Genomic DNA, 57,671 nt, shown 5'->3' with positions numbered 1-57,671 from the left:
GCAGGATCTGCTCGATCGCTGCCGCGCCGAACTCGCCGGCTACAAGCGGCCCAAGGAAATCGTCTTCGTGGAACTCGAGCAGTTGCCGCGCAGCACCACCGGCAAGATCCAGCGCCACGAGGTCGAGGCCTGGCTGAAGAAGCAGGCTTCGTAGAAACCCCGACCGACCGGAGCGCCGGACCGGTCCGGCGCTGTGCAGAATGTCGGCTCGACAGGTCCCCGTGAGGGACGAGGAGACACAGCCGATGAACGCCACCACCGCCGCCGGCCGCCCGCGCGGCCTCGCGCCCGTCGACGGGCTTTCGCACGTCGCGGGCAGCACCGACACACCCCTGTCCGAGGACACGATCCCCGCCTGGATCGACCGCACCGTCGCTGCCCACGGCGGCCGGGAGGCCTGCGTGTTCCGCGAGCAGGGCATCCGCTGGACCTGGGCGCAGCTGCGCGACGAGTCCGACCGCTTCGCGGCGGGGCTGGCCAGGCTCGGCTTCGGCAAGGGCGACCGCCTGGGCATCTGGTCGCCCAACCGCAGCGAATGGATCCTCGCGCAGTACGGCACTGCCAGGCTCGGCGTCATCCTCGTCAACATCAACCCCGCCTACCGCGTCTCCGAGCTGGAGTACGCGCTGAACAAGGTGCAGTGCCGCGGCATCGTGGCTGCGCCGGCCTTCAAGTCCAGCGACTACCTGGGCATGCTCTGCCAGCTGGCGCCCGAGATGGCGCGCAGCGAACCCGGCGCGCTGCGCGCCGACGCCCTGCCCCACCTGCGCCACGTGATCCGCATGGGCGAGGAGCGCAGCCCCGGCATGCTCAACTTCGCCGACGTGCTCGCGCTCGCCGACGAAGCGGGCGTGGCCGCCGCGCGTGCGGCCAGCGCAGCGCTCGACCGCAACGACCCGATCAACATCCAGTTCACCAGCGGCACCACCGGCAGCCCGAAGGGCGCCACGCTCACCCACCGCAACATCGTCAACAACGCGATCAGCGTCGCCGCGGCGATGCGCTTCGGCGCCGGCGACCGGCTCTGCGTCCCGGTGCCGCTTTACCACTGCTTCGGCATGGTGATGAGCTCGCTCGCCTGCGCGGTGACCGGCGGCACGATGGTGTTCCCCGGCGAGGGCTTCGACGCCGCCGCCACGCTTGCTGCAGTCGAGAAGGAACGCTGCACCCACCTGCACGGCGTGCCGACGATGTTCATCGCGGAGCTGGACGCGCCGCAGTTCGCCGCCACGGAGCTCGGCTCGCTGCGCGGCGGGATCATGGCCGGCTCGCCCTGCCCCATCGAGGTGATGAAGCGCGTCAACGCCGAGATGCACATGACCGAGGTCACCATCGCCTATGGCATGACCGAGACCTCGCCGGTTTCCTTCCAGTCGTCGGTGGACGACCCGGTGGAACGCCGCGTCTCCACCGTCGGCCGCATCCAGCCTCACCTGGAAGTGAAGATCGTCGACGGCGGCGGCAACACGGTCGAGGTCGGCGAGAAGGGGGAACTGCTCACCCGCGGCTACTCGGTGATGCTCGGCTACTGGGGCGACGAGGACCGCACCCGCGAGACGGTGCGCGGCGGCTGGATGCACACCGGCGACCTGGCCACCATCGACGCGCAGGGCTACTGCAACATCGTCGGCCGCGTGAAGGACATGCTGATCCGCGGCGGCGAGAACGTCTACCCGCGCGAGATCGAGGAGTTCCTGTTCGGCCACCCGAAAGTCTCGCAGGTGCAGGTCTTCGGTGTGCCGGATGCGCGCTTCGGCGAGGAGGTCTGCGCCTGGGTCGTGCTCAAGCCCGGCGAGCAGGCCACCGAGGACGAGATCCGCGGCTGGTGCCGCGACCGCATCGCGCACTACAAGGTGCCGCGCTACGTTCGCTTCGTGCAGGAGCTGCCGATGACCGTCACCGGCAAGGCCCAGAAGTTCGTGATGCGCGAGAAGATGATGAGCGAGCTGGGGCTCGCCGAGCAGAAGAACGCATGAAGTTGTTTCATCCGGTCCGCGCCCGGCCGCCCGGCCTCCGATCACATCCAGAAGGAAACCTGAACATGCCCCTCCCCCGACGACGCCTCCTCGCAGCAGGTGCAGCCCTCGCCGCCGTTTCCCTGGCGACGGGCTGCGCCGGTTTCGGCTTCGGCGAACCCGTCAGCGTGGTGGTCGTGGGCCTCGATCCGATTCCCGGCGAGAGCATGGAAGCGCGCTTCGCGCTGAGACTGCGCGTTCAGAACCCGAACGAGCAGGCGCTCGAGTTCGACGGCATCCACGTGGAGCTCGACGTGCGCGGCTCCCGCCTTGCCAGCGGCGTCAGCGCGCAGCGCGGCACGGTCGCCCGCTTCGGCGAAACCGTCGTCACGGTGCCGATGAGCGTGTCCGTGATCGGCATCATCCGGCAGGCGGTGGACTTCGCCACCGGTCCGCGCGTCCGGGCCGACTATGCGATGCGCGGCCGGCTCGCCGGCCCCGGACTGGGCTTCGGCGGCGCGCGCTTCGAGTCGAAGGGGGAACTGAGGATCCCCGAGGGCCTGCTCGAGCCCGCGAAGTGATTCGCGGTTCGATGAAACCGCGGTAACGGCTTCATCGAACCGGGCCGGCAGCCCGCCCCGGGGGCGGACCGCCTGCCGACGTCAGCGGGTGTAGTCGGTGACGTTCGCCCAGCGGCCGTTGCGGATCTGGGCGATGCGCGCCTGGTCCTGCCCCATGCGCTTGGTGGGAGTCCACGCGATCTCCGGATTGCCGAAGAAGGTGCGCGGATAGCCGTGATCCTCGAGCGCCTTGACCAGCGCGTCCGGGCTCAGGTTGGGACCAGCCTTCTCGGCCGCCCGCGCGAAGATGTCGACCAGCATCGAGCCGTAGACCGAGTACAGGTCGGGATCCTCGTTGAAGCGCGCCTTGTAGGCATCCATCCACTCGTTGAGCGACTTCGAGTTGCCCGGATCGTCGCGATAGGGAGTGGCAACGGTGCTCACCGCGTACAGGCCTTCGACGGCCTTGCCGCCGGCCTTGGCCACCATCGGCTGGTAGGCCGCCTCGCTGCCGAGGAAGTCACCGGCGTAGCCGAGCTGGCGGGCCGCGGCCATCGCGCCGATCGTCTCGCGCACCACGGTGCCAAGGATGATCAGGTCGGGGTTGGCAGCCTTGAGCTTCTGCATCTGCGAGGAGAAGTCGGTGGCGCCGCGCTTGTACGAGGTCCGCTCCACCAGCGCCAGCCCGGCCGACTTGAGCGCCGCCTCGGCGCCGCGCACCACGTCCATCCCGTACTCGTCGTCCTGGTAGAGGATGGCCACGCGCTTGTACGGCTTCATCTTCAGCATCTCCTGGATGCCGATGCGCGTGGTGTTCGGGTAGGGGTTGGACAGCGAGAACTTCAGCTTGTGCAGCGGCTCGAAGTTGCCGGTGTGGGCGGTGATCGGGAACAGGTGCGGCACGCCCTTCTCGATGACCAGCGGCAGGGTGGCCAGCGACACGGGCGTGCCCAGCGAGCCCACCATCGCGAAGATCCTGTCCTGGTTGAGCAGCTTCTGCGCGGCCAGCACCGCCTTCTTGGGGTCGTAGCCGGAATCCTCGATGACGACCTTCAGCTTGCGGCCGTGGATGCCGCCGGCGGCGTTGAGCTGCTCCGCGCGCAGGAGCATCCCGTTGTTGATCGGCTTGCCCAGCGCGACCACCGGACCGGAAAGGTCCTGGATCGAGCCGATGACGATCTGGTCCTTGCTGACCCCCTGCGCGGCCAGCGCGCTGCCGGTGCCGGCCAGCAGCAGCGCGGAGGCCGTTGCGACGGTGGAAATGAACGAACGACGTGATTGCATATGATGGACTCCTGTCCTGGTGTCGTGAAACTGTAGTTCTGGTCAGGCATCGGCAATGAAGGATGCCTCGCGGCGCGCGCGCTTCGTCGGCACGCGCACCGTCCGCATCACAAGCCGATGAAGTCGGTGACGCCCAGCCACTTCCCGTCCTGGATCTGTGCGATGCGCACCTTGTCCGGGCCCACGCGCTTGGTCGGGCTCCAGGCGATCTCCTGGTTGCCGAGGAAGCCGCGCGGATAGGGATGGGTCTCCAGGGCCTGCACGAGCGTGTCGTTGTTCAGGTTCGGGCCCGCCTTCTCCGCCGCCTTCGCGAAGATGTCCACGCCCATCCAGCCGCCCACCGCGTAGACGTCCGGGTCCTCCCCGAAGCGCGACTTGTACGACTCGATCCAGTCCTCCAGCGCCTTCGGATTGCCCGGCAGGCCCCGGTAGGGCGCGGGGGTCCCGTTCAGCGCATAGAGCCCCTCGACGAGCTTGCCGCCGACCTTCGCCACGGTGGGCTGGTGCACCGCCTCGCTGCCGAGGAAATCGCCCTTGTAACCGAGCTGCCTGGCGGCGCCGATCGCCCCGAGCGTCTCCCGCACGATGGTGGCCAGAACGATGAGGTCCGGGTTGGCGGCGTTGATCTTCTGCATCTGCGTGGAGAACTCGGTGGCGCCGCGCTTGTAGGAGGTCTTCTCCACCAGCGACAGGCCGGCGGCCTTGAGCGCTTCCTCCGCGCCCTTGAGCACGTCCACTCCGTACTCGTCGTCCTGGTACAGGATGGCGACGCGCTTGTACCCCTTCATCTTGAGCATCTGCTGGACGCCGATCCGGGTGCTCAGCGGGTAGGGAATCGCAGTGGAGAATTTCAGCTTGTTGAAGGGTTCGTAGGTGGCGCTGTGCGCGGACACCGGGAACAGGTGCAGCACGTTCTTCTCGAGCACCACCGGCATCGACGCGAGCGTGGTCGGGGATCCGAGCGTGCCGATCATCGCGAAGATCCTGTTCTGCGTGACCAGCTTCTGCGCCGCCAGCACGGACTTCTTCGGGTCGTAGCTGGAGTCCTCGACGATCAGCTTGAGCTTGCGACCGTGGATTCCCCCGGCAGCGTTGATCGACTCGACGCGCAGGATCATCCCGTTCTGCACGTACCTCCCCAGGACGGCGATGGGACCGGAAAGGTCCTGGATCGATCCGATGACGATCTCGTCCTTGCTCACGCCCTGAGTGGCGTGGGCCAGCCTGATGCCGGCCATCGCAGCGGCAGAACCTGCTGCGGTCTGGAGGATGAATGTGCGGCGTGAGGGCATGGTCTTGTCTCCTTGGTAACGGTCAATGTCCTGATGCTGCGGCCCCCGGATGCGGCTGGCGCGCGTGCCGGGAACCCCCGCGATCCGGGAGGCCGAGCGCAGATCGCGCGTCCTCTGGCTGGTATCGACAATCGCAGACATTCGCACCCCGGGGCAGTTCCATCCATCGAGGGTTTCCCGGAGCCTGGCGCCCCCGGCAACCGAAAGCGACACGGGCGGCGAGCAGGCCCGGCAAACGTCCGCGGCAGGGAGCGCGCGCGCCATGCCCTGCCTGCCTATACTTGCCGTCACGTCCGCAGGGAGCGAAGGCCCCCGGCGGGAACGTCCGGGACGGCCATTGCCCCGGGCGAATCCAACGCATGGAGACCTTCAGATGGAACTCAGCAAGACCCGCCGCGCCCTTCTCGGCGCAGTGGCCGCAGCGACGGTGCTGTCCGGCACCGCCGCCGCCCCGGCGCTCGCCGAGACCTTCCCGTCCCGGCCGATCACGCTCGTGATCCCCTTCCCGCCCGGCGGCGCCACCGACACGCAGTTCCGTGCCCTCGCCAGCGCGGCGTCCAAGGAGCTCGGCCAGCCCATCGTGGTCTCGAACCGTGCCGGCGTGGGCGGCACGCTGGGTCCGGTGACGATGGCCCGGACCGCTGCGCCCGACGGCTACACGGTCGCGGTGCTCCCCGGCACGCTGTACCGCCTTCCGCACCTGCTGAAGTCGGCCGACTGGGACCCCACCAGGGACTTCACCTACATCGTCGGCCTGACCGCCTACTCGTTCGCGATCACGGTCGCCGCCGATTCGCCCTGGAAGACGGTGCCCGACATGCTCGCCGCAGCGAAGGCAAAGCCCGACCAGTACTCCTACGGCACCGTGGGCACCGGCAGCACCGGCCACATCGCATCGTCGCGCCTGCTCAAGGCCGCCGGCGTCAAGATGAACTTCGTCCCGTTCAAGGGCGCGGCCGAGCAGCAGCTGGCGCTGATCGGCGGCCACATCGACATGGTGGGCGACGCCGGCTGGGGCGTCCAGGCCAAGGCCGGCAAGATCCGGCCGCTGGCGCTGATGGCCGAGAAGCGCGCGAAGAACTGGCCGGACGTGCCCACGCTGAAGGAGCTGGGCTACGACATCGTCGCACTCTCCACGCTCGGCATCGGCGGACCGAAGGGAATGGACCCTGCCGTGGTGAAGGTGCTCCACGATGCGTTCCGCAAGGCATCGAAGGATCCGGCCTTCCTGGAGATCCTCGACATGGAGAACCAGCCCGAGCTCTACATGGACAGCGCGGCCTACGCCCGCGCCGCCGCCGAGCAGTTCGAGAGCGACCGCAGGTTCGTCGCCGAGCTCGGACTGACCAGGCAGTAGCCGGGCCACCGCCCCGCCGCCGCCGCCCCCGATCGACCACAAGGAAGACGACCCCTCCATGCCCTCGAATGCACGCGCGAGGCTGCGCGCCCCGGCCGCCGGCCGCCGCAATCTCCTCCGGGGGCTCGCGGCCTCCCCCCTCCTCGCCGCGCCGATGGGGCGCCAGGCGCTCGCCCAGCCCTTCCCGTCCCGGCCGGTCACACTGATCGTTCCCTTCCCGCCGGGGGGCGCCACCGACAGCCTGTTCCGCGCGCTCGCGCAGGTCGCATCGAAGGATCTCGGCCAGCCGATCCAGGTCGTCAACCGCCCGGGCGCGAGCGGCACCATGTCCCCGGCGATGATGGCGAAGACCGACAAGGCGGACGGCTACACGCTCGCCGTGCTGCCCGCGTCGCTCTACCGCCTGCCGCACCTGCAGGCCTCGAACTGGGATCCCACCCGCGACTTCAGCTACGTGATCGGTCTCACCGCCTACACCTACGGCGTGAGCGTTCGAGCAGACGCGCGATGGAAGACGCTCGCCGAGGTGTTCAGCGAGGCCCGCGCCAAACCCGGGCAGATCAGCTACGGCACCACGGGCACCGGCACCAGCGGCCACATCGCAGCCGAGCGGATGGCGAAGGCCGCGAACGTGAAGCTGAACTTCGTCCCCTTCAAGGGCGCCGCCGAGTGGTCGGCTGCTTTGCTGGGCGGGCACATCGACCTCGCGGTCGACCCGGGCTGGGGCGCGCTCGCGCAGGCCGGCAGGATCCGGGTCCTCGCAACCGCCACGCCGGAGCGCGTGCTGCCCTCGGTGCCCACGCTGCGCGAGCTCGGCCACGACGTGGTCACCGTCTCGATGCTGGGCATCGGCGGCCCGGCCGGCATGGACCCGGCCGTCGTGAAGACGCTGCACGACGCCTTCCTGAAGGCCGCGAAGGACGACGCGTTCCAGCGGATCCTCAGGAGCGAGAACATGGTCACCATCCACCTGAATCCGGCAGCCTTCACCCGCTACGCGATCGACAAGTACGAGAGCGACCGGCTGGCGGTGAAGGAGCTCGGGCTGCTGCTGAAGTGAAGACCCGCGCCCTCGTCCTGTTCTCCGGCGGCCAGGACTCCGCCACCTGCCTCGCCTGGGCGCTCGAGCGCTACGAGCGCGTCGAGACCGTCGGTTTCCGTTACGGGCAGCGGCACGCGGTGGAGCTCGATTGCCGCCCGCGCATCCTCGAGAAGCTTCGCTCGGGCTTCCCCGCCTGGGGAGGCCGGCTCGGCGACGACCACCTGCTGAACCTGGACGTGCTCGGCGAGGTCAGCGACACCGCACTGACCCAGGACCGCGCCATCGAGATGGACCGCAGCGGCCTGCCCAACACCTTCGTTCCCGGGCGCAACCTGCTGTTCTTCACGCTGGCGGCGGCGCTGGCCTACCGGCGCGGCCTGCAGGTGCTGGTCGGCGGCATGTGCGAGACCGACTACTCCGGCTACCCGGACTGCCGCGACGACACCCTGAAATCCCTGCAGGTGACGCTGAACCTCGGCATGGACACCCGGATGCTGGTCGAGACCCCGCTGATGTGGATCGACAAGGCCGGCACCTGGGAGATGGCGCAGCGGCTGGGCGGCGACGCGCTGGTGGAGCTGTTCGCCGAGGAGACCCACTCCTGCTACCTGGGCGACCGCAGCGTCCGCCACCCCTGGGGCTACGGCTGCGGCGCCTGCCCGGCCTGCGAGCTGCGGCGCAGGGGATGGGAAGCCTGGAGCGCCGGCAGCTGAGCCCGGGCCGGGCCACTGCGCCCGGTCAGCGAATCGCGACGTCCGGCGCCTGTCCGCCGCCGGACCGCGCAAAGCTCAGGCGGCTGTGCAAGCCCGCGCGACGAGCCAACCGCGGGCGAGCACGTAGGCCGCCAGATAGGCAGCCGCGCAGCTCAGCGCGAACAGCGCAGGGCTCTGGGATGTCGCCACGCAGGCCAGGGGATCGGCCGCGGCGGGCTGGACAGCGCCCCAGATCAGCGCCGCGCAGGTGCCCGCGAGGTGCGAGCGGATACGCCCGCGCGTGCCCGCATTCGAGAAATTCACGCCGTTCCCTCCTGTTCTTCCTTGTCTGGCGCGGCTCCGGCTCCCGAAGCGCGCGCCCCGCAGCCGTCGGCGGGATTCTCGGTCACCCCCTCCATGCGAACCCCCTGCCGTGCACCGTGAGTAGCGGCAGCACGTGCCCGGTCGCCGCTCGCACCCTGGCGCGCAGCCGCGCGACCAGGGCGTCCAACCTCGCGCGGGTGACCGTGCTCTCGTCGTGGCCGAGCGCGCGCAGCACGTCGCCGCGGTCGACCACCACGGGCCGGTTCTCGTGCAGCACGAACACCAGCGCCCATTCCAGTTCGGTAAGCCGCAGGCTGCCCCCGGTGCGATGCTGGACACGGCGCTCCGCCTCGACCAGGTTCCAGTCCACGGGCTCTTCGGCCACCGCGCGCACGGCCGGACCCGATTCCGTGCGTCTCAGGGACGCCTCGATCAGCGCCTCGATCTCCAGCGGATCGACGGGTTTCACGAAGTACGCATCGGCCCCGTGGCGCAGCGCCGCGAGTCGGTCGCTGAGCTGCCCGAGGGCGCTGAGACAGATCAGCCTGGCCTGTGGCGCAAGCGTGCGGGCACGCTCGATCACGTCGAAACCGCTGCCGTCGGGAAGCATCATGTCCACCAGGACCACGTCGACCTGTCCCTGCTGAAGGATGGCGGTGGCCTGGGCCACGGTGGCGCAATGGGCGCAGGCGGCGCCCGCCGCGGAAAGAAAGCGGGCGAGCTGCTGGCCGAGCAGGGTCTCGTCCTCGACGATGCAGATGCGCGCTCCCGACAGCCGGCTCATTGCGTGGCCTCCCGCAGGCCCTGAGCGCCTGCGACCGGCAGGACCACCGTGAACACGCTGCCGCCGGTCGGGCTCGCGTGGAATCTCACCCGCCCGCCCACGCCCTCGACCACGCGCCACACCAGCCACAACCCCAGGCCGACGCCCGGGTTGCGCATCGCGCTGCGGCCACGCCAGTAGCGCTTGAAGATCAGCTCACGATCCTCCGCCGCGATGCCCAACCCGTCGTCGGAAACGACGAACTCCACGTGATCGGCGCCACCCCGGACATGCACGTCGACGCGGGCCTCGGGCCCGCCGTGACGGAGCGCATTCTCGACCAGATTCGCCAGGATCAGCCTCACCGCCTCGGGGCTCGCCCCCACCGTCGTATCGTCCGACACCGCGGTGCGCAGCAGCACACAGCGATCCGGCCAGTTCAGCCGCAAGTCCCCGACCACCTCGCGGCTGGCTCGCGCCACGGCGGTCGGCTCCCGCGTCCCCGACCGCGCCATGTCCGCGAGCGACTCGCCGGTGGCCACCCGCTCCAGCAGGTTCGCGACGCGCTTGGCCTGGACGATCATCGCCTGCGAGAACGGCGACACCGCGGGGTGCTCGCGCTCGGCGTTGCGCGCCAGCACGCAGAGGGTGGCCAGCGGCGTGCGCAGCTCGTGAGAGAGCATCCGGAACATGTCGCGGCTTTCGGCGATCGAGCGCTCCTCCGCCGAAAGCCTCGCCTGGAGGACCTCCGCGCGAACGCGCAGGCGCCGACTGCGTTCGGCCTCGCGCATGAGGCCGACGAGGCTGTTGAAGACGACGATCGCGGCGCATATCGTTCCCAGCTGCCAACCGTGGAAGGCCAGCGGACCAGGTGCCGCAAGGCCAGCGAACGCCATCTTGACCGGCAGCTGGAAGCCGACCTGCGCGGCGAGCATCGCAAGGTTCAAGCGCTCCAGCGAGGTCCGGTTGCGCAGTCCGATGATGCCGGAGCCGACGATGACCAGGATGGATCCGGTGTGCAGCGCGAGCACCGCGGGCTGCAGCGCGGAGAATGCGCCGGCCGCGGAGCCCGCTGCGGCGGCGAACTGCGCGCCCGCCGACCACCCCGCGTACCCGGCCACCCGCGGCGAGGCGCGCGGCGCGCCGCTCCAGCGAGCGGCCACGAGCGTTCCGGCGCCGCAGCCGACGCACAGGGCCAGCTCGAGGGCGCGCCTCGAGCCACCCGCCGATCCCGCGCCGAACAGGAGCGGCACGAGCCCGTTCGCCGAACCGAGCAGAACAGTCGCGCTCGCAAGCATCAGAGCGAACGCTCCGAAGCTCGCGTAGTCCCGCCCGCCGCTCGTCAGCATCAGGCCCAGCGCGCAGCCGAGCAGGATCACGAGCGCGCCGCAGAGCAGGCCGGCGAGCAGGGTACGGGCCTGCGCGCGCAGGATCGCCTGCTCCCGCGTCAAGAGGCGCACCGAGACCATCAGCGGGCCGTAGCTGCGCGCCTGCAGGAGCAGGACCGCGGCATCCGCGCCCTGCCAGGGAGGATCCGGCACATCCAGCACCGGCCAGGGGTCGATCCGACCATGAACGGAGCCCGGCTCGCCGTACAGCCAGCTCGTCCCTCCGAGGACCCTGCGGCTCCCGGGCTCGATGGCCGCGAGCGACACCCGCTCGAGCCAGGGGGGCGACACCTCCAGCACCGCGTCCGCCGCTTCGCCCATGGCGCGCAGGGCCGGCTCGGGCAGGCGCACCTCGAACCAGGCCTCGTTCGCCGCCCCTCGCAGCGCGACCGCCGGCCCGTGCGGGGCTCGATCCGAGGGGTCGAGGGCCTGCAGCGCCTCCAGCGCGTCGGCCGCGGTGACCGGTTGCCCCGGGACCGTGACGAGCCCGATGACCTCCGACCGATGATCCTCAGGGAGATGAAGCTCGTCCACGACCGTGCTCAACCAGACGCCGATCCCCAGCAAGGCCATCAGGAGCAGGGTGAACGCTGGATAGAGTCCGCCAGACGTCCGCGCGGAGCCCCGCCTCTGTTCGCGAGGTCGTTCCGGGGTGTTCATGGGCCAGGAGGGGTTGGTTCGAGGGCGCGGACGGCGGAGGCCGGAGCCCGCGGCGCTGGCACGCGCGCCGCGAGCGGCGCCGGATCTCGGGAGACGCCGCGGGCGTCGGCCGCGTCAGCGGGCGAGCCCATCAGCTCCGGCCGGGCCGAGACCGGGGCTGGCGGCGCCCGGGAGCGGCGCCGCCCTCAGGGCCTGGCGTCAGCCGCCGCTGGCGACGTTGTCCGGAACGTTCCGGAAGAAATAGATCAGGTTGACCACGGTGTCGTTGTCAGCCGGCCACGTGCCGGAGAACGCGACTGCGGCGGTGGCGCCGATCGCGTCGGCCTGTGCCAGCCGGCGAAGCTGGCCGCGGCTCGAAAGCGACTCGCTGCCGTTCAGGTTGACCGCGGCCTTCTTCGCCATCCACGTCGGCACGTTGGCGATGGTGATGGCGTTGTAGATTTCGCCGTCGATCGTCAGGTTTCCGACGAAGATGAAGTCCTCGGCGACGTGCTTGGCGAACAGCCGGTTGGTCGTGGCCCGCGAGGTCACGCCGGCAGCCCGCAGGTCATTGATCCACTTGTTGCCGTTCGTGGACACCGCGGTCCCCGCCGTCTCGGCGCAGTAGCCGAGCGGATCGGACGCGGTGGCGCTCAGGTCCGCGCCCGAGTAGTCGTAGACCGCGGCGCGCGTGGGGTTCGCGTTCAACGCGTAGGTGGCAGCCGCCCCGAGGTCGTGCACCTGGAAGTCGATCACGCCATCCCGGTCGCAGTCGCCCGGCAGGCGCCCTTTGAGGTTTTCGTACTGGCCGATCAGCGCCTCGACGTTCTTGACGTCGTTGACCAGCTTCTGGGCGCGGGCGTTCTCCAGCATCGTTTGGCCCTTCATCACCGCCATCAGCAGCAGGCCGGCGATCAGCACGACCACCGACAGCTCGACGAGGGTGAAGCCCGTCTGCTTCTTCGTCATGGGTTTCTTCATCATCGTTCTCCGATCAGGGTTTCAGGGGGTTCAGGTGGTGGAGTCGGCCGCGTTCGGCACGTTCCGGAAGAAATAGACGAGGTTCACGACGGTGTCGTTGTTGGCGGGCCAGCTCACGAGGAAGGCCGCGCCCGGGGTGAAGGCCGTGCCGGCGACCGCGCGCAGCTGCCCCCGGCTCGACAGCGATTCGCTGCCGTTGATGTTCACCGCGACCTTCTTGGCCATCCAGGTCGGCACGTTGGCGATGACGATCACGTTGTAGACCTCGGTGCTCGCGACAGCCAGGCTGCCGACGAACAGGAAGTCCTCGGCCACGTGCTTGGTGAAGAGACGGTTGGTGGTGGCCCGCGACACCACGCCTTCGGCGCGCATGTCGTTGAGCCAGCGGTTCGCGTTGCTCTCGGCAGTGGCCGTGTTTCCGGTCTCGGCGCAGAAGGCGAGGCCATCGACAGCCACCGCCGGCTCCCCGGCGGTGGCGCCGATGTCGCTGCCTGAATAGTCGTACAGGTCGGAGCGTGCGGCATTGCCGGTCAGCGAGAAGAATCCGGCTGTGGCGAACGGCGCGAAGCCGATGACGCCGTCGCGGTTGCAGTCGCCGGGCAGCCGCCCCTTGACGTTCTCGTACTGCCCGATCAGCGCTTCGACGTTCTTGATGTCGTTGACCAGCTTCTGGGCGCGGGCGTTCTCCAGCATGGTCTGGCCCTTCATCACCGCCATCAGCAGGAGGCCTGCGATGAGCACGACGACGGAGAGTTCGACGAGCGTGAAGCCCGATTGCTTGCTGCGCTTGAATTTCATGATGAGTGGTTCCTCGGGTCAGTCGTCGACGCTCAGGCGTCGGTGTCCGGCACGTTGCGGAAGAAGTAGATGAGGTTCACGACGGTGTCGTTGTTCGCAGGCCAGGCCGGGTCGAACGCATCGGTGCTGCTGATGTCGGCCGCGCCGGCCTTGAGCAGGCGCAGCTGGCCGCGGCTGGACAGCGACTCGCTGCCGTTCAGGTTCACCGCGACTTTCTTGGCCATCCAGGTCGGCACGTTGGCGACCGTGATCGCGTTGAAGATCTCGCCGTTGACGGTGGCCGAGCCGACGAAGACGAAGTCCTCGGCGACGTGCTTGGCGAAGAGGCGGTTGGTCGTGGCCCGCGAGATCGTGCCCGCGGCGCGCAGGTCGTTGATCCAGAGGTTCGCGTTGGTGGTCTTGGTGTCCGCAGACGCGACGCCGGTGTCCGGGCAGAAGCGCAGCGCGCCGTCGAGGGCGCCGGACGCGGACAGGTCGTTGCCGGTGTAGTCGTACTGCGCAGCGCGATCCGCGTTGTCCGTCAGCCCATAGTCGGCCCCGGCGGTGCCGCCGAGATCGGCCAGCGAGTAGTCGATCACCCCGTTGCGGTCGCAGTCGCCGGGCAGCCGGCCCTTGGCGTTCTCGAACTGGCCCAGCAGCATCTCGACCTGCTTGACGTCGTTCAGCAGCTTCTGGGCGCGGGCATTCTCGAGCATGGTCTGCCCCTTCATGACGGCCATCAGCAGCAGGCCGGCGATCAGCACTACGACGGAGAGCTCCACCAGGGTGAAGCCACTCTGGCCGGAGCGCGCCCGGCCGGCGCGGGCGAGCCCTGCAGCTGGGAGAGCGAACTTGGAAACGGACATGACCTTCCTTTCAATGAGTACATGAGGCATGTTCATGGGACAGCGCCTTAGTGTAATTCATGTTTTTCGGTGCCGCTTTGTGTTTTCGCAATACTTTCTAACGACTCATGACATCACGGACAGGGGCGCCGCACGGACACGGGCCTCGCTCGACGAAGGCCGGCGAACCTTAAGTCGCCTCTCAGACGCCTCTCAGACGCCTCTCAGACGCCGCCAGGCGCCGTCTGCGCGCCGTCGGAACCCGAGTCGCCCCCGGTCAGCCGCGCGCTCCCGCCAGGCGCCGGCCCTTGCGCCGCGGCGCGCCGCATCGCCGGTCCCGGATCGAAGTGCCAGCGGCGCCATGCACGCAGGACGGCCTCTGGGTAGGTGGCGCGCCCGAGGCTGCCGTTGTATCGGCCGAGCGCCCGGAACAGGTCGCCGCGTTCCATGTCCAGGTAGTGCCGCAGGATCGTGCAGCCGTAGCGGAGATTGACCCGAGGGTCGAGCAGTGCGCCTGCGTCGCCGTTGCCGAGAACGCGCGTCCAGAAGGGCATCACCTGCATCAGGCCCCGGGCCCCGGCGCTGGAGAGCGCATCCCTTCGGAAGCGGCTCTCCACGTCGATCACGGCCAGCACCAGCTGAGGGTCGAGGCCCGCGCGCATCGCCTCGTAGCGCAGCGCTAGCAGGAACTCGAGGCGATCCTCCAGCCGCGGCAATGCGCCCCGAGGCAGGCGCGCCGACATCGCATCCAGCCAGTCGATCTTCTCCTCCACCGAGGGGAACACCGGAAGGCGGCCGGCCGTAGCGTCGGACACGCGCTGCGACAAGGCGTTGCGCACGGCAGCCGACATCGGCTCGTAAAGCTGGGGGCCGGCATGCGACCCGGCGGCGGCGAGCGCGACGGCGAGCGCCACCAGCCTTGCGCGCAGACCGGCCATCGCCTTCCTAGCTGCCGTTTCCGTCGACGCCGAGATCCCTGAGCCGGCGCGCCACCCACTGCCGCGACTCGTGGAAATGGGCCCGCGACGCCGAGAGGTCGAGGAAGCGCACGTAGGCATCGCGCGCTTCCTTGGTCCGGCCGAGCGCATCCGCGGAATAGCCAGCATTCAGGTGGATCTCCGGAAGGCGGGGAGAGATCTCCGCCGCCCGGCGGAGGTCCGCCAGCGCCGCGTTGTGGTCCTTTCGCTCCTGCTGGAGCACGGCGCGCTGCACCCACGGCTGGGGCTGGTGCGGAGCGATCCGGATGGCTTCGCCGAGCGCTGCCATCGCCTGCTCGCGCCGCCCGAGCCCCATCTCGGCCACGCCGACGAGGTAGTGGAACGTCCAGCGCTCGCGCGCATCCGCCGGCGCGCTGCGCAGCATGAACAGCGCCTCCACGTGCTGCCTGCCGTCGATGAGGGCCTGGGCCTGGCGCAACGCATCGCCGGCGCGCTCATCGCCCGCCTGCTCCTGCGCCGGCCCCGCTCGACCGGCGGCCGGATCCGCCGCTCGCTCACTCGCCTGCCCACGCTGGCCAGCCGCAGCCGCAGCCGCGAGGGTCCGGGTACTGCTCCCGGCGGCCTGGGCGACAGGACGGCCCTGCGGGCGCGCCGCCGGGGCCTCATCCGCGTCCGGCCGGAACCTGGGACTCGGCTGCAGAATACCGGCCCTGAATCCCGCAGCGCTCACCCAGCCGGGCGCGTCGTTGCCGAGCTGATGGGCAATGCCGTCACGCATGCGGTCATTGCGCTCGCCGTTCAGGTAGGCCAGCAGATGGAGACGGGCGCCTCGCCCCTTGACCAGGAAGACAGGGAACTGCCCGGCCATTTCCTCGAAGGTCCGCCGCGCCAGGCTTGCGTCCGAGTACTGCGCCACGTTCAACAGCAGATGGTGAGCCGGGATCCCGGCCAGCGATTCGCGCCAGATCGCGAAGGCGTCGTCCCTCTGGCCGGCGATGTACTGCTCGGCGCCTCGGCGCACCCAGGGCGCCGCCTCGTCAATCCAGCCCGCCGCCGCCCGCTCCGCGCGCGCGGGTCCGGCGTGCGGCGCCGGAAGGGCCCCCTCGAAACCCGTCGGGCCGACACCGGGCGCCCGTGCCGCCGGTGCGGGATCCGGGCGAACCTGCTCGACCGCCGCCGCCGGCGAAGGCGCCGGAATGGGGCTCGAGGGCATCGACGAAACCGGCGGCACGGGCGGCTTGCTCACGGTCGCCACGGCCCCCGGCGAGACCATCCCGGTCCATGCAAACCACGCCCCGGCGCCGGCGAGTCCCAGCGCGGCCAGCACGGCGAGCACGATCGGTGTGCGCCGCGGCCGGCGTTCAAACACCGCGGACGCGTGGATGGCCTCGGACTGGAGCGGCCCCGGCGGCGCGTCTCCGTCGAGCCTGCGCAAGGTCTGTTCGATGATGCTCATAGCCAGCTTCCTTTGACTTCGCGCGCAGCGCGAAGCGCCATCCATGTGTTGACGTACAGCCTCGACTCGGCGAATGCCAGCAGCACCGCCCGGTCGCAGATCTGGTTGATGCGGCGGGGGGCCCCCCTGCTCGCGTGGTGCACCGCGCGCAAGGCCAGTCCGGTGAATTCCAGGGCATTGCTCGAGTTCGCCAGGCGGAGACGGTGGCGCACGTAGTGGGCCGTCTGCGAGGCGCTGAAGGGCGTCAGCCGGCACCGGACCGATACCCGCTGGGCCAGCGGACGCATCGAGCGCAATGCCAGCGTGCGCTCGAGCTCGGGCTGCCCGACGAGCACCAGCGAGACGAGCCGCGACTTCTCGGTCTCGAGGTTCGTCAGCATTCGCAGGCCCTCCAGGAGTTCCGGCGTGAGGCGGTGCGCTTCGTCGACCAGGATCACGGCGCGCACTCCGTCGCGGGCAAGCTCGAGCACCACGCCCTGCAATTCCCGCAACAGGCCTCCGGGCTCGTCCTCATGCGGATCCTCGCCGGTGAACTCCCGGATCAGGGACACGAGCATGCCCTGGTAGGACTGGAGCGGATCGAGCACGTAGGCGATGCGCGTGTCCTCGGGGGCCTCGCGCAGAACCTGCCGGCACAGCAGGGTCTTGCCGAGCCCGACCTCGCCGGTCAGCACGGTGATCCCCCCCGAAGTGACGCCGAAGCTCAGGTGGCGCAGCGCGGCAACGTGCTGCGCTCCCGGGAAGAAGAATGCGGTGTCGGGCGTGATGCTGAAGGGGCTCGAGGCGAACCCGAGCGCGCGGTATGCCGTACTCAGGTCGGACATGGCCTCAGTAGGTCTCCGGCAGGATCGACGGGATCAGGAAAATGACCAGCTCCTTGCGCCGCGCGGCCTGGTAGGTGCTCTTGAACGCGCGGCCCAGCAACGGCAGGTCGCCGACGAGCGGCAACGCGCGCGTCGAGTCGGTGCTCTCTTCCTGGATCAGCCCCCCGAGCAGCACGATCTCGCCGTCGCGCACCCGCACCAGCGTGTGGGTCTGCTTGACCTCCAGGTTGGGCGCGTTGCTGTCGCCGCGCGGCGAGGTCACCGTGCCGGCGAGGCGGGTCACCGTCGGCGAGATGTCGAGCATGGTGTAGCCGTCCGACGAGATCTGGGGCGTCACCGACATCAGCACGCCGAGCGTGACCGTGCTCGGCGTCTCGTTGATCGTGTCAACCACGCTGCCGCCGGGCTGGATCAGCCGGTTGACGGTGCGTGTGAAGAAGGTCTCGTCGGTGCCGACGCGGACGAAGGCGGTCTGGTTGTTCAGGATGCGGATGCGCGGCTGCGACACCACGCGGACGTCGCCCTGCTGCGAGAGCGCGGTGATGATCGCCTCGAATCCCGCGCGCCTGTAGACGCCCGAGATCGTGTTCGGCGGCGGCGTCAGCCCGCCCCCCGCGTCGGTGATCGCGGTGTTCGTGGTCAGGAAGCCGCCGAACCGGTTGATCGGCAGCCGGGTCCAGTCGAGACCGAGCGCCTGGTCGTCACGCAGGCTCACCTCGACGATTCGCACTTCCACGTCGACCTGTCGGTGCATTCCGGCGCGGATCGCCCGGATGAAGGCCTCGATCTCCCGGACCCGGGGCACCAGGTCGGTCACCTGCACGGTGCCCGTGAAGCGGCTGATGGTCATCCGGCCATCCTTCGACAGCAACGACCGCATCTGGGACTCGAAGTCGTTCCAGAACTGCCCATCGTTGTTCGACGACACGCTTCCACCCGCGCCGCCGCTGCCGGACCCTCCGCCCGCCGCGCCGCCTCCGCCCGGGCCCGCCCGCCCGGTGCCGCTTCCGCCGATGCCCACGCTGCCGGTGGTGCTCGCGGTCCGCTGAAGGCGGATGTAGTCCAGCAGGAAGGTCCGGGTTTCGTGCTTGCGGACCCGGATCACCTTGTCCTGGATCTCCCAGGCGTATCCGAGGCTGCCGAGCATCAGTTCGAAGGCGCGCTCCAGCGGCACGTTCTCGAAGTCGACCGAGAGGGTGCCCTCGAGGCCAGGCTCGGCGATCACGTTCAGGCCATTGGCACGCGCGAAGAGCGCCAGCGCCTGATCCACCGAGATTCCGCGGGTTCGGAAGGTATAACCACGGCCCTCTGCGACATCGGCGCCGGGCAGCGGTTCCTTCATCATGCGATCGGCCAGGCCCAGCGCCGGCAGTTCTCGAGCGCCTGCGGGCGCGTCGAGGCGGCGGTCGAGGTTGCCGCCATCGACCTTGCGCTCGACGTCCCGGTATCCGCTTCCCGGAACGGCGGACGAGCCGGGCTCAGGGCGCGGCATCTGCGCGCAGGAGGCCAGCAGCAGCGCGACCCCGGCGCCGGCGGCGAACCTCGCCAGCCGGATCCTGGCAGCAACCGGCCTGGCAGTGACGGCCGACGGGACCGGCCCTTGCCGGGCCGCCGCTCCAGGGGCTTGGATCTCAGGTTTGCGGGACATGCTCAGTATTCCTTGTTCATGGCTATCCAACGTGCGCCGCCCGACTCCAGGCTCGACACCCGGACCCGCCAGGGTTCGATCCGCTCCACGCGGAATCCCGCCACCGTCGCGCCCTCCGGCACCACCGCCCCGTCGAGCTGCGCCAAGCGGCGATTGCCATCGATCAGCACTGCCCGGAGGATCGGCAACGGCCGCGCAGGCGGCGCGACCACGGGTGCTGGAGGCGCAGCAGCCACCGCGACCCGCGGACCCGCGAGCACCGAGGTGCGGAACTCCACTGGCTGGCGGCGCGCGAAGCGCGCATCGACGGCGGGGAGCTCGGGGATGTCGAAACGCTCCACCTGCGGCAACGACGGCATCGCCGCAGGAGCCTTCCACCACAAGCCTCCGGCCACGCCCGCGCCGGCCGCGAGAGGGATCAGCGCGAACACCGCGAAACGCTTCATCGCTTCTCCACGAGCAGCACGTTCTCACCCTTGACGGTCACGCGCACCGCGTCCGCCGCCCCCTGCGCACCGGCCTTCTCGATGGACAGCGAATCCAGCGAGAAGAACCCGGACCCGGTGTAGGTGACCGCGAGCAGTTCGTTGATGCGCGCCAACTCGCCGCCGCGAAACAGTGCCGTCAGGTCCACCGGCTCGCGGCGCAGCGTGGCGCCGGGTCCCCAGCCGAGCCTCGCGCCGATGCCCGCGTACCTCCGCGCATCGCGCTCCAGGGACTCCACCTGCCGCGCATGGGCATCGAGCTTCTGCAGGGAATCGCTCCACGCGCGCTGCTGCTTCCAGGCCACCACCGCCAGGAAGACGGCGATGCCGAGGAACGCAGCCGCGAGCGCCGAGGCGCGCAGTGTCCGTTTGTAGAACGTGTTCATCTCACCCCGGTCAAGATCAGTTGAGCGCCGAGCAGCTCACGCCGGTCGTCACCAGGACGTCGGGCGTGGTGCTCTCGTAGGAGCCGATGCCGCCGCAGCGCAGGACGATCTCCTGCCGTCCGCCTCCGTCCAGCGTCTCGCGGGTCACCCAGCCGGCAGCGCCTGCGAGCACCCTGGCCTTGTCGGCGTCGCTCGCCGCCTGCGCGGCGGTGGCGGAAGCGAAACGGATCGACAGGGTCTTGGCGGACTCGGTGGCCTGCAGCGCGAACGCGTCGACGCAGTACGAAGCGCTCTGCCCGGCCCCGATCGGCTCGAAGACGGTTCCGTCGATGCTCCACAGCATCGTCGCCCCGATGCTCGGGCCCGCCGCGCCGTCGGTGCTGGTTCGCACCGTCACGTCGTTCTGGAAGGTCACGTGGAGCTGGTTGTTGCGGCAGGCGGCCGCACCGCCGCGGCACTGTCCGGAGGAGAGCAGCGCCTCGCGCAGCGCGGGCAGCGAGATCGCCGCCACGTCACCGTCGTAGGCGCCGGGATCGACGCGGGTGGCCGGGTTCTCGTAGATCCGCAGCTCCGCGGCGTCCTTCGTGTACAGGCCGGTCTTCGCAACCACGTTGTTCTCCCGATCGAGCTGCCAGAGCCCGGAGCCGTTGCGCCGGACAACCACGGCCGCCATCACGGTGGAGTTCTTCCCGGGCTCCAGGAAGGAGCTCGCGTCGCGCCACGCCCGGGGCAGCGGCAGGACATGCCCGGCGGCGCCGGCGCGGCCAAGCCGCTCGAGCTCGATCAGCGTGTTGAGGTTTCGGCACAGCTGCACGGAGCTGCCCCCGGTGCCTTCGGTCGACGATTCGCCCGCGGAGCCATAGGGCGCCGTCGAGAAGACATACGGGAGGTCCGATCGCAGGCCGGGATGCACGTCGTAGAGCAGGGCATGCGATTGGTGACCTGAACCGCGCACCCCCAGCAGGTCCGCGGGAAGCGCGCCGGGCGCCCCGGCGCTGGAACGGACGGGCGCGCCGTCGCTCAGCCTGAGCGCCGAACGGACCTCGTCCGAGTTCGCCAGCTCCGATCCGGTGCCGTCGAACCGGTACGGCCCGGGGAGGCCGCCGCTGGACACCGCATGCCCCACCAGCGCGTCGGCCGCCGCCCGCACGCTCGCGGCGTTCGTGGCCCCGCTCGCCGAGCGCAGCTGCAGGCTCAGCATCGGCAATCCGACGGACAGCACGATGCCGAGCACCAGCAGCGACAGCGCCAGCTCGAGCAGCGCGAAGCCGCCGTGCCTGCAGGGCGACGCGGATCGATTCCTCACCACAGGCGCATCCCTCCGACCTGGTTGACGATGTCGTAGACCGGGAGCACCAGCGCGGCGACCAGCAGCGCGAAGACCGCGCCCACGACCAGGAGGATCGCCGGCTCCGCGAGCTTGACGATCACTTCGATGCGCGCCCTGGCTTTCGCCGCGTAGTGGGCGGCCAGCCGCGCGAGCTGGGGCTCGAGCTGGCCGGTGCTCTCGCCGAGCCGGACCAGGTGGACCGGCAGCGGATCGAAGATCTTCTGCGAGCTCATGGCCGCGGCCAGCGGGCTGCCTGCGGCGACCGCCTCGCGGATCGACGCGAGCCGGCGCCCGAAGGCATGGTTCTGGACGTCCCGCTCGAGCAGCTCGAGCGCCCGCGACAGCGTCAGCCCGGCCCCGTACATCGCCGACAGGTTCAGGAAGAAGAAGGACAGGGTCGTGGTGCGCAGAAGGGGCGCCACCAGCGGCACGCGCCAGCGCACGCCGTCGACCGCCCTGCGCATCGGCTGCCAGCGCAAAGCGGCAAACCAGAGCACCGGCAGAAGCGCGGGCAGCCAGAGCAGCAGGGCGCCATTGGCCTGGATCCAGGCGGTCGCGTCGACCACGTCCTGGGTCAGCTCAGGCACCGGCATGTTCGCCACGCGAAAGAGCTGCCCGATGTTCGGCACCACCACCGAGATCCAGAAGCCCAGCGCCACGCCGAGCACGAGAAGGACCGCCACGGGGTAGATCGCCCCGCGCCGCACCGATCGGCGCAGCGCGAGCGTCTGCTCCAGGTGGTCGGCACAGGCGCGCAGCACCCGGGCCAGCGTGCCGGATTGCTCCCCGGCCGCGACCATGCTGACGACGAACGGCCGGAACCCGCCCGCCTCGGTCATCGCCTCCGAAAGGGAATGCCCCGCCGTGATCGACCTGCGGATCACGCGGACGCGCTGCTTCAGCGACGAGAAGCGCGACGCTGCAGCCAGATCCTCGAGCGCCCCTTGCAGCGTCGCGCCCGACGCCAGGTATTCGGAGACGAAATGGCAGAACTCCACCACCGCCGGCAGGGAGAGGTGGCGCGGCTGCAGCCGGAGGAGGCCGTCGAGCGGCGCCGGGGTGGCGCCCACCCGGTAGAGCACGTCGCCGCGGGCCTCGACCTCGCTCAGGAGATCGTCCAGCCCCGAGAACTGGCCGGTGCCCCGGCGCAGCGTACCGTCCGCCCCGAGCGTCTGGTAGAAGTAGATCGGCATCTCAGAGGTCCCCCAGGACGCGGGCCAGCTCCGCCTCGTCGGTCACCCCGTCACGGACGAGACGGCGGCCGGAAGCGTGCATGTCCTCCATCCCTTGGGCCAGCGCGTAGCGGTGCATCTCGTGTGCGCCGGCGCCTGCCTGCACGAGCTCGCGCATGCCCTCGTCGAACACGAACACCTCGCCGACGACCACCCTGCCCGAGTAGCCGGTGTGCCCGCAGCGCACGCACCCTCGCGACGCGGCGCGCGGGCTCTTCGCGCCGCCGCACGCGCCGCACAGGCGCCTCACGAGACGCTGGGCCACGACCCCCACGATGGACGCGCTGAGCAGATAGGGCTCGATGCCGAGGTCGCGCATCCGGATCACTGCACCGACGGCGCTGTTCGTGTGCAGCGAGGCAGGCACGAGATGGCCGGTCTGCGCCGCGCGCACCGCCATCACGGCGGACTCGTGGTCGCGGATCTCGCCGACCATCATCACGTCGGGGTCCTGGCGCAGGAATGAACGGATCGCGCTGGCGAAGGAGACCCCGGTGCGCTCGTTGGCCGATACCTGCCGGACCAGGGGCATTGCGTACTCGACCGGATCCTCGATCGTCATGACGTTGCGCTCCAGCAGGCTCTGCGTGCGCAGCGCCGCGTAGAGCGACGTCGTCTTTCCGGACCCGGTAGGCCCGGCCGCCAGGACGATGCCAGCCGGCTGGGCGAACATCCCACGGATGGCGTCCTGCTGCTGCTGCGTGAAGCCCAGCCGGCGCAGCGGGATGACGTCGCCCTCGGCCGACAGGATGCGCACCACGACGCTCTCCCCGCGGGTGGTCGGCACGACCGAGACCCTCAGGTCGAAGGCCTCCTGCATCAGCGTGAAGGTCATCCTCCCGTCCTGGGGACGCCGCGACTCCGCGATGTCCATCCCGGAGGCAACCTTGATCACCGACGCTAGGCGCACGTGCGCGTCCGCGGGAAGCACGTAGCGCTGCTGCAGCACGCCGTCGATGCGCAGGAAGACCAGGGACGCCATCGAGGACGGCACCAGGTGGACGTCAGACGCGCCTGCCTGGATGCCGGCGCCGATCAGAAGCTCGACGAGACGCTCCGCGTCGAAGCTTCCCGAGATCGAGCCGGCCCTCGTGAACTGATCGATCTCGGCGTCGATCGGACGCTGCGAGGAGTGATAGAAGGATTCGACGCAGCGGACCAGCTGGCCCCGTGGAGCCACCACCCAGCGCAACTGCCGCGACGACAGCCGGCCGAGCCGGCCATCGGCGTCCCCAGACAAGGGGTCGGCCGTGGCGATGACGAGCTCGTCGCCTTCGATGCGCAGCGGCAGGACGCGGGCCTGTCGCGCGAAGGCATACGGCACCTCCGCCAGCGCATCGGCATCGAAATCGGAGACGCGCGGCGTGTGAACCGGCAGCCCCAGGACGGCCCCGAACGCTTCGGCGAGCTCCTCGTCCCCCAGGAGCCTGAGCTCCAGCAGCACGTCGGCCAGTCCGCGCTTCGTGAGCCGCTGCACCCGGGACGCGTACTCCAGGTAGTGAGGCGCGACGATCCCGGCACCCAGCAGGTGCGCGGCGAGGAGGTCCCCGGGAGACCCGGACTGTTCGGGCATCAGAATCCCGCGGCGGCCACGATCAGCGTTCCCCTGAGGGTCGCCAGACCTCCCGGTGCCGCGTCCGGGTCGTGCAGAAGCTGGGTTCCCCGCAGCTCCCCCATCGAGGCGAACGCGGCCACCATGCGCTCCGCCTGGGCCTTCGTCGATCGATACGCGCCGGAGACCTCGACCCGGAAGGCAACTTCGTAACTGCCGGCGGCCTCCTTCTGGCCCGCCTTCCGGATCGCGACCTGGCGCAGCCGGGCATCCGCCGGCAGAACCTCCGCGAAGCGCGAGAGGAAGTAGTCGGCGCGCAGCCCCGACATGCTCTGCCCGGCGACGGCGAGCGAGCGCTTCAGTTCGTCGATGCGCGCCACCTCCGGAAGCACGGCGCGCGCCCGCGCTGCGCGCTGCTCGAGCCGGGCGGACTCGGCCTCGTGACGGGCCTCGAGCTGCCCCGCACTGAGCCAGCCTCCCGCTGCGACCACCAGTGCCGCCACGCCCGCCAGGACCGTCGCGAGAACCAGCCGACGGCCCAGCCGCCGGGCGCCGACCTGCGCTCTGTAGTCCTCGCCGGCAAGCGAAAGCCCCGGAGGAACGAACACCAGCCCGTAGAGCTCAGGTCGCGCCGCGACCTCGTCCGGCCCCGCTCCGGAGAACAGCCGCGCGAAACGCTCCTGCGGGTGGATTCGCTCGAGAAATGCCCCGTTGCTGCGGTCCGGCAGATCCAGCACGAACCCGAGGAACATGCGCCCCGTCAGCGACGAACGCATCCCGACGGGGACGACCGCCTCGGCGGCCTCGACGGCCTGCGCCAACTGCGCCTCCCCGCCGCCCTGGACCACGCGCTGCACACGAGACCACGCAACCCGTCCGCGCTCGACCACGAGGCTCACCAGCTGCGCCCCGCGAGCCCAATGGACGAGCATCGGCTCCGGCCGCACCTCTCCGGCCAGCGCTGCCACCGCGACCTCGGCAAGCGTCACCACCTCCACCGGACGCGTCGTCGAATCGACCTGTCGAAGGCCGGATTCGACGTCGGACTCGGGGGCGGCGGTGACCCAGGCGGACGCCCTTCCGCCGGACAGCGAGTCCGCGGAGACCGCCTCGCGAAACGCCCCGGGAAAGACCGAAAGCCCCTTCAGGTGCCTGCGAACGGAGAACGGCACCACGGCGCGATTGAACGCGGCCACCTCCACCCGCTCCGAGAAGGCGAGCCCGCACTCCAGAGCCACTCGGACAGCGCCGGCGGGCACCGCCGGCAGCTCCTCGACCGCGAGCGCACCGCTGCCAATCACCTTGCGGCCGCGCAGGAGAACGTACTGGCAGCCTCCCCGCGCGGAGCCATCGGAGGCTGGAAGACTGATTAGGAGCATTTCGGCACTGACGGTCTGGGTTGGTGGGACGCCGCGCAGAGGACGCGCCGCATCCTGCGCCGGTCAGCTCATGCGTCACGGCCCCTGCGATCAGCAGGGGACCGATTCCCGACGTTTTTATATCGTGATTCCACATTCATGGTCGCGCATAGTGATTTTTATGTCAAGCAAAGTCTGGCCGCGAGTTGCCGTAATTCCCCTTGGCGCAACAAGGACCGCCCCTCCCGGATCGCCCCTCTTAATCGAAAACGGATTTTGTGTTTCACGTTTCCGAGTGCTACTCTTGGCCCGTCCTGTTATCCGATGCGCGCGGCCGTCTCGTCGTCACCGCCCGCGCTCGTCACACGAGTCGACTGCTCCGCACCGAGCGCGAACTCGGCCCCGGCCGCCATCGTGGAATACGTCATGCGCAAGATCTTCTCTTTGCTTCGCCGCCGGCCGGTTCATGGCCGGGCCCGGGGTCTCGTTGTCCTGTCCGCGGCAGCGGCCCTTCTTTCGGGATGCGCCGCGCCATCCGCGGACGGGCAGCCGGGGCCAGACGCGGCGGCGGGGCCGGCGCCCCATGCCCGCATCCTCGTCGCGGAGCGGGAGCCCGCCCGGGTCATTTCCGCCGTCATCCGTCTGCGCGTCGGCGGCGAGTGGACCCTGCGCAGCGCCGACGCCCGCGAGGTGGTGCGCTCGCGCCGCCTCGACGACCTGCTGACCGCAGCGCGATTCGGGAATGCATTCGGCCGACGGATCGACCAGCGCACCGTCTATCGCGTCGCGCCAACCGCCAACGGCACGGAGATCATCGCCAGCTCGCATCTGGTACGGTTTCCCGGGAGCGCCTTCGAGTACACCCTGCACGACCCCACGGTGGACGCAGCCGAGCTCGCGCGCGATCTGCGGTCGGTCAAGGCCTACATGGACGAGGCGTTCACCGGCCCGGTTGCAGCGCCGGCGCCCTGGCCGCGGCGCTGAGCCCCACGCGTGGCCCGGGCACCGGCGCACGCCCACGCGCATCGAAGAACACCCCTCGCCGCTCATGGCCATCCCAGGTGCCCCCATGGTCCTCGAGCCGGTGGAAGCCGGTACGGCGCAGCTCGCGTTCGGCAAGCTGCGCCTTGCGCGGATCGGTCGAAGCGAGGACCGCGCGGCGCCCCTCCGCCCCTGCACCGATCAGGCCTCCGATGCGAGCGAAGCCGCCGATGGATGCGCTGCAGGACTCGTCGTGGAGGACGAGCCGGTCTTCCGGGAATTGCTGCAGGCGTAGCCTTCCCCTTGCGATGGACAGTTTGAAACTGGAGACTTCCTTCAAGCGCAGGAGAAGCGATGAGGAAGTCGAAGTTCACAGAGAGGCAGATGATGGCGGTGCTGGCCGAAGGCGAGGCCGGTGTGCCGGTGGCCGAGGTGTGCCGCAAGCACGGGATCAGCAGCGCCACGTTCTACCAATGGAAGAGCAAGTACGCCGGCATGTCGGTCTCGGAGCTCAAGCGGGTCAAGGAGCTCGAGGCCGAGAACGCGCGGCTCAAGCGGATGTACGCGGAGCTGGCGCTGGAGAACGCAGCGATCAAGGACGTTCTATCGCGAAAGTTGTAACGCCGGCCGCCAAGCGCGCGGCGATCGAGGTGATGGTGTCGGAGCACCGTCTTTCGATTGCGCGTGCTTGCAAGACCGTGAGGCTGTCGCGGTCGGCGTATTACGCACCTACGGTGGACTGGGCGCAGCGCGATGCGGGGGTGGTCGACGTCCTGAACGGGATCGTCGCCAAGCGCACGCGCTGGGGGTTCTGGAAGTGCTTCCGGCGGCTTCGGGCCGATGGCTATGGGTGGAACCACAAGCGGGTTCACCGGGTGTACTGCCAGATGCGGCTGAACCTGAAGCGCAAGGCCAAGCGCAGGACGTTCACTCGGGAGCGCCAGCCGCTGGAGGCGCCACAGGGGCTCAACAGGATCTGGTCGATGGATTTCACGCACGACGCGATGTACGACGGGCGCACGTTCCGGACGCTGAACGTGATCGACGAGGGCAACCGGGAGGCGCTGCGCATCGAGTGCGGCAAATCGATTCCGTCGGCCCGGGTGGTTCGGGTGATGGAGCAGCTCGTCGAGGTCTACGGCAAGCCCGACGCCATTCGCCTGGACAACGGGCCGGAGTTCACCGCGGACAAGTTCACCGACTGGGCCGAGCGCAACGGGATCAAGCTGCTGTACATCGAGCCTGGCAAGCCCAACCAGAATGCCTTCGTCGAGCGGTTCAACCGCACGTTCCGCGAAGAGGTGCTCGACGCGCATCTGTTCAACCGGCTTGGCGATGTGCAGCGGATCGCCGACGAATGGCTGACGGACTACAACGAGTACCGGCCGCATGAGTCGCTCGGCGATGTCCCGCCCGCAGAGTTCATGCCGAGGAGTTTCAAACCCGAAGTCTCTGATTTCGAGTTGTCCACTTGACGGGGAAGGCTACGCAGGCAGCGCTGCGCGAACTCGGGCCTTCCCTGCCGACGCGCGCCGCCGGATGCGGCGCCGAGGCCCTGCGGGCGCTGAGCGAGCCGGATGCGAGGTTCTCGATCGTTCTGGTGGATCTCGGCCTGCCTGACATGAGCGGCATCGAGGTGATCCGGGCGGTGCGCACGCGGCATCCCGATACCCCGGTCCTCGTCGCATCCATCCATTCGGACGAAGCACACGTGCTCGATGCAATCCGCGCCGGCGCCCGGGGTTACCTGCTCAAGGACGATACGGCCCTAGGAATCTCCGACGCGATCAGCCGGGCGATGCACGGCGAATATCCGATCAGCCCCTCGCTCGCTCGCCATCTTCTCAGGATGGCGCAACCCGCCGGCTCCGGCGGCGACTCAGGCCCCGGACTGATGCTCGCTCCCAAGGAACTGGAGCTGCTGGCACTGCTGGCCAAGGGCACGTCCTACAAGCGGGCGGCGTCGAGCATGGGCGTGGCGCGCTCCACCGTCCAGACCTACGTCCGCCGCGTCTACCAGAAGCTCGAAGCCCACTCCAAGGTGGAAGCCATCACGCGCGCGCGATCGATGGGACTGCTGGATTGAGCACGGCTTCCGTCTCACCGAGGCGGGGGCTCCTCGCCGGCGCAGCCAGCCTCGGAATGCGCGCCCTGCGTGCCCGCCTGGCGGTGCTCGCTTGCCTGTCGCTGCTCGCTGCCGCGTCCGGTGCGCTTGCGGCGATGCCCGAGATCCTGTCCGAAGCCGTCCTGGCGACAGAGTCCGGAACGCGGCCCGTGAGCCTGCCGCATCGGCTTCAGCCCGGTGACTTCGCGCCCCGGGGAAGTCGAGTCAGCTACCGGCTCGAGCTCCGGATCGCCGATCCGATGGCGGACTTCGCGCTCTACATTCCAAGGATCAGCCGTTCCGGACGGGTGATCCTGAACGGACTCGAGGTCGGCGGCTGCGGATCGCTTCCCCTCGAGGCGATGCGCTGCCATCACCGGCCGCTGTTCGTCCGTCCGCCCCGGTCCGCGTGGCGCCCGGGCAGCAACCTCATCGAGATCGAGGTGTTCGCCAACCACCGGCAGAGCAACGGCCTGTCGGCCGTCACCATCGGCCCCGCCGACGCGCTGTACCGAGAGGCGTACCTGCCTCGACACCTGCTCCAGGTGGGCTCGATCGACGCCCTGAGCTCTGGCTGACGCTCGGACCGGGCATGCTCGCGCTGCTCATCCACCTGCAGCTCCAGGAGGGCCGTCTCTACCTCTGGTACGGCCTGACCTGCCTGCTCGCGGTGATCAGCAACCTCAACATCCTGGTGACCAGCCCGCTGATTCCCTTCGATCCCTTCGACTGGGTCGTCTTCGCCAGCCGTCTGGCGTTCACCTGCCTGTTGGGTCTCACCTACCTCGCCTACTTCAAGCGCGACCGGCCGGGCTACGTCCGGGCCCTGCTGGGCTACGCGGTGATCTCCCCCGTCCTCGCATGGCTGTTCCGGCTGGACCCGATCCTGATCAGCGTGCTGTACCTGCCCCTGCAACTGCTGGGCGTGACGATCTCGGTGGCGTCGCTTCGCTGGGCATGGCGCTCAGGCACGAAGAGCGACTGGGCCATGGCGCTGACCTTCCTGGTCGTGCCCGTCGCCGGCACTCTGGATCTGCTTCGGCTGCGGGGCGGCGGCTCCTTCACCGGGGTGTACGTTCTCGTGTACTCGAGCGCGCTCACCCTCTTCCTGATCGGGATGGGGATGATCTCGGCCCTCGCTGCCGCTCTGCGCACAAGCCGCAACCTCTCGTCAATCCTGCAATCGAGGCTCGACGAGCGGGAGGCTGAGCTGCGAAGCAGCCATGGCCGCATCCTGGAGATCGAGCAGCAGCGCGCCCGCGCGGACGAACGCGAACGTCTGCTGCGCGACATGCACGACGGATTCCTATCCACACTTTCGATCACGCGCGTTGCGCTGGCCAGCGGAAAAGCGACGGTTCAACAGGCTGCCCAGCACGTGAACGATTGCATCGACGACCTCCGGCTGATGCTCGATTCCGCGGCCCGTCCCGCAGGAGTGCTCGAGCACCTGCTCGTGGACTACGCCCACCGGGTCGAAAGCCGCCTGTGCAGTGCCCGCATCGAACCGTCGCTCGAAGTGCGCCTGGAGGGCTTCCCGGAGCTTCCCTCCACCTCGCTGCTGCAGATCATGCGCATCGTGCAGGAGGCCAGCAACAACGCACTGCGCCACTCGCGGGCCGGAAGACTGACGATCCGGGCCCTCTGGGACGCCGAGACAGGACTTCTGCGGATTGAAGTCGAGGACGACGGACAGGGACTGCCGGACGATTCCCGGCTGGACGGCCGGGGCATGCGCAACATGCGTGCACGCGCGGATGCCCTGCGGGGCCGGCTGGACATCGAGTCCGCGACGGGGGGAACCCGCGTACGCCTGATGCTCGACATAAAAAACGGCAACCCGAAGGTTGCCGAGAGAGGAACATGATGAGCCAAACCGGTCAAAGCGTGACTCGCCTCAATGATACACGGTTTACCTCTCAAACCTCGCGGTCGACAGGACGAATGGCCCCGGCATACGCATGCCGTCCTCGACGCTCGTCGGTGGCCACCGCCTGCAGCCGGACCGCCCGGAGCAGCCCGTCGGCCGGCGACCGGACACGCAGCGTCAGTTCGAGCGGTCCGCCGCATGCCAGGGCGCGTTCGACCGAGTCCCGAAGCGCCCGGAGATCCTCCGGGGGCATGGCCTCGGCAAGACACTCTGGTTCCGCCATCAGGGCATCCGGCTCGATCCCCAGGACATCGCGCGCCCGGGGACTGACGTAGCTGAACCTGGGCAGGTGCAGCACGGGGTCGAGGCGGCATTCGAACGCGAGCTCCCGCACCTGGGCCGCCAGCCGCGCGAAGCGGGCGTCGGCCTGTCTCAATGCGCGGATCAGCTGTTCCCGGTCGCCCACCAGTGCGTCCACCTCCGCCGTCGATCGCTCAAGCGTGCGCGCCAGAGGCTGCAGCATGCCGAGGCTGCGCGGCACCCCGGCGGCACCGGCGCCCTGCATCCAGCCGTCAAGGGTCTCGAGCGGGCGAAGCAGGCGTGACCTGAGCAGCCACAGCACCGCCACCAGCGAGGCGGCCAGCCCCAGCGCCGCGGCCATCAGACCGGCGTGAGCGAGCCGCTTGCTGCGCAGCAGCGCAGCCGTGCGCGCCTCGACACGGCTGCCAACGGACACCAGGAAGGTCTCGAGCGGGCGAAGCGCGTCGGCACGCGCCCCGACGTAGGCTGCATCATGCAGTGCCGGGACGAATCGCCCCGTCGCTCCGCCCGGCTCGGAGAACAGGCCCGCCAGCGCAGCCTGTTCGATGGCCCTGAGCTTCAGCCAGCCCTGGACCGCCCGTGCAAGCTCGGCCCGCTCGCCTTCCGTGAACCCCATCCGCGCCACGCGCTGCTCGAAGGAATCCGACACTCCCCAGGGCGGCAGCTCGACCTCACCGGCCATCACGAGATACCAGAACCGTCCCGAGTACTCGGGCGGAGCGGGCGCCCTGCCCTCGTGGATCGCGACCTCGGTTTCGTAGTACCGGAGGTAGACCGGATTGCCCGTGGCAGCGTACTGGCGCGAAAAGTCCGTGAGCACCCCCACCCGGACCCTGAGCTCCCCCGCAACCTGTACGGCATCCATGCGAACGCGGGGCAGCGACTGCAACTCGTTGTCGAACCGCTCATCCAGAAGCACGAGCCCGAATGCCGACAGCAGGAGCGCGACCGCGACCAGGCCCCACACGTTGACGCGCCGCTCCAAGGAGCGAAGTCCTTGGCGCAAGCTCTGCGCGGCCTCGTCAGTCCTCGACCGCATCGCCCGCCTTCAACACCCGTGCCACCTCGCGCAGCAGCATCGCGGGATCATAGGGTTTCGGGAGCACCTGCCAGTTCCTGCTCCCGGACACCGCATGCTCCATGTAGCCGCTCGACAGCAGGGTCCGCATCCGCGGCCAACGCTGCCCTGCCAGCTCCGCGAGTTCGGTCCCGTCCATCCCGCCCGGCAGCAGGACGTCCGAGAACATCAGGTCGAAGGCGCAGCGCTCGAGAAGTTCGAGGGCCTGCCCCGCGTCGCCCGCAGTCGTGACCTCGTAGCCCTCGGCGACGAGCACCAGTGCCGCCAGCTCCCGCAATGTCGCATCGTCCTCGACCACGAGCAGCCGGGTCGAACGCGCCGCGGGCTCGGGCTCGGGCTCGGGCTCGGGCTCAGACGCGGGCGCCGACGCACGCAGGCGAAGGGTCACAGTCGTGCCACGCCCCTGAGCGGACTCGATCAGAACCTCGCCCCCCATCCCCTGCATCAGTTCCCGAGTGATTGACAGCCCCAGACCTGTGCCTCCCGTGTCCGCGGAAGTCGTGAACCCCGGATTCAATGCGCGGACCAGCACCTCGAGCGGCATTCCGACACCCTCGTCGGAAATTCGCAGCTCTACGCCCCCCGGGCCGGGCGCTCGCGCCGCATCGGCGGGGGCGCGCGACGAGATGGTGACGGCGCCACCGGCCGGCATCGCGTTGCGCGCGTTGGCAACCAGATTGATCAGGACGCTGTCCAACCCCACTGGATCGAACGACACCAGCCGGTCTCCGGCAGCCAGATCGAGCTGCACCCTGACCGCGGCACCAGCCGTCTCCGCGAGCACGGGGCCCAGCGACCGGATATGGGCATCGATGTCCGACTCGGCCAACGCCGCCTGAAGTCGTTCGCGCGGCCTGAGGATCGTCCGGGCGATCGCCGCGCCGCGCTCGCTCGCATCCCGGATGCGCTCGAGCAGCGGCACCAGCTCAGGCGCCAGAGCAGGCGAGGCCATCGCCTGGACGACCACGAGACGGATCACCGCGAGGATATTGTTGCATTCATGCGCAGTCACCTCGGCCAGCAGCTCGCCCCTCAGCGCGCCATCTCCTGACACCCGGGAACGCAGGGCGGCAGCGTGTCGACCGGTGCCCGCGGCCGCTGCCCGTACTTCGAGCAGCACGGTGCAGGAGCCGGCGCCTTCCGGAGACAACGGCAGCACGGCGAGGCCCACCGGGACGAGGCCGCCGTCCGGATAGCGGTACGCTCCACTGTAAAGCCTTGCCGCACCGTCGATCGCCGGCGATCCATCGGCATCCGAATCCGAGCCGAAAGGAAGGACGCTCGGCCCGGCCCAATGCCGGAAAGGCGAGGCACCGTCCAACAGGCCCTCGCGCGAGATCCCGACCAGGCGGCAGAACGCATCGTTCAGGTAGCAAGGCCTTCCCTGTCGGTCATAGACCGCCACGCCCACCTCATCCGCCGACTGCGGCGTGGCGCCATCGATGGGGCCCCCTGCCATGAGCTCCTGCGGCCCCGGTACGCGATGGTCCATCGATCAGTCCGGCAGCGGGAAGGGCAGAACGACCTCGATGCGCGTGCCCACGTTCGGGAGCACCTCGGCCCGCACACGCCCCCCCATGCGCTCGACGACAGCCTTGACGATCGACAGACCAAGTCCGGTCCCGCTGATGCGCAAAGCGACCGGGGACATGTCGCCTTCGAAACGGTTGAACAGGGAATCGAGAACGTCCGCGGGGATGCCCTGCCCCTGGTCGGCAACCACGATCCGAAACTTGTCGCCGTCCCGGGTGACACGGATGTCCACCTCTCCCTCACCGGCGTGCCGGATGGCATTGTCGACGAGATGCGTCAGCACCTGCTGCACCCGGGCGCGATCCGTCTGCAACGCATCCGGCACGTCATCGGCAAACTCGGCTTTCAGCAAGAGCCCCTTCGCCCTGGCCTTCGGCTCCAACACGTCGACGCAGTCTCCGACCAGTTCGCGCAGCGATACACGCGAGTACGTGAACACCAGCTTGTTCGCCTCGATGCGAGCGATCTCCAGGAGGTCGTTCATCGTCTCGCTGACGCGCAGGCCGGCAGCTTCCACCTGCCGCGCGAAGGCCGCATGGCGGACGGGGTCGACCTTGCCGGCGGCGATCAGTTGCGAGTACCCGATGATGCTGCTGAGCGGCGTGCGCACCTCATGCGCGATGGCGCCGACGAACTCCGTCTTGCGCGCATTCGAGCGCTCGGCGCGGAGGCGCGCCTGCTCGGCCTCGGCGAGCAGCGCCAGCTGCCGCCTGAGCCCCACGACGATGAGCACGGACATGGTGGCCAGCAGCATGGAGACGAGCGCGCCGAAGACAAGGTAGTTGCGACGGCTGTCGTGGAAATCCCGAAGCGCCTCGTCCCGAGAGACACCGACGAGGGCGCGCAGATCGTAGTCGCCCACCGCACTGAACACGTCCAGCCGCTCGATCCCGTCCCAGCCGCTCACGATGGCGAGCCTGCCCCTCGCCCGGGTGCGCAACAGCTGAAGCGCCTGCGTGTCCGCGATCACGTCGCCCGCACTCTCCTTCTGTGTCCCGGTCGTGCGGGCACGCACCACTCCGTCCGTGCCCACCAGCGCAACGCGCCCGGAATCCCCGATCTGCAGCCTCGCGAACCGGCGCGTGAAATAGAAGGGATCCAGCGAAAGCACCACCACGCCCGCAAACCCGCCATGCGGGTCGTTGAGGCGACGCGTCACCTGCACCGACCAGTTGCCGGATACCCGGCCAAGCACCGGCTTGCTCACGAAGGGACGGCCAAGGTCTCGATCGACGTGGACCCGGAAGTGCTCGCGATCGCTGATGTTCGCGGCCGGCCCGTCCACGGTGGTCCAGACGACGGTGCCGTCGGCCACCGCGATGGCCGCCTGCAGCATGGCCTCGCTGCCCCGGACCATCTCTTTCATCGACGCGCTCTGGCGCGCGAACTGGACGGGTTCTTGCCACAGTTCGCGCAGCACCAGCGCGAGGCGGTCGGCCTGGTTCAGCGTGACCTCTGCGTGCTGCGCCACGCCCACCGCCAGGTTGCTGTTGTTGCGATCGACGTTGGTCAGCGCAGCGCGCTTCCCCTCCTGGACCAGGAACCAGATCGAAAACCAGAGGATCGCAAGGAGCGCGGCAAGACCGGCGAACACGTGCAGCGGACGCAGGCGACGGTCGGGAGGCGGGTCAACTGCCATTCTGGCGGGCATGGAATCGGAGGTCGTGATGGGACTCCGCAAGATGTTCCGCCGTCGTCCATTCGAGGCGGGATCGCCATTTTCTTTGGAGAACGCGAATCGGTTTGCATTCTGACAGAACCCCGCGCCCGTGAGGCAGGAACTAAGGCACAAGTCGCCGGACGGCACGTAGGGCGTCACAAACGGGCAGGTCGCGGTTCTTGTCGCAGGTCGCTCAAGATCTGCAGGTGGCTGCGACGGAGGGCTTCGAACTTCTCCGTGAGGACCACCTGCCGCCCCCGCCGGTCGCCGTCTCCCTCGACGAAACCTATCCATCCGTCCCGCTCCAGACGACGCAGATGCATCCGGGCACCATACTCAGAGCACCCTAGCGACAGGTAGAAGCGCTTAAGGCTCACCCCATGCAGCGGCCCGCCGTTGCCTGATAACAGCGCGAGCCGGAGGTAAATTTCGTACGCCATCACCGACCTTCGGATGGGCAGGTTACGGAGTTCCCATTCCCTCAGATTCAACAACCATTTGATCTGTTCTTGTTGTGCCACCGCGCGCCTTGGAAGTGCAATCCAAGTGCGCCGCTAAACCATCAAAAATGCTCCAACAAGTCAGAATCGCAAATTCATTGCGATTTTCTTGCCTCGCTACGGTTTTATCCGAGCGTCGAGAGCGCCCCGCTGCAGCGCCGCCGTGTCTCAATCGAAGATGCGGGACACGTCGGCAACCACCTCGAGCGGCTCGCGCCCTGCCAGGGTCTGAAGACGCACCGACGACATCAGGTACAGATAGCGAGCCTGAGCCAGGTCACGCTCCAGCCGTGACAGCCGCTGCTCGGCGTCAAGCTCGTCGAGCACCGTACGCACGCCGGCCTTGCGGGACTGCCGCGTGGATTGCACCTGAGTCTGCGCCGAGCGGACCGCCTGCTCCAGCGCCCGGATGCGCGACTCGCCCCCGGTGACGCCGCGATGCTCTCGATGGACCTCGAGCGCGATCTGGCGGCGCCGGTCCTCCAGCGTCTCCGTGGCGCGTTCGAGCTCGGCCAGCGCTTGCCGGACCTGCGACTGCACTGCGCCGCCCTGATAGAGCGGAACCACGAGCTGGACCCCCACGGCGCGGTTCTCGAAGCGGCGATTGAGGCTGACGACATTGTCGTTGGCGCTATCGCTCCACTGCAACACGGCTTCGAGCGTGGGCGCATGACTCGCCCGAGCCTTGTCCACCTCGCGCTGCGCCGCCTCGAGGCGAGCCTGGAGAGCGTGCACCTCCGGGTTGACCCGCTGCGCCTGCGCGATCCACTGCTCGAGCGGACTTGTGTCGACGGGCAGCCGCGCCAGCGCCTGCGGGCGCAGCGCCGGTAGCTCCGATGCCGGCTGTCCGGTCAGGAGATGCAACTGACGATCCGAGAAGTCCAAAGCCTGGCGTGCATCGAGTTCGTCGGCCAGCGCCTGGTCCAGCCGGGCCTGGGCATCGTCCACATCGGTGCGGGTGCCGCTGCCCGCCGCCAGGGCCTTGCGCGCCGCATCCAGAACCACCCGCAACTGTTCCCGCTGCGAAAGCGCGAAGCGGAGCTGCTCCCGGGCGAAGAGCGCCTCCATGTAGGCCCCTGCGAGCCGTACCAGGAGGTCGGCTCTCGCCTTCTCGAAGCCGGACTCCGCTTCCACGACCAGCGAGTTGGCCTGCTGCAGGTTCCGGTAGCGCTGCAGGTTGAACAGGGGCTGGCGCACCGACAGGCTCGCGCTGTAGCTGTAGTAGCTGCTCTCGGCGCGCGCCGCAGGGCCTGCGCTCGCAGTCGAGGTGGTCGTCAGGTCGTTGAAATTGCGCCCCCAGCTCGCCTGAACCTGCGGTAGCAACTGGGCGCGCGCCTGGGGAACCCGCTCGCGGCTGGACTCCAGGCCGGCACGCGAAGCCCTGAGCCCCGCGTCGTGCTCCAGCGCGCGCAGGAAGGCCTGCTGCAGGCTCGTCCCGGAGGCCGCCCCGGGCAGCGCCAGGGCGAGCATGGCCAACAGGGCGCGTACTCCGCGCAGGGTGCAGTGCATCCTCATTCCTCCTTCATCGACGCCGCGATGCGACGAGTCAGGGGGCCGAGCAGATAGGTCAGCATCGAGCGCTCGCCGGTCCGGATGATCACCTCGGCCGGCATGCCGGGCTGCATCTGCCGGCCACCGAGCGCCCGCATTCCCTCGGGCGTGACCCGCAGCCGCGCCAGGAAGTAGCTGAACTGCGGGTTGGCCGGATCGGCCAACAGGTCTCCGGACACCGACACCACCCTGCCTTCGACGACCAGTTGCGGCGAGTGCGTGAAGGCAGAGAAGCGGATGTCGGCCGGCAGGCCGGGCGCGACCTTGTCGATCAGGTGCGGGGCGATCTGCGCCTCCAGCAGCAGTTCCTGCTCTCTCGGCACGATGTCCATCAGCTTCTGCCCGGGCTGCACGACGGCGCCAACGGTCTGCACTGCGAGCCCCACCACCTGGCCGGCAGCCGGGGCCACGATATCGACACGCCGCAGCTCGTTGCTGACCGCGGTGTATTTTTCAGCGTCGGCCTGGACCTCGCGCGCGACATCGGCGAGTTGTGCCCCAACCTCCTTGCGGAAGTCGGCCCGGCGCGCGAGCACGCGCTGTTCAAGCTCGGCGATCGTCCGAGTGGCGCGCTCGATCGTGCCCCGCAGATCGGCCTGCGCCGCGTGCAGGTCCGCCATCTGGCGCTCCAGCTCGAGCTGGCGATTGCGCGGGGCATAACCTTCCGCAACCAGCCCGCGCAGCTTGTCCAGTTCCTCCTGCAGCAGCGACTGCTGCCGCTGGCGCTGGGTCATCATCTGCCGCGCCGCCTCGCGCTGCGCGCGCTGGCCCTCCACCGATTCGCGCACGCTCTGCAACTCCGCCTCGAGCCCCTGCCGTCGTGTCCTGAAGAACTGCCGCTGGGTGTCCAGTTGCTGCGCCAGGTAGGAATCTTCCCGCGCGGCGCGCAAGACATCGTCGCGGAAAGCGATCCCGGCAGCGCTGACCTGTTCAGCCAGCAGCCGGCTGTGCATCGCGCTCAGACCGAAATAGCGCTGGCGCACCGCCTCGAAATTCGCGCGGCTGACGGCCTCGTCCAGCCGCACCAGCGCCTGGCCCTGGTCCACCTGGTCGCCCTCGCGCACCAACACCTCCTTGACGATTCCGCCGCTCAGGTGCTGCACCGCCTTGCGTTTGGTGTCGATGGCCACCGTGGCCGGGGTGGGAACGCCTTCGTCGAGCGGCGCGAGCGCCGCCCACAGGACGAAGCCCCCGACGGCCAGCGCAAGCACGCCGAGTCCCATCCGCACTACGCCGCCTGTGTCGGCGTATCGCTGCAGGAGCCGCTGCGGATCCGCGAGCGTCTCTCCGGCTTTCGCGGACTGAAGCTGCGCCGCAGTTCCGGCAGTGTTCATCTGGTTCATGAATCGACCCAATCCTGTTCGATGTCCTTCTGTGGCTTCAAGCGACCGGACGGCGTGCGCGCCGCCGCCCCGTATCACCGCATTCCGGCCAGCACTTCGTCACGCGGGCCGCTCGCCACCACCCTGCCATGAGCGAGGATCAGCAGACGGTCAGCCAGCGAGAGCACCCCTTGCCGATGGCTGATCAGCAGCACGGTCCTGCCCTGCGCCCGAAGCCGGGCCACTGCTGCCTGAAGGGCCTTCTCGCCCTCGTCGTCGAGATTTGCATTGGGCTCGTCCAGCACGACCAGCGCCGGGTTTCCGTACAGCGCGCGCGCAAGACCCACGCGCTGACGCTGGCCCCCGGAAAGGAAGCCGGCGGCGCTTCCCAGGGGGGTGTCGTAGCCCTTAGGCAGCCGCAGGATCATCCCGTGCAGCCCGGCCGCCTGCGCGGCCGCCACGACGCGCTCGGAATCGACGGGCCCCATTCGGGCGATGTTCTCTGCGACGGTGCCGTCGAACAGTTCGATGTCCTGCGGCAGGTACCCGACGTGCACGCCAAGCGATTCACGCGACCATCGGCTCACCGGCTCGCCATCGAGCAGCACCTGTCCGTCGGCCTTCGGCCCGATGCCGAGCAGGCAACGGGCCAGCGTCGACTTGCCCGATCCAGAGGCGCCCATCACCACCGTCACGCTGCCGGGCGACAGGCTGAGATCGACGTCCTCGAGCACAGGCCGTTCCCGGCCCGGCACGCGTACGGTCAGCGCCCGGGCCTCCAGGCGGCCGGCCGGCCGCTCCGGAAGATGGCGCTCGGACACCGGCGGCGCGTTCCGCAGCAGTTCTGCCAGACGCCCCCAGGCCTCTCGGCTGGCGATAAAACCTGGCCAGCCGAACACCAGCAGATCGATCGGCGCCAGCGCCCGCGTCATCAGCACATTGGCTGCGATCATCGCGCCCGGCGTCAATTCCCCCTGGACGACCAGCCAGGCGCCCACCCCGAGACTCATCGCCTGCTGGGTGTGACGAAGGAACTTGCTGAACGCGTTGACGGCGCCGCTTCGCTGCTGCGCCTCACCCGCCTTGAGGAGCCCGTCGTGATGAAGGGACTGCCATCGCGTGAACAGCGCCGAGACCATCCCCATCGCAGTCAGAGCCTCGACGTTGCGCAGTTTCCCCTCCAGGAAGGACTGGGTGCGCGCCTGAGCCCGGGTCGACACCTGGACCGTCTGACGGCTGATCCGATGGCCAGCCCAGGCCGCAAGTGTCTGGACCAGCGCGAAGCACAGCGCGACGATTCCAAGCACCGGATGCAGCAGCCAGAGCACCGCGAGGTAGAAGATCACCCAAGGGCTGTCGAAGAACGCGAACACGCCGTTGCCGGTCATGAACTGGCGCAGCGTGATCAGGTGACCGAAGGCCCGGGAGGGCTCGGTCTCGGCGGGATTCAGGTAGGAGAGAAAGCTGGCCCGGAAGACCCGCTCGCCAAGCGCCTGGTCCAGTCGCACGCCCACGCGGACGAGCAAGCGCGAGCGCGCCCACTCAGCGAAGGCCATCACCGCGAAGAGAAGCAGCGTGATGACGGACACCACCGCCAGCGTGAGCGCGTTCATGCTGCTCAGCACACGATCGTAAACCTGCAGCAGGTAGAGCGTGGGAGTGACCATCAGCAGGTTGACCACCATGCTGAACACGCCGACGACCATGAACTCCCGGCGGAATCGCATGACTGCCGACTGGAGCGGATTGTCGGGCGCAGCCGCAGGTTCGGCTCGATCGGGCGGCGCTGCCGTGCTCGCGCTCATGCCGTGCCTCCCTGGAGCATTCGCGGCGCCGTCGCGGGCGCAGCCGCCTGCCCTCCGGCGCCGGACGGATCGCGCAGCTTCTGCAGGACTTCCACCGTGGGGCCGAACGCCAGTTGCGCGCCCTCGCGCAGGACGAGCAGGCGGTCGGACACCGACAGGACGCCGGTGCGATGGGTATTGATGACGAACGTTGTGCCGGTCGACTTCAAGACCCCGATCGCCCTCAGCAGCGCGGCCTCGCCGATCTCGTCCAGGCTGGAATTCGGCTCGTCGAGCACGACCAGCGCCGGGCGCCCGTACAGCGCGCGCGCAAGCGCCACCCGTTGGCGCTGGCCGCCCGAGAGCAGCGCACCGTCGCGCCCCACCGGAGCGTCGTAGCCTTGTGACAGGGACGCGATGAATTCCTGCAGCCCCACCAAGGCCGCTGCCTCCTGGAGCTTCAGCGCGTCCGGCTGCCCGAAGCGCGCGATGTTCTCGGCCAGGGTGCCGTCGATCAGCTCGACTTCCTGGGGTAGGTAGCCCAGATACGGCCCGAGCTCGTCCTTGTCCCAGGAGAAAACGTCGACGCCGTCCAGCCTCACCTTGCCCGCCTGCGCCGGCCACGCGCCCAGCAGCGCCTTGGCCAGGGAGGTCTTGCCCGAGGCCGACGGGCCGACGACCGCCAGCACCTGCCCAGGCGTCAAGTGGAACTGCAGCCCGCGGAGCACCAGCTGCTGCAGGCCCAGCGGCGCGACGTGCAACTGCTCCACCCTGAGCTCGCCTTTGGGCGGCGGCAACGGCATGGACCGATCGCGCGCCGGGATCTCACGCAGCAGACCCTCCAGCCGCGTGAAGGCGCCAGCGAAGGTGACGATGGCGCTCCACTGCGACACCAGCTGCGTCAAGGGGACCAGCATGCGTCCGCCCAGCACCGAGCTGATGATCAGCATCGCCGGCCCTCCTGCAAGGTTGTTGCCCAGCAGGAGCCAGGCGCTCAGGCCGAGCAGCACCGAGCCCATCAGCTGTTGCAGTGTCTTGGAGGCCGCGGTGAGCGCGCCGGCCGCCTCGGACGCCCTGGCCTGGCTGACCAGGAAGCGGGACTGCCGCTCCTGCCAGCGCCGAAGCACCGACTCGAGCATGCCCATCGAGTGCATCACCTGCGCGTTGCGCAGCGTTACGTCCGCATAGCGGTGCGCCTCCTGGGCGCCGCGCTGCGCTTCCTGAAGCGGAGCGCGGGAGATTCGCTGGTTCATCCACGCCACCAGCGTCTGCAGCGCACCACCGAAGAGCGCCGCCCAACCCAGCACGGGGCTGATCATGAAGATCAGCACGAGCGCCAGCAGCGACATCGGCAGCTCGAAGAGCGCGGTGAGCGCCGGATTCACGAAGAACTCCCGCACGCTTCGCATGTCCGACATCACCCGGGATGTCGAGTGGGGTCTGCCGCTCGCCAGAACGCCCATCGACGCCTGGTAGACCCGCGGAGTCATCCGCAGGTCGAACCGCAGACTACCTGCCCAGAACAGCCGCTGCCTGAGCTTGTCCAGGAGCTCCATCACGGCGAAGGCGGCCGTGGTCGCCAGGGTGAGCATCAACAGCGTCGTCACGCTGCGGCTGTCGACCACCCGACCGTACACCTGGAACATGTAGACGGTCGAGGCAAAACCCAGCAGACCGATCGCCCCGCTCAGCAGCAACCCCATGCGCCACATCGGGCGCATGTCCAGCGCAGCCGCCCGCAGCTCCGAAACCTCGCCAGCCGCCTTCATGCGGGCTCCTCGACGATCAGGTAATCCGGGATGGCCGCAGCGACGGGTGCCGTGGACGCGCGAACCGGGGCCGCAGGTTCGACAAACACCTGCATCGTGGCACCTCCCAACAGCACGAACACCAGCTCGAAGACCCCGCCAGGGCGCTGGCTGAGGAAGATCTCCCGGAGCCGCGCCCGCGAGAACGTCTCCAGCACCGAAGGTGCCAGCGTCAAATGAAAGTGCATACGACCGTCGAGTGTGTAGAGCGAAAGACGCCCCTGGCGAATGCTCAGCGTATGGCTGTCGAAGTACACCGGACAGGACTCTGAGAAGCGCAGCAGCGGCAGCCTGCCCCGCCCGATACGGTTCAGGTTGTAGGGGCTGGCAGGGCTCTGATAGACGAGCCGCGCCATCTTGCTCACCGCGTAGATGGCATTGCAGACCATCTGCGATCCCAGTGCGGGGAACTTCTCGCGCAATTGCCGGTAGTGCGCGTGATGCAGCGCCACGCGGTTCCAGACACGCGTGCGCTGCACGTGCGGCGCCAGTTCGTTGCAGACCTGCGCGAACAGGGTCCGCAAGGCCGAAAGGCGCGCGGCCTGCTGCGGCGTTGTCTCCAAGGAAACCCGAATCATGGAATTCATATATGAATCCAGTATACACTAGTGTTCGTGACTTAAGTGCCGATTCATGATTGCCTTCGCCGTTCGCGACGGCGAGCACCCGGCGCGAACGGTCGGATTCAGTGCAGGGGACGACATCAATGCCGAAATTCCTACACGTTGGTTGCGGCCCGAAGCGCAAGGACCGAACCACCCCGGGATTCAACTCACCGGACTGGACCGAGATTCGCCTGGACATCGACGCGCGCGTGCAGCCTGACATCACAGGCTCGATGACCGACATGGCGGGCGTGCCCAGCGGCAGCGTCGACGCGGTCTTCTCCAGCCACAACATCGAGCATCTGTACCCGCACGAGGTGCCGATCGCCCTGGCGGAGTTCACACGGGTGCTGACGGAAGACGGATTTGCGGTCATCACCTGCCCCGATCTGCAATCGGTATGCGCGTTGATCGCCCAGGACAAACTGGTCGACCCGGCATACACGTCGCCCGCCGGCCCGATCGCACCGATCGACATCGTCTACGGCCATCGGGCCGCCCTTGCCCGGGGCAACACCTACATGGCGCATCGCTGCGGTTTCACCCGCCGCGTGCTGGCAGGGGAGCTTCGCGCGGCGGGGTTCCGCAGCGTGGCCACGCTCGCCCGTTCCAAGGCCTTCGATCTATGGGCGCTCGCCAGCAAGGCCGAACTCGATCAGGAAACGGCCGGCAATCTCGTACGCCAGCACTTTCCGAGGTGAGCGCAGCCCCGCCCGGCCCTGCGCGCTGATCCTGACAACCGCCCACTCTCCGCCGAATCCCTTGAACATCCTCTTCGTCCACCAGAACTTCCCCGGCCAGTTCAAGCACCTGGCGCCCGCCCTGGTGCGCCAGGGGCACGACGTGGCCGCCATGACCCTGCGGCACACCGGAGCCGACCGCTGGGAGGGTGTGCGGCTCTTCCCCTACGGCGTACGCCGGGGCTCGACGGCCAACGTCCACCCCTGGGTTTCGGACTTCGAGACGAAAGCGATCCGCGGCGAAGCCTGCTTCCGGAAGGCCCTGGAGATGCGGGCCGCCGGCTTCACCCCGGACGTCATCGTCGCGCACCACGGCTGGGGGGAGAGCCTGTTCCTGAAGGACGTGTGGCCCCAGGCCAGGATGGGCATCTACTGCGAGTTCTTCTATCGGGCATCCGGCGCGGACGTCGGCTTCGACCCGGAGTTCGCGGCGCGCGACCCCGAAGGCGAGGCCTGCCGCCTTCGACTGAAGAACCTCAACAACCTGCTCCACTTCGGCCTGGCGAACGGCGGCATCAGCCCCACCCAGTGGCAGGCAAGCACCTTCCCGGAGCCCTTCCGGTCCAGCATCACGGTGGTGCACGACGGCATCGACACCGACCTCATCGCCCCGCAGCCGGACGTCACGCTGACACTGAAGGGCCGGTTGGCGCTGAGCCGGCCTGACGAGGTCATCACCTTCGTCAACCGCAACCTGGAGCCCTACCGCGGCTACCACGTGTTCATGCGGGCGCTGTCCGAGATCCTGAGGCGCCGCCCGAATGCCCGGGTGCTCATCGTGGGCGGCAACGACGTGAGCTACGGCGCGCCGCCCAGCGAAGAGCGGTACGGCAGCACCAGGTGGCGGGACGTCCTCAGCGAAGAGGTGAGACCGCGCATCCCCGAAGCCGACTGGGCGCGCGTGCACTTCCTCGGCAACATCCCCTACCAGCAGTTCGTGCCGCTGCTGCAGCTCTCCACCGTGCACGTCTACCTGACCTATCCCTTCGTGCTGTCCTGGAGCCTGCTGGAGGCGATGAGCGCGGGCTGCGCCATCGTGGCCAGCGACACCGCGCCGCTAAGGGAGGCCATCCGGCACGACGAGACCGGACGGCTGGTGGACTTCTTCGACGTGCCGGGCCTTGCGGATGCGGTGTGCCGGCTGCTCGAGAGCCCCGAAGACCGCGAGCGGCTCGGGCGCAACGCCCGTCTGTTCGCGCAGCGAAGCTATGACCTGAAGTCGGTGTGCCTGCCCCGCCAGATCGACTGGATCCGCACGCTTGCCGCCTGACCTCCCGCGCGCCGCAGGCGCGCGCAATACTCACCAAGACAAGCGACCATGCCCAAGCATCAGCCTGTTTCACCCGACACCCACGGCGCAAAACGCTGGAAACGCTACGACGGCTATGCATTCGCCGCGGGCGACACCGCAGCCACACTGGTGGCACAGGAAATGCCGGCCGCCTGCCCGCACTTCCCGGTGGCCTTCCTGCAGCTCGACGGCCACTTCACGCCCGTGGCCGTTCAAGGCCTGCAAGGCGGCCGGAACCTCTTCGTGGCGCCCGACGGCCGCTGGCTCGGCGGTTACGTGCCTGCCGCCTACCGCGGCCATCCGTTCGCGCTGGCCGACACCCCGGACGGGCAGGCGGTGCTCTGCGTGGATGCGGACAGCGGCCTGATCGGCGACACCGAGGGCGAACCCTTCTTCGACGCCGACGGCACGCCGGCGAAGCCCTTGCAGGAGGTCTTCGTCTTCCTGCAGAAAGTGCGCGCCGACCGGCAGGCAACCCAGCGGATCTGCGATGCCCTGGCCGAGGAACGCCTGATCATCCCCTGGCCGCTGACGGTCAAGGACGGCGGGCGGGAGATCAGCCTGCAGGGCCTGCACCGGATCGACGAGGATCGGCTCAAGGCCCTGGGCGCAGAGACCCTGCACCGGCTTCACGGGATGGGGGCCGTGGGCGTGGCCTACGCGCAGCTGCTGTCGCTCCAGCACCTGAAGATCCTGGGCCGGCTGGCGCAACTGCACGCGCAATGGCGAAAGCCAACCGAACCGTCCGCCCCGGCGGAGAACGCCGGCAGCGAAGGCGCGGCGCTGGAGCTGATGGAGCAGAACGGCACCATCAGCTTTGGCGGGGCCTGAACCACCGGCGCCCATGACCACACTGACCCGCTTCACCACCGAATTCAGCGCGGAGCAGGACCGGATCCAGCTGATCGGCGAAGAGGGGCAACAGCCTCGTCACCACTAGATCCCTGAATGCTTGTCCGTATCGCGCCACTTCCTCGCCTCATCGTCGCCCCCGGTTTATCGGTTCCTATCGGGGCGACATCTATCCTGACAGAGGGGGCGCCCGTGCCGGGCGCACAAAGAAGAAGGCCCCGACGGCGTGAACCGTCGGGGCCTTTGGCCAGAAGGAATCGCAGGTGTCAGGCGTGCAGCGCTGCGTACTCACGTGCGGTGGGCAGGCTACGCGGCATCGACCGGGTCTGCGGCTTGACCGCCTCCCAGCCCAAACACGCCAACCAGGTCTGACGGGGGATGGGTTTGTGGGCGGTACGGTAGTAGCTGACCATGCGCCGGCTGATGCCCAGCGCCTCGGCCGCGCCACTCAAGGACAAGCCGTTGCGGGTCATCCAGTCGTCGAACATCTCGTGGCTGACCTCGCCGGCTTGCTCCTTGGCCCAGGCGTAGACGTTGTCCGCGCCGAACTCCTCGTCGATCCACTCGATGCCGTGGCCCCACTCGCTGATGTGGACACGAGCAAACATGGCTGGATCAAGGATGGGGGCCAGGGCCGCATGGCGGCGCAGGCGAGCCTCGACGTCAACCTCCAGCACCTCGCCAGTGCTCCAGGTAGTACGCAGGCGGTACGGCGCAATGGCCTCGACCGCTTGCAGTTGCGGGAAGAAGTAGTCGCTCATGCTCGGTTCCTTTGCCATTGATGTTGTAGGTCGGCCCGGTTGGTCTTGATCCAGGCGAGCGCCTCGCGGATTTCCCGCTCAGCAACCCGGCCTTTGATCTCGAAGTTGTCCAGGTCCACGGTACAGTCCCGGCCATCGCGTAGCTTGACGTGTACGTGCGGTGGCGGGTGGTCGTCCAGGTACATCACGACCCGGCTGCTGTCGAAGCGCTGAAGGGTGCTCATGGGGTTAGTCTAGTGCAATGGTTGCTCTACAGCAATCCTCTTCATGGCCCCGGTCACCACGTCCGCCACCGTCTGGCTGGCAGCGCGCAGAGTCTGGTTGTCCAGGCGGGCGTAGCGGGTGGTTAGTAACCGTCCGCTCGGCACCGTCTCGCCGAGCGCTGGCTGTTCAGGCAGCCAGCGCCTCGGGCTGAGCCGATGAGGTCGTCGTGGTCAGCGAGATCCGCCACGGCAGCAATTCCTCGATCCGGTTGATCGGATGATCGGCAATCCGCTCCAGCACCGCGCGCAGGTAGGCCTCGGGATCGAGCCCGTTGAGCTTGGCCGTGCCCAGCAGGCTATAGATCGCGGCGGCGCGCTCGCCGCCGGCGTCCGAGCCGGCAAACAGGTAGTTCTTACGCCCCAGCGCCACGTCGCGGATCGAGCGCTCAGCGGCGTTGTTGTCGATCTCGATGCGCCCGTCTCCGACGTAACGGGTGAGCGCCATCCAGCGTGTCAGCGCATAGCGGATCGCCACCGCCAGCGCGCTCTTGCGGGCGATCTTCGTCAGCGTGGATTCGAGCCAGGTCTTCATGTCATCGAGCAATGGTCCGGCGCGCGCCTTGCGCTCGGCGCGCCGCTCGTGCGGCGGCTTGCCCCGGATCTCGGCCTCGATCTCGTAGAGTTTTCCGATGCGGCGCACGGCCTCGGCGGCAACCGGCGAGCGCTCGGCCTGCTCGAGGTCGTAGAACTTCCTGCGCACGTGCGCCCAGCACGCCGCTTCCTTGATCGTTTCGTCCTCGTAGAGCCGATCGAAGCCGGCATAGCCGTCGGCCTGCAGGATGCCCCGGAACTGCTTCAGGTGCTGCTGCGGATGCTCGCCCTTGCGGTCCGGCGTGTAGCGCAGCCACATCGCGGGCGGATCGGCCGAGCCGCTGGGCCGGTCGTCGCGCACGTAGGTCCACAGCCGTCCGGTCTTCGTCGTGCCGCGCCCGGGCTGCAGCACGTCCACCGGCGTGTCGTCGGCGTGCAGCTTCTCGGCGGCCATCACGTGCCGGCCCAGTGCCTGCTCCAGCGGCTCGAGCAATTTCGCGACCGACCCCACCCAGTCGGCCAGCGTCGAGCGCTCGAGCTCCACGCCCTGGCGGGCGTAGATGCCCGACTGCCGATACAACGGCAGGTGATCGGCGTACTTGGACACCAGCACGTGCGCCAGCAGCCCCGGGCCGGCCAAGCCCCGCGCAATCGGCCGGCTCGGCGCCGGCACCTGCACGATCCGCTCGCAGCAGGTGCACGCCATGCGCGGGCGCACGTGGCGGATCACCTTGAAGCTGGCCGGCACGTACTCCAGCATCTCGGCGATGTCCTCGCCGATCGTCTTCATGCTGTTGCCGCACTCGGGGCAGCCAGCCTCGGGCTCGTGTCGCACCGTCTCGCGCGGCAGGTGCTCGGGCAGCGGGCGGCGCACCGGCGCCTGCTTCGCGACCTTCGCCTCGGTCACCGCTTCGGGCTGCGTGCGGGCCTGCTCTTCCTCGAGATCCTCGACGATCAGCTCGAGCTGCTCGATCTGCGCATTGAGCTTCTCCGAGCTGCGCCCGAACTGCATGCGCTTGAGCTTGGCGATCTGCAGCTTCAGGTATTCGATCAGCGTCTGCTGCGCGCGTACGTTGTGCCGCTCGACCTCCAACTGCGCCTCGCGCTCGAGCACCAGGCGCTTGAGCGCCTCGATGTCGTCGGGCAGTTGAGCGGACGCGGTTCGCATGTCGTCAAGTGTACGGGCGACACGCTCGTCGACAAAACAGCCGTCGTCCCGAGAACCGCGCTAGACGGCCATCTCCGGCTGCCAGGTACGTGCCGGGCGTCGCCAGTCGATGCCTTCGAGCAGCATCGACAGCTGCGCCGGGCTCAGGTACACCGCGCCGCTGTCGGCCTGCGGCCAGACGAAGCGGCCGCGCTCCAGGCGCTTCAGGTACAGGTTCATCCCATCGCCGCTCCACCACAGCAGCTTCACCTGATCGCCGCGGCGGCCGCGGAACACGAACACGTGGCCGGCGAACGGGTCCTTCTCCAGCGCGGTCTGCACCAGCGCCGCCAGCCCGTTCATGCCCTTGCGCATGTCGGTAGCGCCCGCCGCGATCCACACCCGCGTGCCCGCGGGCAGCGCGATCATCGCAGCGCCCGTACGATCGCCTCGATCTGTGCAGCCGAGGCCGTCGCGCCGACCGCGATCACCGCATCGCCGATCCGGATCTCGATGCACGCGGCCTCGACCGGCACTTCGGCACCTGCTGGCGGATCGGCCAGCACCACCGGCAGCAGCGGCGCGAGCTTGCGGGTCTCCTTGTGCACCCGCTCGATCCACTTGCGCACCAGGTTCGGGTTGAGCCCGTGCGCGACCGCGATGCCCGCCACCGAGGCGCCGGGCTGCAGGCAGCGAGCGACGATCTCCCGCTTGAACTGGACTGTGTACCAGCGCCGACCCGCCGAATCGACCTTCGCGACGCCAGCCTGCTCTCGATTCCCATCTGTCGTCAAAATTGGTGTCCACCCACGAATTGGTGGACACCATCTTCGGCGCCGGCGCAGCTCAGCTCAAGACGGGGCTGACCGTACGGTTACCCAGCGACCGATCCTGCATTCGGACCAAGGGTGGCAATACCGCATGCCCGCGTTCCGCCAACGTCTTCATCAAAGCGAGGTTGTCCAGAGCATGTCTCGGAAGGGCAACTGCTATGACAACGCAGCCATGGAGAGCTTCTTCGGAACGCTGAAGTGCGAGCTGTTCCAGCTCAACAAGTTCGACACGACCGAGACGTTCAAAGACGCCCTCCACGACTACATTCGCTACTACAACGAAGATCGCATCAAGCTCGGGCTCGGAGGCCTGAGCCCAGTGGCGTACAGGATGCAAGCCGCCGCGGCGACCGCATGAGACCAGAACTGTCCAGGTTTCGGGGGTCAGATCAGAATTGGTGGACACCATCTTCGGTGCCGTCGCAGCTCAGCTCAAGATGGGGCTGACCGTACGGATACAAGATTTCCAGCATAGTTTCTCATGGAATGCGGTCACCGTCGTGAACCCGCTTGCGCAAACGACCTCTCCCCTGCTGGCGAGGCTGATCATTTGAGGGGTGGGCAGAGTGACCTGCCCCTCCAGCTGCTCTGACGTTCAGGCGATTACATTCGCTGCATCGATCTTCGTATTGTCTACTCCGACGAGGATGATGACCTCGTCCGCCGTACCGTCCGAGTTGTAATCGATGAACAAGTAACCATTGGAAGCGTCGAACTGGAACGCATACAGCTGCGACGCTTGAGAAGTGTCGTTCAATGCGCCCAGGGCGCCCAGGGCAATATTTGCCGCTGCCAGTGCCGCGTTGAAGTCGGTAACCTCCCCCCCAGCCTCGACGTAGTTACCCGTGCCCGCCGTACCATCGCCTGACAGCCCTAACCTCAAGCGGTCGCTGCTATCGACATTGAAATCGTAAATCGTGTCCGCCGTTGCTACGGTGATCCCGGAGTCACCAGCCTGGAACACGAAAGTATCGTCACCCAACCCGTCTACGCCAGTGGGGACGCCAGCGACGCCACCAAACTGCTGCCCCCCAAACAGCTTGTCTGCACCTTGCCCCCCCACGATAACGTCATTGCCGGATTCACCGTAAATGATGTCGTTGCCCGCGCCGCCATAAATTTCATCGGCACCACCGCCGCCGTAGATCGTGTCGGCCCCTCCGTCACCGTACAGACGGTCGTCACCCAAGTCATTTCCCGGGTCGAAGTTGTCGTCTCCATCACCGCCATGGACAGTGACACCAGGCCCGGCACCCCTGGCCCATCCGATCATATCGTTACCCTGACCGCCATAAGCGACATCGAATGGAGTGAAGGGTCCGTTGCCAACTTCGCCAATCGTGTCGCCTGCGGTCGTTCCAAGCGCATAAACGAATCCACTGGGATCCGTGACAACTCTGGCGCCAGCATCAATCACTGAAAAAACACCATATCTGACAACCGTCTGCTCTTGGACTGTTGTGGTGGTATTAGCTGCAATGGCCGCATTGTCGACGTTTGTGCCCCCGATTCGGATCGTTGCTGCCTTGTTCGTCGTTATTTGAACTCCAGTTGCAGCCGAAACAAACGTAGCAGACAGAACCTCCAGGAGAACACCCGGTTGCCAAAAATCATCGTAATCGAAGCCGCCGCCGGTCACCTCGATAACGGCAAGCACTCGGAACTCGTTGAGCGACGTGGCGTCATCAGTACCGGCGTCGCTGTAGGTGCCAAGCCACCAATCGTTGGCACCTGAACCCTTCACCGAGAACAAGACGGTACCGTCGTTCAAATCCGTGAGATCGTAGGCCCCCTGGATCGCGGACTCCACTCCGCTGATCGACGATACGCTCGAATCGGTCACGATGAGCAGTTCCGCGACCGCCTCCACCGGGCTATTCAGACCGACGGAACTCGTCATGTAGCCGAGATTCGCACCGTTACCGCGATCGACCCAATCAGTGATCTCGACCAGATCAGTGTTCACGCCATTTCCGCTGAATCCGGAAACCAGGTCCCAGCCGTCATTAGCGCCGAGTGCGCCACCATCGCCAGAACCCATCTTCAAGAGGTCGTAACTCGCGACGCTCGTCAGGATGATCGTGTCTGCGCCGGTTCCGCCGACGATCGTGTTGCTGCCCGCCCCGCCGAGGATCCTGTCCGCGCCTTCGGCGCCGATGAGCGTATCGTTGCCGCCACTACCATTGATGGTGTCGGCGCCATCCCCTCCCACGAGGCTGTCGTCAGCGGCACCTCCCGTGATGGAATCGGCGGCAGCCGACCCCGTGATGGTGGTGGCACCTCCGGTGTTGGTCACGGTGTAACCCTGCGTCGCGGAGCCGGATGTACTTACTGCGGCGCCGCTGAGGTTTACCGCAAGACCATTCGTCGTAATGTCGGCGTTGGCGTAGGTGTTCGTGCCGAGGTTAACGGTGTCGCCATCAGCGCTCCATGCGGAATGGATCGTGGCGATGACGCTTGCCCCTTGGCTGATGATCACATCGTCGGTACCACCGCGACCTAGATCCGTGATGGTGTCCGTTCCCGACGTGATCCGGAAGGTGTCCAAACCATCATGTCCAGTCAGACGGTCGTTGCCGGCACCGCCATCGATCACGTCATCGCCCTGAAAGGCATTGATGGTGTCGTTGCCCCCGCCCCCGCTTATGGTGTCCGAGCCAGCACCACCCTCGAGCGTGTCGGCACCGCCGAGGTTCGTGCCGTCGACCACCAGGCGATGCCCGGCCGTGGTGGCGCCGCCGGTCAGCCTGATCCCGTGCGTCATCGCCAGCGCGGCATTCACCGTCACCGTCGTGTCGGCCGTCCCGTCCCCGTTGGCATCGGCGTCCACGTAGGCGCCGTCGGCCAGGGTGAGATCGAAACCCGCGGCGTTGTGGTTCAGGGAGATGAGCTCCACGCCCGTCACGCTGGCGCTCAGCAAGTTCGCACCGTAGGTGCCCGCGGCATCCAGGCGGAGGGTATCGACGCCGCCCGTGTTGGAGCCACCGGTCACCGTCTCCCCGGCCACGAAGTCGGCAACTGCGGAGACCACGAACGTGTCACGGCCGGCGCCGCCGTCCAGGCTGTCCAGACCGCCGCCACCGATGATGATGTCATCACCGAACGAACCGGTAATCGCATTACCGGCGCTCGAATCGTAGACGGTGAACCCGTCCGTCTGCCGAGAGAGGTCGAGTGCAAGGGGAGCGGAGACGTCATTCGTGATCTGGATCGTCTCGAGGTTGACGATCTGCTGATCGCTCATTCCGTTCAGACCCGGACTGTCGTCCGAAATCACGAGCATATCGTCGCCTCGCCCTCCGTTCAGGGTCGCGGTACCGCCCCCAACGGTGAAGTCGTACTGGAGACTCATCGTCTCGAAGCCCGAGTCAGCGTTCGTGACTTCGACGAAGTAGCTAACTTTCTCGTCCCTCAGGAAAAAAGTCTGGTTGCCACCATTTGGGACCGAGAAGACGACGCTGGCGGGTGTGGTCGTTCCGCCCAGGTTGTTCACCTGAGAAACGATGCTGAACTGCGAGTCGGTGATTCGCGTCACGGTGTATGGGACGTCGGCCGTGAAAACGAAATTCGATACATTGAACGAAGAGGAGAACGTAACCTCGTCACCGCTCAGCATTCCATGGTTCGCCATGGTGACAGTCAGAACGCCGTTAGCATCGCCATTGATGTCAGCCTGTGCGACCACGACAGGCGCCGAAATCGACGTAAAACTGAAATTGGTATTGACGCTTTGCGTGACCGTTGCGGTACTCGCCGCGGTGAAGGAAAACTGGTTGGCGTTCGCGCTCGTTACGACCCAGACACCGTTGAAATCGATGCCACCTGCAGCCGTCGCACCGACGATCTCCACCGAGTTACCCACTTGCATTCCGTGATTGCCGTAATTGACCGTCACGGACGACTGGCCCGAGATAATCGTGAAGAAAGCAGGATTGCCCTGACCATCCTTTAAGACAGCGCCGTCGAGCGTCGCGACCCCGTCAGGCGATTGAGTGAGAGAAGTCCCGAGCCCCCGAGTGTCCCGCAGAGTGAAGGTATTTCCATTGACTCCGATGAATACATCGTCCGCGGCTGTGAGGGGGTCGGCGTCGAGACGATCGGTGCCGTCATAGACCTTGATCGTGCTGCCCGCGCTGATGTTCCCGGGCACGCCAAAGCTCGCCGTGCCAACCGTTGCCACCCCGGCAGTCACACCAGCAAGACCGATACTCTCCGTGAATTTGTTGGCCGTAAACGTAAACGTGTCAGCCGTGACGCCCGAAATCTGGTAGGCGCCGTTGAAGTCGACGCCGTTGTCCGACTCGGCTCCCGTTATCTGGATCCAGTCCCCATTCGACAACCCGTGACCTTCATAACTGACCGAGACAAGGGCACTCCCCTGCGCCGTGGTGAAAGGATTTTCCTTCTCACCAAGCGAACGAAAGAATTGTCCTGAGAGCACGAAACGCCCGCCGCCGGGAACTACAACCTTGGCGTCCTGTGCGATCGACGTCTCTATCGTGTCGTCAGCATTGTTGCTGTATCCAACTGCCGTTAGGCTCGGCGTGTAGATCGTGATCGGCGTCAGGGTCGCGGAATTGTAGACATCCAGTTCTCCATCGTAGATCGCGAAGTCCTCAGCAAAGAGACGACCGTTGATTTCAGCGATCTTGATCGCCTCACCCGCAGTCACGATCGCGTCACGCGAGTAGACCCAGTAGATGAACGTCTCCTCATCCGAGTGGACCGCCATGAACTGGTTGATGGACTGCCTCGGATTCAGGGTCGTAAACTGAATCGCGGGCGCATAGCCGTCTCCTGCATCCGCGCTCTGAAAGAAATTCAGCAGGCCGATGTTGTCGATATTGCTCGCAGCGTCGGTTGCAGCGGTGGTGTCGACGTTATTCTGCGCAGTCAGAACCGTGAGGAAGTTGTCCGCAATGTTCCCACTGTAGGTGGCATGCTGGTGTGGAATGGTCCAGTTCAAGACACCGCCCACGATCCCGCCAGCGCCAAGCGCAAGACCCGATGCGATTAGCGGATAGCCGGCCGCGGCGAGAAATCCCGTTGCAACCAGCGCTGTACCCGCAGCGAACATGCCGGCACCGATGGCTGCAGTCGAGACATCTGCATACGAGTCCGAGCCGTCGACAAAGCCGGGACCGTTAACGTGCTGCTGATTCGAAGGCAGCGCACCACTGGGACCGTAAAACACGTCATGCAGAAAGTTGATCTGAGGGTCGTAGGCAACCGCGGCGGTGTAAGTCTGCCGTCCCGCAACGGGGGTGCCAGACAGGGTTACCGACGCTTCCGTCAGGTTGTCCGCCGCCTCGGTTCCGCGCATGATCGTGCCCGTCACGGCCTCCAACACCTTCTTGTTGAGATAGACCTTGTCGCCTGCATCGAAGCCGGTGGCGAAGACCCGGCCAGCATAGGTGTCGTAGTAGATACGGTCGGCACCATCGCCGGCAGTGACGGCGCCTGCAACCACCAGGTTGTCACCACTGTTCCCGTACAGCCAGTCGCTGCCGCTGCTTGCGATGATGGTGTCGTTGCCGCCGAGGCCTCGGGCGACGATCTTGCCTTCGTTGACGACACGGTTGCCGCTGAGGTCGATCTTCTCCGGGTCGGAACCAATCGCGTCGCGCACGTAACCGACCGCCCCGCTACCGTCGGCGGTTCCCAGACCCTCGATCACCGCCGTGCCATTGGCCAGCACTCGCAGCCAGTCCACCCCGGCTGTCCAGTCCCGGATCACATCCGTGGCCACCCGCGTCGCCAGGTCCGCAATCTCCTCCGCCCCCGAACGCGCCAGTCTCCCGCCAGGGTCCGTAACCAGCGGCGCGGCTCCCGCCAACCGCGTGTTGTCGAACGTGCTCGTCATGAGCACGTCCCCCGTCGACCCAGCGCCGATGTTTCCAACACCGAAAAAGTCCGCGCCATCTCCCCCGGTCACCCGGTTGCCGCCAAGCACAAGGTTCCCGGAACCATCGACCAGCGCCGTCGTGTAACTGCTCGTGCCGCCGAACAGATAGTCCGAGCCCGAGCCCGCAACCAGCTCATCGTTACCGCCGAACCCATACAGCGCCACGTGCGGCGTCGACAGCGTCAGCCCGTTACCCGCCGTACTTGCCCCTGTCCTCGTTACGCTCTCGCCCGCCGCCGTACCAAGGTACACCTCATTGAAACGGTTGTACGCGCGCGAGTCCTCATCGCGCACGTACACACGCAGATGCCCGTCGATCGCATCGGACTGCTGCGCCACCAGCAGATCATGGTTGTGAAACGCATCCGCCACCGATACCGTCGACCACCTCAGCGCCTGCGACTGCTGGTTCTCGATCTCGTCTTGCGGGGACGCCTCGTCGTCGAACCAGTCCTCGATGACCGCCGCGCCGAAGAACACATTCTTCGACGTGAAATTGATCGACCCGAAACTGGCGTGCAGGAACGAATCCAGGTAGGTGTCCTGCACATAATCACTGAGATCGATATTCTCGAAGCCCCCGCGCGACCCATTGTTCGGAAGATCGCCGTCACCAAGACGCTTGGTCACCACGCTGTTATTGCGATCCCGGTACTGAACCGTCTCGATCTCGCCGTAATTGCCACGCGTATCGGCCGTCGAGTACGACGCGACTGCACCGTCGACCAGATGCACGATGTTGCCGCTGAACAGCGAATACGCCTGGACCGAGTTGTCACCGAACCGCTTGGTCAGCCAGTACGTGTCCTGGCCTTGCGCAACAATGTCAGGGTTCGTCGTCAGCGTCACCTGATCGATCCCCCGCCCCAGGAAGATCTCCGAGTCTCGATAAGCGTTCTCGAAGCGGATATCGTGGTTCCCCACGCCAGCTTCGATCGACCTGAACGAACCATCGGTGGTAAAGCCGTGGACCGAAACCTGGTGCAGGTCGACCGTATAACCCGGCGCCGCACTCACGTACTCGACGTTCTTGATCGCCAGCCGAAAACTCGCGTTCTTCGCGAACACGATCGCATCGTTATCCCGCGCAAGCCAAGCATTCGTCTGCTGACCAAGATCAACCAGCGCCGCCCAACTCGAACGCACAATCGGCGTCTGCTCCAGACGCAGCTGATCACTCGTCGCGTACGCACCCGACGTAATTCGACTCCAAAACTGCGTCGCAGTCCCCGCCGAATCAAACACCGACCAGTGATTCAACAACGCATTCGTCTTGAACAGTGCCATTTTCTCTCTCTCTATTTATCCCATTTTCTGCACAGCGAATTGAGCCTGCCCGATGGTCACCGGGCAGACACTTCGCACTGCCGGCAGCAACTGAATCAGGACACCTACCGGCACACAAACGAACTCCAGTGCACTCTCCGAGTTCGCATCGCTCGAGCAGAGGGATGACTTACAGTTCAGCGTAACCAACCCATATCACTTGGCTACGCGGCGGCAGATTTTCCGGCGCAAAAAGGGGGCGTAACCCTCTCGGATCGCGCCCCCAACACTCAGATACCTGAATCAGGCGAAGTTCTGCCCGGCGAGCGTGTTGGCCCCAATGTCAACCAGGATCCCGACAAGCTCGATCGAGTCTGCGTCATAGTTACCCGCCCACTCGTTCGAGACGAAGTCGAGCCCGTCGCCTTCGTCAACGGTGATCTGGTAGATGTAGGCATCAGCCGGATCCGCCGCCGAAGCGCCTCCCGTCCCACGGTAGAAAATCACCGTGTAGAAGCCGTCGTTCAGACCCAGCAGCGCATCTCCATCACCGCTGTTGCTCAGAAGCGCAGCCACCGCGGCAAGGTTGGCGTAGTTCACGAGCTGGAAGGTCTGGGTCGCGTCGAGCTCGATAACCGAACCCGATGCAACGCCGGTCAGGTCAGTCTGGTTGAGCACGGCGTTCTCAACGAAGATGGCGTTCGACAGGTCAACAGCCCCCCAGAACGATTCGATCACGTCAGCACCATCGACGTCGCCGGCGGTGAAGCCTGTGATCGTGACTGCGTAGGTACCGTCCGTACCGTTCCAATCGGATACTGACTGACCATAAGTACCAGTAAAGTTCCGGTCTTGCGTTGCACCAGTTGCATTCGGATCGATGATATCAGGGTCATTTCTTGTACTGGCAATGAAACCATTCAAGACGGCACCACCCTCAGCATCCGTTTCATTAGCTGGTACTTGTGAGAAACCATCCCAGGAAGTCCAGTTATCAATCAAGGAAGGAACACTCGTCACTTCACCATTTCTAATTTCAACAGTATCACGACCACCTGCAGATAGATCGACCGTCAGGCTGCTACGAACAGCGTCCACTGCGGAAGTAATGATTCGATCGTTGCTTGTACCACCTTTGACACTGACATTGCCATCTACCTGGGTGAAAACGTTGCCGGTTGCATTCGCCAAAACGTAAGTCTCAACGTCACCCTGGCCCGTGAAAGTACCGGCCGTCGTCAAGGTTACTGTGTCAACGTTGGCACCGGTTTCATTGCCACCACCTGCCGAGATGCTCATGGCTTCGTGCTGGGCCAGGGTCATGGTGATTCCGCCAGTCAGGCTCAGTGTTTCTGCGGTAGTTGCACCACCACCGTTCACACCAGCAATGTTGGCCCCGTCGGTCGCAGTGATCACATCAATGCCACCTTGCAGGTCATAAGTACCAGTCACCGTCAGACCAGCAACATTGACCGTGTCAGCCGAAGCCGCACCCGTGATGTTCACATCCAGGTTGCCCGCATTGACATTGATCGTGTTGACCTCAGCAGCAACACCGGCCAGAACGTACTGGTCAATCTCAACTTCAGCATTGATCGCTGTTCCAGCGCCCGCAGCCGAGAACGTCACCTGGTCAGCCGTACCAGCAGCCGTCACCGTCGTGAACGCTTCGTGCTGGGCTACCGTCATCGTCACCCGAGAACCCAGGCCAGCACCAGCGCCGTTTGTTGCCAAAACCAGCGTCTCGGCAGTTGTATCAACACCACCGTTCACACCAGCAATGTTGGCCCCGTCGGTCGCAGTGATCACATCAATGCCACCTTGCAGGTCATAAGTACCAGTCACCGTCAGACCAGC

At 67.4% G+C, this 57,671-nt stretch carries 50 protein-coding genes and 1 pseudogene (1 of these 51 cut by a window edge); 17 read left to right on the top strand and 34 right to left on the bottom strand.

The genetic code is table 11. The annotated features are described in order from the left end of the window. The 3 genes from HNQ70_RS10410 to HNQ70_RS10400 form a co-directional block, all read left to right on the top strand. Nucleotides 1-154 carry the end of a class I adenylate-forming enzyme family protein gene (locus tag HNQ70_RS10410; protein ID WP_183967136.1) on the top strand. The gene continues 1,382 nt to the left of window position 1, outside the view, so 154 of the gene's 1,536 nt are visible here — the last part of the coding sequence; its start codon lies beyond the left edge, outside the window; the stop codon is at nt 152-154. Nucleotides 155-245: 91 nt separating this feature from the next. Then, nucleotides 246-1,976: an AMP-binding protein gene (locus HNQ70_RS10405; RefSeq protein ID WP_183967134.1), complete on the top strand. Its 1,731-nt coding sequence runs from the start codon at nt 246-248 to the stop codon at nt 1,974-1,976. 65 nt (nt 1,977-2,041) lie between these two features. Beyond that, nucleotides 2,042-2,536, top strand: coding sequence for an LEA/WHy family protein (locus HNQ70_RS10400; protein WP_183967131.1), 495 nt, complete (start codon nt 2,042-2,044; stop codon nt 2,534-2,536). A gap of 81 nt (nt 2,537-2,617) precedes the next feature. On the opposite strand, the gene HNQ70_RS10395 is transcribed toward HNQ70_RS10400, so the two are convergent. Both HNQ70_RS10395 and HNQ70_RS10390 read right to left on the bottom strand, forming a co-directional pair. After that, nucleotides 2,618-3,799, bottom strand: a complete 1,182-nt coding sequence (locus tag HNQ70_RS10395; RefSeq protein WP_183967129.1) for an ABC transporter substrate-binding protein — start codon at nt 3,797-3,799, stop codon at nt 2,618-2,620. Between the two features lie 107 nt (nt 3,800-3,906). Then, nucleotides 3,907-5,091, bottom strand: coding sequence for an ABC transporter substrate-binding protein (locus HNQ70_RS10390; protein ID WP_183967127.1), 1,185 nt, complete (start codon nt 5,089-5,091; stop codon nt 3,907-3,909). A gap of 373 nt (nt 5,092-5,464) precedes the next feature. Between HNQ70_RS10390 and HNQ70_RS10385 the strand changes: the two genes are divergently transcribed. The 3 genes from HNQ70_RS10385 to queC are packed head-to-tail and all read left to right on the top strand — an operon-like array spanning nt 5,465 to nt 8,203. Further along, complete coding sequence (locus tag HNQ70_RS10385; protein ID WP_183967125.1) at nt 5,465-6,448, top strand: Bug family tripartite tricarboxylate transporter substrate binding protein; 984 nt, start codon at nt 5,465-5,467, stop codon at nt 6,446-6,448. Between the two features lie 58 nt (nt 6,449-6,506). Beyond that, entirely contained in the window at nt 6,507-7,508 is a 1,002-nt protein-coding gene (locus HNQ70_RS10380) for a tripartite tricarboxylate transporter substrate binding protein (RefSeq protein ID WP_183967123.1), read from the top strand. Beyond that, nucleotides 7,505-8,203, top strand: coding sequence for a 7-cyano-7-deazaguanine synthase QueC (queC, locus tag HNQ70_RS10375; protein WP_183967122.1), 699 nt, complete (start codon nt 7,505-7,507; stop codon nt 8,201-8,203). Before HNQ70_RS10380 ends, queC begins: the two co-directional genes overlap by 4 nt. Before the next feature lie 75 nt (nt 8,204-8,278). Here the strand turns inward: queC and HNQ70_RS10370 are convergent, their stop codons facing one another. The 16 genes from HNQ70_RS10370 to HNQ70_RS10295 all read right to left on the bottom strand — a co-directional run bounded on the left by HNQ70_RS10370 (nt 8,279) and on the right by HNQ70_RS10295 (nt 25,009). Further along, nucleotides 8,279-8,506: a hypothetical protein gene (locus HNQ70_RS10370; RefSeq protein ID WP_183967120.1), complete on the bottom strand. Its 228-nt coding sequence runs from the start codon at nt 8,504-8,506 to the stop codon at nt 8,279-8,281. 82 nt (nt 8,507-8,588) lie between these two features. Continuing rightward, the gene (locus tag HNQ70_RS10365; RefSeq protein ID WP_183967118.1) at nt 8,589-9,290 is read right to left on the bottom strand and encodes a response regulator transcription factor; all 702 of its coding nucleotides are present in this window, start codon (nt 9,288-9,290) and stop codon (nt 8,589-8,591) included. Beyond that, a complete protein-coding gene (locus HNQ70_RS10360) occupies nt 9,287-11,203 on the bottom strand; it encodes a sensor histidine kinase (protein WP_183967116.1) in 1,917 nt (638 codons plus the stop codon). The genes HNQ70_RS10365 and HNQ70_RS10360 overlap by 4 nt, the downstream gene beginning before the upstream one ends. Nucleotides 11,204-11,515: 312 nt before the next feature. Then, the gene (locus HNQ70_RS10355; RefSeq protein ID WP_183967114.1) at nt 11,516-12,277 is read right to left on the bottom strand and encodes a prepilin-type N-terminal cleavage/methylation domain-containing protein; all 762 of its coding nucleotides are present in this window, start codon (nt 12,275-12,277) and stop codon (nt 11,516-11,518) included. 30 nt (nt 12,278-12,307) lie between these two features. Beyond that, nucleotides 12,308-13,075, bottom strand: a complete 768-nt coding sequence (locus HNQ70_RS10350; protein ID WP_183967112.1) for a type II secretion system protein — start codon at nt 13,073-13,075, stop codon at nt 12,308-12,310. Nucleotides 13,076-13,107: 32 nt separating this feature from the next. After that, a complete protein-coding gene (locus tag HNQ70_RS10345) occupies nt 13,108-13,920 on the bottom strand; it encodes a prepilin-type N-terminal cleavage/methylation domain-containing protein (protein ID WP_183967110.1) in 813 nt (270 codons plus the stop codon). 203 nt (nt 13,921-14,123) lie between these two features. Beyond that, nucleotides 14,124-14,837 carry a lytic transglycosylase domain-containing protein gene (locus tag HNQ70_RS10340; protein ID WP_183967108.1) on the bottom strand — a complete coding sequence of 238 codons (714 nt, stop codon included), beginning with the start codon at nt 14,835-14,837 and terminating at the stop codon, nt 14,124-14,126. 7 nt (nt 14,838-14,844) lie between these two features. Next, nucleotides 14,845-16,293: a tetratricopeptide repeat protein gene (locus HNQ70_RS10335; RefSeq protein ID WP_183967106.1), complete on the bottom strand. Its 1,449-nt coding sequence runs from the start codon at nt 16,291-16,293 to the stop codon at nt 14,845-14,847. Further along, nucleotides 16,290-17,117 carry an ExeA family protein gene (locus tag HNQ70_RS10330; protein ID WP_183967104.1) on the bottom strand — a complete coding sequence of 276 codons (828 nt, stop codon included), beginning with the start codon at nt 17,115-17,117 and terminating at the stop codon, nt 16,290-16,292. Before HNQ70_RS10330 ends, HNQ70_RS10335 begins: the two co-directional genes overlap by 4 nt. A 4-nt stretch (nt 17,118-17,121) precedes the next feature. Continuing rightward, nucleotides 17,122-18,765 carry a type II secretion system protein GspD gene (locus HNQ70_RS10325; protein WP_183967102.1) on the bottom strand — a complete coding sequence of 548 codons (1,644 nt, stop codon included), beginning with the start codon at nt 18,763-18,765 and terminating at the stop codon, nt 17,122-17,124. 2 nt (nt 18,766-18,767) lie between these two features. After that, nucleotides 18,768-19,211: a hypothetical protein gene (locus tag HNQ70_RS10320; RefSeq protein WP_183967100.1), complete on the bottom strand. Its 444-nt coding sequence runs from the start codon at nt 19,209-19,211 to the stop codon at nt 18,768-18,770. Then, on the bottom strand, nt 19,208-19,636 hold the full coding sequence (locus tag HNQ70_RS10315; RefSeq protein ID WP_183967098.1) for a hypothetical protein: 429 nt from the start codon (nt 19,634-19,636) through the stop codon (nt 19,208-19,210). Before HNQ70_RS10315 ends, HNQ70_RS10320 begins: the two co-directional genes overlap by 4 nt. Before the next feature lie 16 nt (nt 19,637-19,652). Then, a complete protein-coding gene (locus HNQ70_RS10310) occupies nt 19,653-20,942 on the bottom strand; it encodes a hypothetical protein (protein WP_183967096.1) in 1,290 nt (429 codons plus the stop codon). Further along, nucleotides 20,939-22,159, bottom strand: coding sequence for a type II secretion system F family protein (locus HNQ70_RS10305; RefSeq protein WP_183967094.1), 1,221 nt, complete (start codon nt 22,157-22,159; stop codon nt 20,939-20,941). The genes HNQ70_RS10310 and HNQ70_RS10305 overlap by 4 nt, the downstream gene beginning before the upstream one ends. A 1-nt stretch (nt 22,160) precedes the next feature. Continuing rightward, a complete protein-coding gene (locus HNQ70_RS10300; RefSeq protein WP_183967093.1) occupies nt 22,161-23,771 on the bottom strand; it encodes a GspE/PulE family protein in 1,611 nt (536 codons plus the stop codon). Continuing rightward, nucleotides 23,771-25,009 (bottom strand): hypothetical protein, encoded by a 1,239-nt coding sequence (locus HNQ70_RS10295; protein ID WP_221302757.1) that lies wholly within the window; start codon nt 25,007-25,009, stop codon nt 23,771-23,773. The genes HNQ70_RS10300 and HNQ70_RS10295 overlap by 1 nt, the downstream gene beginning before the upstream one ends. A gap of 525 nt (nt 25,010-25,534) precedes the next feature. Here HNQ70_RS10295 and HNQ70_RS10290 point away from each other — a divergent pair. The 6 genes from HNQ70_RS10290 (at nt 25,535) to HNQ70_RS10265 (ending at nt 30,060) form a co-directional block, all read left to right on the top strand. Next, on the top strand, nt 25,535-26,092 hold the full coding sequence (locus HNQ70_RS10290) for a hypothetical protein (RefSeq protein ID WP_221302756.1): 558 nt from the start codon (nt 25,535-25,537) through the stop codon (nt 26,090-26,092). Between the two features lie 85 nt (nt 26,093-26,177). Beyond that, entirely contained in the window at nt 26,178-26,384 is a 207-nt protein-coding gene (locus HNQ70_RS10285; RefSeq protein WP_183967087.1) for a hypothetical protein, read from the top strand. 59 nt (nt 26,385-26,443) lie between these two features. After that, a protein-coding gene (locus HNQ70_RS10280; RefSeq protein ID WP_246434900.1) for an IS3 family transposase occupies nt 26,444-27,564 on the top strand; the annotation gives its coding sequence in 2 pieces (ribosomal slippage) (nt 26,444-26,705 and nt 26,705-27,564; 1,122 coding nt in all). Continuing rightward, nucleotides 27,561-28,175, top strand: a complete 615-nt coding sequence (locus HNQ70_RS10275) for a response regulator transcription factor (protein ID WP_183967085.1) — start codon at nt 27,561-27,563, stop codon at nt 28,173-28,175. Before HNQ70_RS10280 ends, HNQ70_RS10275 begins: the two co-directional genes overlap by 4 nt. A gap of 56 nt (nt 28,176-28,231) precedes the next feature. Beyond that, nucleotides 28,232-28,771 (top strand): hypothetical protein, encoded by a 540-nt coding sequence (locus HNQ70_RS10270; protein WP_183967083.1) that lies wholly within the window; start codon nt 28,232-28,234, stop codon nt 28,769-28,771. Nucleotides 28,772-28,785: 14 nt separating this feature from the next. Further along, nucleotides 28,786-30,060: a sensor histidine kinase gene (locus HNQ70_RS10265; RefSeq protein WP_183967081.1), complete on the top strand. Its 1,275-nt coding sequence runs from the start codon at nt 28,786-28,788 to the stop codon at nt 30,058-30,060. Between the two features lie 52 nt (nt 30,061-30,112). Here HNQ70_RS10265 and HNQ70_RS10260 read toward each other — a convergent pair whose 3' ends face one another. The 9 genes from HNQ70_RS10260 to HNQ70_RS10220 all read right to left on the bottom strand — a co-directional run bounded on the left by HNQ70_RS10260 (nt 30,113) and on the right by HNQ70_RS10220 (nt 42,207). Then, nucleotides 30,113-31,369, bottom strand: coding sequence for a PAS domain-containing protein (locus HNQ70_RS10260; RefSeq protein ID WP_183967079.1), 1,257 nt, complete (start codon nt 31,367-31,369; stop codon nt 30,113-30,115). Nucleotides 31,370-31,406: 37 nt separating this feature from the next. Continuing rightward, nucleotides 31,407-32,954 (bottom strand): PAS domain-containing sensor histidine kinase, encoded by a 1,548-nt coding sequence (locus HNQ70_RS10255; RefSeq protein WP_183967077.1) that lies wholly within the window; start codon nt 32,952-32,954, stop codon nt 31,407-31,409. A 3-nt stretch (nt 32,955-32,957) separates the two neighbouring features. Continuing rightward, nucleotides 32,958-34,646 (bottom strand): sensor histidine kinase, encoded by a 1,689-nt coding sequence (locus HNQ70_RS10250; protein ID WP_183967075.1) that lies wholly within the window; start codon nt 34,644-34,646, stop codon nt 32,958-32,960. Nucleotides 34,647-34,810: 164 nt separating this feature from the next. Then, nucleotides 34,811-35,176, bottom strand: a complete 366-nt coding sequence (locus HNQ70_RS10245; protein ID WP_183967073.1) for a helix-turn-helix domain-containing protein — start codon at nt 35,174-35,176, stop codon at nt 34,811-34,813. A 147-nt stretch (nt 35,177-35,323) separates the two neighbouring features. After that, nucleotides 35,324-36,664 carry a TolC family outer membrane protein gene (locus HNQ70_RS10240; protein ID WP_246434899.1) on the bottom strand — a complete coding sequence of 447 codons (1,341 nt, stop codon included), beginning with the start codon at nt 36,662-36,664 and terminating at the stop codon, nt 35,324-35,326. Between the two features lie 2 nt (nt 36,665-36,666). Next, complete coding sequence (locus tag HNQ70_RS10235; RefSeq protein WP_343060729.1) at nt 36,667-38,127, bottom strand: HlyD family type I secretion periplasmic adaptor subunit; 1,461 nt, start codon at nt 38,125-38,127, stop codon at nt 36,667-36,669. Then, nucleotides 38,124-39,833: a type I secretion system permease/ATPase gene (locus HNQ70_RS10230; RefSeq protein WP_183967069.1), complete on the bottom strand. Its 1,710-nt coding sequence runs from the start codon at nt 39,831-39,833 to the stop codon at nt 38,124-38,126. The genes HNQ70_RS10235 and HNQ70_RS10230 overlap by 4 nt, the downstream gene beginning before the upstream one ends. Beyond that, a complete protein-coding gene (locus HNQ70_RS10225; RefSeq protein WP_183967067.1) occupies nt 39,830-41,581 on the bottom strand; it encodes a type I secretion system permease/ATPase in 1,752 nt (583 codons plus the stop codon). Before HNQ70_RS10225 ends, HNQ70_RS10230 begins: the two co-directional genes overlap by 4 nt. Then, the gene (locus HNQ70_RS10220) at nt 41,578-42,207 is read right to left on the bottom strand and encodes a hypothetical protein (protein ID WP_183967065.1); all 630 of its coding nucleotides are present in this window, start codon (nt 42,205-42,207) and stop codon (nt 41,578-41,580) included. Before HNQ70_RS10220 ends, HNQ70_RS10225 begins: the two co-directional genes overlap by 4 nt. A gap of 50 nt (nt 42,208-42,257) precedes the next feature. On the opposite strand from HNQ70_RS10220, the gene HNQ70_RS10215 reads away from it, so the two are divergent. The 3 genes from HNQ70_RS10215 to HNQ70_RS10205 all read left to right on the top strand — a co-directional run bounded on the left by HNQ70_RS10215 (nt 42,258) and on the right by HNQ70_RS10205 (nt 45,087). Continuing rightward, on the top strand, nt 42,258-42,926 hold the full coding sequence (locus HNQ70_RS10215) for a class I SAM-dependent methyltransferase (RefSeq protein WP_246434898.1): 669 nt from the start codon (nt 42,258-42,260) through the stop codon (nt 42,924-42,926). Between the two features lie 61 nt (nt 42,927-42,987). Next, nucleotides 42,988-44,235 (top strand): glycosyltransferase, encoded by a 1,248-nt coding sequence (locus HNQ70_RS10210; protein ID WP_183967063.1) that lies wholly within the window; start codon nt 42,988-42,990, stop codon nt 44,233-44,235. Nucleotides 44,236-44,283: 48 nt separating this feature from the next. After that, nucleotides 44,284-45,087 (top strand): SapC family protein, encoded by an 804-nt coding sequence (locus tag HNQ70_RS10205; protein ID WP_183967061.1) that lies wholly within the window; start codon nt 44,284-44,286, stop codon nt 45,085-45,087. A gap of 287 nt (nt 45,088-45,374) precedes the next feature. Here the strand turns inward: HNQ70_RS10205 and HNQ70_RS10200 are convergent, their stop codons facing one another. The 5 genes from HNQ70_RS10200 to tnpA form a co-directional block, all read right to left on the bottom strand. Then, nucleotides 45,375-45,869 (bottom strand): DUF2442 domain-containing protein, encoded by a 495-nt coding sequence (locus tag HNQ70_RS10200; RefSeq protein WP_183967059.1) that lies wholly within the window; start codon nt 45,867-45,869, stop codon nt 45,375-45,377. Then, a complete protein-coding gene (locus HNQ70_RS10195) occupies nt 45,866-46,093 on the bottom strand; it encodes a DUF4160 domain-containing protein (protein ID WP_183967057.1) in 228 nt (75 codons plus the stop codon). Before HNQ70_RS10195 ends, HNQ70_RS10200 begins: the two co-directional genes overlap by 4 nt. 166 nt (nt 46,094-46,259) lie before the next feature. After that, nucleotides 46,260-47,831, bottom strand: a complete 1,572-nt coding sequence (gene tnpC / locus HNQ70_RS10190; protein ID WP_183967055.1) for an IS66 family transposase — start codon at nt 47,829-47,831, stop codon at nt 46,260-46,262. Nucleotides 47,832-47,891: 60 nt separating this feature from the next. Further along, nucleotides 47,892-48,239, bottom strand: coding sequence for an IS66 family insertion sequence element accessory protein TnpB (gene tnpB / locus HNQ70_RS10185; protein WP_183967053.1), 348 nt, complete (start codon nt 48,237-48,239; stop codon nt 47,892-47,894). Next, on the bottom strand, nt 48,236-48,604 hold the full coding sequence (gene tnpA, locus HNQ70_RS10180; protein WP_183967051.1) for an IS66-like element accessory protein TnpA: 369 nt from the start codon (nt 48,602-48,604) through the stop codon (nt 48,236-48,238). Before tnpA ends, tnpB begins: the two co-directional genes overlap by 4 nt. Before the next feature lie 85 nt (nt 48,605-48,689). Between tnpA and HNQ70_RS10175 the strand changes: the two are divergent. Together HNQ70_RS10175 and HNQ70_RS10170 are read left to right on the top strand one after the other, a co-directional pair. Next, nucleotides 48,690-49,001: pseudogene (locus HNQ70_RS10175) on the top strand (transposase); the annotation flags it as partial. A gap of 40 nt (nt 49,002-49,041) precedes the next feature. Further along, on the top strand, nt 49,042-49,197 hold the full coding sequence (locus HNQ70_RS10170; RefSeq protein WP_183967047.1) for a hypothetical protein: 156 nt from the start codon (nt 49,042-49,044) through the stop codon (nt 49,195-49,197). Nucleotides 49,198-49,238: 41 nt separating this feature from the next. Here HNQ70_RS10170 and HNQ70_RS10165 read toward each other — a convergent pair whose 3' ends face one another. Together HNQ70_RS10165 and HNQ70_RS10160 are read right to left on the bottom strand one after the other, a co-directional pair. Then, complete coding sequence (locus HNQ70_RS10165; protein WP_183967045.1) at nt 49,239-55,835, bottom strand: beta strand repeat-containing protein; 6,597 nt, start codon at nt 55,833-55,835, stop codon at nt 49,239-49,241. Nucleotides 55,836-56,117: 282 nt separating this feature from the next. Beyond that, nucleotides 56,118-57,671, bottom strand: a 1,554-nt coding sequence (locus HNQ70_RS10160) for a hypothetical protein (RefSeq protein ID WP_183967043.1), incomplete at its 5' end; no start/stop codon positions are given.

It is taken from the genome of Quisquiliibacterium transsilvanicum, from assembly GCF_014202215.1.
GTDB classification, from domain to species: domain Bacteria; phylum Pseudomonadota; class Gammaproteobacteria; order Burkholderiales; family Burkholderiaceae_E; genus Quisquiliibacterium; species Quisquiliibacterium transsilvanicum.
The sequence above is the reverse complement of the archived record's forward strand: the minus strand, read 5'-3'. Positions and strand labels throughout refer to the sequence as shown.

Excerpts from the sequence above, each read along its gene's own strand:
- HNQ70_RS10405 (WP_183967134.1), top strand. The coding sequence starts at position 246 with ATGAACGCCACCACCGCCGCCGGCCGCCCGCGCGGCCTCGCGCCCGTC.
- HNQ70_RS10400 (WP_183967131.1), top strand. The coding sequence starts at position 2,042 with ATGCCCCTCCCCCGACGACGCCTCCTCGCAGCAGGTGCAGCCCTCGCC.
- HNQ70_RS10395 (WP_183967129.1), bottom strand. The coding sequence starts at position 3,799 with ATGCAATCACGTCGTTCGTTCATTTCCACCGTCGCAACGGCCTCCGCG.
- HNQ70_RS10390 (WP_183967127.1), bottom strand. The coding sequence starts at position 5,091 with ATGCCCTCACGCCGCACATTCATCCTCCAGACCGCAGCAGGTTCTGCC.
- HNQ70_RS10385 (WP_183967125.1), top strand. The coding sequence starts at position 5,465 with ATGGAACTCAGCAAGACCCGCCGCGCCCTTCTCGGCGCAGTGGCCGCA.
- HNQ70_RS10380 (WP_183967123.1), top strand. The coding sequence starts at position 6,507 with ATGCCCTCGAATGCACGCGCGAGGCTGCGCGCCCCGGCCGCCGGCCGC.
- HNQ70_RS10365 (WP_183967118.1), bottom strand. The coding sequence starts at position 9,290 with ATGAGCCGGCTGTCGGGAGCGCGCATCTGCATCGTCGAGGACGAGACC.
- HNQ70_RS10355 (WP_183967114.1), bottom strand. The coding sequence starts at position 12,277 with ATGAAGAAACCCATGACGAAGAAGCAGACGGGCTTCACCCTCGTCGAG.
- HNQ70_RS10350 (WP_183967112.1), bottom strand. The coding sequence starts at position 13,075 with ATGAAATTCAAGCGCAGCAAGCAATCGGGCTTCACGCTCGTCGAACTC.
- HNQ70_RS10345 (WP_183967110.1), bottom strand. The coding sequence starts at position 13,920 with ATGTCCGTTTCCAAGTTCGCTCTCCCAGCTGCAGGGCTCGCCCGCGCC.
- HNQ70_RS10340 (WP_183967108.1), bottom strand. The coding sequence starts at position 14,837 with ATGGCCGGTCTGCGCGCAAGGCTGGTGGCGCTCGCCGTCGCGCTCGCC.
- HNQ70_RS10335 (WP_183967106.1), bottom strand. The coding sequence starts at position 16,293 with ATGAGCATCATCGAACAGACCTTGCGCAGGCTCGACGGAGACGCGCCG.
- HNQ70_RS10330 (WP_183967104.1), bottom strand. The coding sequence starts at position 17,117 with ATGTCCGACCTGAGTACGGCATACCGCGCGCTCGGGTTCGCCTCGAGC.
- HNQ70_RS10325 (WP_183967102.1), bottom strand. The coding sequence starts at position 18,765 with ATGTCCCGCAAACCTGAGATCCAAGCCCCTGGAGCGGCGGCCCGGCAA.
- HNQ70_RS10320 (WP_183967100.1), bottom strand. The coding sequence starts at position 19,211 with ATGAAGCGTTTCGCGGTGTTCGCGCTGATCCCTCTCGCGGCCGGCGCG.
- HNQ70_RS10315 (WP_183967098.1), bottom strand. The coding sequence starts at position 19,636 with ATGAACACGTTCTACAAACGGACACTGCGCGCCTCGGCGCTCGCGGCT.
- HNQ70_RS10305 (WP_183967094.1), bottom strand. The coding sequence starts at position 22,159 with ATGCCGATCTACTTCTACCAGACGCTCGGGGCGGACGGTACGCTGCGC.
- HNQ70_RS10300 (WP_183967093.1), bottom strand. The coding sequence starts at position 23,771 with ATGCCCGAACAGTCCGGGTCTCCCGGGGACCTCCTCGCCGCGCACCTG.
- HNQ70_RS10290 (WP_221302756.1), top strand. The coding sequence starts at position 25,535 with ATGCGCAAGATCTTCTCTTTGCTTCGCCGCCGGCCGGTTCATGGCCGG.
- HNQ70_RS10285 (WP_183967087.1), top strand. The coding sequence starts at position 26,178 with ATGGTCCTCGAGCCGGTGGAAGCCGGTACGGCGCAGCTCGCGTTCGGC.
- HNQ70_RS10270 (WP_183967083.1), top strand. The coding sequence starts at position 28,232 with ATGCGCGCCCTGCGTGCCCGCCTGGCGGTGCTCGCTTGCCTGTCGCTG.
- HNQ70_RS10265 (WP_183967081.1), top strand. The coding sequence starts at position 28,786 with ATGCTCGCGCTGCTCATCCACCTGCAGCTCCAGGAGGGCCGTCTCTAC.
- HNQ70_RS10255 (WP_183967077.1), bottom strand. The coding sequence starts at position 32,954 with ATGGACCATCGCGTACCGGGGCCGCAGGAGCTCATGGCAGGGGGCCCC.
- HNQ70_RS10250 (WP_183967075.1), bottom strand. The coding sequence starts at position 34,646 with ATGCCCGCCAGAATGGCAGTTGACCCGCCTCCCGACCGTCGCCTGCGT.
- HNQ70_RS10240 (WP_246434899.1), bottom strand. The coding sequence starts at position 36,664 with ATGCACTGCACCCTGCGCGGAGTACGCGCCCTGTTGGCCATGCTCGCC.
- HNQ70_RS10230 (WP_183967069.1), bottom strand. The coding sequence starts at position 39,833 with ATGAGCGCGAGCACGGCAGCGCCGCCCGATCGAGCCGAACCTGCGGCT.
- HNQ70_RS10225 (WP_183967067.1), bottom strand. The coding sequence starts at position 41,581 with ATGAAGGCGGCTGGCGAGGTTTCGGAGCTGCGGGCGGCTGCGCTGGAC.
- HNQ70_RS10220 (WP_183967065.1), bottom strand. The coding sequence starts at position 42,207 with ATGAATTCCATGATTCGGGTTTCCTTGGAGACAACGCCGCAGCAGGCC.
- HNQ70_RS10205 (WP_183967061.1), top strand. The coding sequence starts at position 44,284 with ATGCCCAAGCATCAGCCTGTTTCACCCGACACCCACGGCGCAAAACGC.
- HNQ70_RS10200 (WP_183967059.1), bottom strand. The coding sequence starts at position 45,869 with ATGAGCGACTACTTCTTCCCGCAACTGCAAGCGGTCGAGGCCATTGCG.
- HNQ70_RS10195 (WP_183967057.1), bottom strand. The coding sequence starts at position 46,093 with ATGAGCACCCTTCAGCGCTTCGACAGCAGCCGGGTCGTGATGTACCTG.
- tnpC (WP_183967055.1), bottom strand. The coding sequence starts at position 47,831 with ATGCGAACCGCGTCCGCTCAACTGCCCGACGACATCGAGGCGCTCAAG.
- tnpB (WP_183967053.1), bottom strand. The coding sequence starts at position 48,239 with ATGATCGCGCTGCCCGCGGGCACGCGGGTGTGGATCGCGGCGGGCGCT.
- HNQ70_RS10165 (WP_183967045.1), bottom strand. The coding sequence starts at position 55,835 with ATGGCACTGTTCAAGACGAATGCGTTGTTGAATCACTGGTCGGTGTTT.